The organism is Martinezella miluonensis, assembly GCF_900094545.1.
GTDB lineage: Bacteria > Pseudomonadota > Alphaproteobacteria > Rhizobiales > Rhizobiaceae > Rhizobium > Rhizobium miluonense.
Genome location: NZ_FMAH01000015.1, coordinates 45263 through 102933, shown reverse-complemented (window position 1 = coordinate 102933; position 57671 = coordinate 45263). Strand labels below are relative to the sequence as shown.

Annotated in this window: 47 protein-coding genes (1 of these 47 cut by a window edge); 27 read left to right on the top strand and 20 right to left on the bottom strand. The window is 60.1% G+C overall.

Going from position 1 to position 57671, the window contains the following annotated elements; translation table 11 throughout:
• A protein-coding gene (locus GA0061102_RS14625) for a dihydrodipicolinate synthase family protein (protein ID WP_092849273.1) crosses the window boundary here: on the top strand, positions 1-8 show its 3' portion. It extends 904 nt beyond the left edge of the window; the window shows 8 of its 912 coding nt (coding positions 905-912); its start codon lies off the left edge, out of view; its stop codon occupies positions 6-8.
• On the top strand, positions 1-1518 hold the full coding sequence (locus GA0061102_RS14620; protein ID WP_092849271.1) for an aldehyde dehydrogenase: 1518 nt from the start codon (positions 1-3) through the stop codon (positions 1516-1518). Before GA0061102_RS14625 ends, GA0061102_RS14620 begins: the two co-directional genes overlap by 8 nt.
• Positions 1515-2861 (top strand): NAD(P)/FAD-dependent oxidoreductase, encoded by a 1347-nt coding sequence (locus tag GA0061102_RS14615; protein ID WP_092849268.1) that lies wholly within the window; start codon positions 1515-1517, stop codon positions 2859-2861. Before GA0061102_RS14620 ends, GA0061102_RS14615 begins: the two co-directional genes overlap by 4 nt.
• Before the next feature lie 78 nt (positions 2862-2939).
• Positions 2940-3791, top strand: coding sequence for a glycine betaine ABC transporter substrate-binding protein (locus tag GA0061102_RS14610; RefSeq protein WP_092849262.1), 852 nt, complete (start codon positions 2940-2942; stop codon positions 3789-3791).
• 87 nt (positions 3792-3878) lie between these two features.
• Positions 3879-4970: a quaternary amine ABC transporter ATP-binding protein gene (locus GA0061102_RS14605; RefSeq protein WP_092849256.1), complete on the top strand. Its 1092-nt coding sequence runs from the start codon at positions 3879-3881 to the stop codon at positions 4968-4970.
• 14 nt (positions 4971-4984) lie between these two features.
• Complete coding sequence (locus GA0061102_RS14600; RefSeq protein WP_092849253.1) at positions 4985-5833, top strand: ABC transporter permease; 849 nt, start codon at positions 4985-4987, stop codon at positions 5831-5833.
• On the top strand, positions 5830-6687 hold the full coding sequence (locus tag GA0061102_RS14595; RefSeq protein WP_092849249.1) for an ABC transporter permease: 858 nt from the start codon (positions 5830-5832) through the stop codon (positions 6685-6687). The genes GA0061102_RS14600 and GA0061102_RS14595 overlap by 4 nt, the downstream gene beginning before the upstream one ends.
• 16 nt (positions 6688-6703) lie before the next feature.
• Complete coding sequence (locus tag GA0061102_RS14590; protein WP_092849242.1) at positions 6704-7702, top strand: 4-hydroxyproline epimerase; 999 nt, start codon at positions 6704-6706, stop codon at positions 7700-7702.
• 26 nt (positions 7703-7728) lie between these two features.
• A complete protein-coding gene (locus GA0061102_RS14585; RefSeq protein WP_092849239.1) occupies positions 7729-8715 on the top strand; it encodes a GlxA family transcriptional regulator in 987 nt (328 codons plus the stop codon).
• Positions 8716-8802: 87 nt separating this feature from the next.
• Here GA0061102_RS14585 and GA0061102_RS14580 read toward each other — a convergent pair whose 3' ends face one another.
• Complete coding sequence (locus GA0061102_RS14580) at positions 8803-9690, bottom strand: LysR substrate-binding domain-containing protein (protein WP_092849233.1); 888 nt, start codon at positions 9688-9690, stop codon at positions 8803-8805.
• Between the two features lie 107 nt (positions 9691-9797).
• On the opposite strand from GA0061102_RS14580, the gene GA0061102_RS14575 reads away from it, so the two are divergent.
• The 3 genes from GA0061102_RS14575 to GA0061102_RS14565 are packed head-to-tail and all read left to right on the top strand — an operon-like array spanning position 9798 to position 13458.
• Complete coding sequence (locus tag GA0061102_RS14575; protein ID WP_092849222.1) at positions 9798-11051, top strand: aromatic ring-hydroxylating oxygenase subunit alpha; 1254 nt, start codon at positions 9798-9800, stop codon at positions 11049-11051.
• Positions 11041-12129: an FAD-binding oxidoreductase gene (locus GA0061102_RS14570; RefSeq protein ID WP_092849215.1), complete on the top strand. Its 1089-nt coding sequence runs from the start codon at positions 11041-11043 to the stop codon at positions 12127-12129. Before GA0061102_RS14575 ends, GA0061102_RS14570 begins: the two co-directional genes overlap by 11 nt.
• A gap of 48 nt (positions 12130-12177) precedes the next feature.
• Entirely contained in the window at positions 12178-13458 is a 1281-nt protein-coding gene (locus tag GA0061102_RS14565) for a M24 family metallopeptidase (RefSeq protein WP_092849212.1), read from the top strand.
• A gap of 94 nt (positions 13459-13552) precedes the next feature.
• Here GA0061102_RS14565 and gfa read toward each other — a convergent pair whose 3' ends face one another.
• From gfa to GA0061102_RS14550, 3 genes are all read right to left on the bottom strand, one after another.
• On the bottom strand, positions 13553-14125 hold the full coding sequence (gene gfa / locus GA0061102_RS14560; protein WP_092849209.1) for an S-(hydroxymethyl)glutathione synthase: 573 nt from the start codon (positions 14123-14125) through the stop codon (positions 13553-13555).
• A 288-nt stretch (positions 14126-14413) separates the two neighbouring features.
• Positions 14414-15052 (bottom strand): dimethylsulfoniopropionate lyase, encoded by a 639-nt coding sequence (locus tag GA0061102_RS14555; protein WP_092849207.1) that lies wholly within the window; start codon positions 15050-15052, stop codon positions 14414-14416.
• A gap of 47 nt (positions 15053-15099) precedes the next feature.
• Positions 15100-17136 carry an NADH:flavin oxidoreductase gene (locus GA0061102_RS14550; RefSeq protein ID WP_092849200.1) on the bottom strand — a complete coding sequence of 679 codons (2037 nt, stop codon included), beginning with the start codon at positions 17134-17136 and terminating at the stop codon, positions 15100-15102.
• A gap of 146 nt (positions 17137-17282) precedes the next feature.
• Between GA0061102_RS14550 and GA0061102_RS14545 the strand changes: the two genes are divergently transcribed.
• The 5 genes from GA0061102_RS14545 (at position 17283) to GA0061102_RS14525 (ending at position 21855) form a co-directional block, all read left to right on the top strand.
• Complete coding sequence (locus GA0061102_RS14545) at positions 17283-17912, top strand: TetR/AcrR family transcriptional regulator (protein WP_092849193.1); 630 nt, start codon at positions 17283-17285, stop codon at positions 17910-17912.
• A 13-nt stretch (positions 17913-17925) separates the two neighbouring features.
• The gene (locus GA0061102_RS14540) at positions 17926-18720 is read left to right on the top strand and encodes a pyrroline-5-carboxylate reductase family protein (protein WP_092849190.1); all 795 of its coding nucleotides are present in this window, start codon (positions 17926-17928) and stop codon (positions 18718-18720) included.
• A 71-nt stretch (positions 18721-18791) separates the two neighbouring features.
• Positions 18792-19793 (top strand): ABC transporter substrate-binding protein, encoded by a 1002-nt coding sequence (locus GA0061102_RS14535; protein ID WP_092849184.1) that lies wholly within the window; start codon positions 18792-18794, stop codon positions 19791-19793.
• 96 nt (positions 19794-19889) lie between these two features.
• Positions 19890-20777, top strand: a complete 888-nt coding sequence (locus GA0061102_RS14530) for an ABC transporter permease (RefSeq protein WP_092849174.1) — start codon at positions 19890-19892, stop codon at positions 20775-20777.
• Positions 20770-21855: a quaternary amine ABC transporter ATP-binding protein gene (locus GA0061102_RS14525; RefSeq protein ID WP_092849167.1), complete on the top strand. Its 1086-nt coding sequence runs from the start codon at positions 20770-20772 to the stop codon at positions 21853-21855. Before GA0061102_RS14530 ends, GA0061102_RS14525 begins: the two co-directional genes overlap by 8 nt.
• Before the next feature lie 196 nt (positions 21856-22051).
• On the opposite strand, the gene GA0061102_RS14520 is transcribed toward GA0061102_RS14525, so the two are convergent.
• From GA0061102_RS14520 to GA0061102_RS14465, 12 genes are all read right to left on the bottom strand, one after another.
• Positions 22052-22534, bottom strand: a complete 483-nt coding sequence (locus tag GA0061102_RS14520) for an invasion associated locus B family protein (RefSeq protein ID WP_167667989.1) — start codon at positions 22532-22534, stop codon at positions 22052-22054.
• A 211-nt stretch (positions 22535-22745) separates the two neighbouring features.
• A complete protein-coding gene (locus GA0061102_RS14515) occupies positions 22746-23219 on the bottom strand; it encodes a DUF4189 domain-containing protein (RefSeq protein ID WP_092849161.1) in 474 nt (157 codons plus the stop codon).
• Entirely contained in the window at positions 23216-23911 is a 696-nt protein-coding gene (locus tag GA0061102_RS14510) for a hypothetical protein (RefSeq protein ID WP_092849158.1), read from the bottom strand. The genes GA0061102_RS14515 and GA0061102_RS14510 overlap by 4 nt, the downstream gene beginning before the upstream one ends.
• A 14-nt stretch (positions 23912-23925) precedes the next feature.
• Positions 23926-24501, bottom strand: coding sequence for an invasion associated locus B family protein (locus tag GA0061102_RS14505; RefSeq protein WP_092849155.1), 576 nt, complete (start codon positions 24499-24501; stop codon positions 23926-23928).
• Positions 24502-24508: 7 nt separating this feature from the next.
• Entirely contained in the window at positions 24509-29566 is a 5058-nt protein-coding gene (locus GA0061102_RS14500) for a beta strand repeat-containing protein (RefSeq protein WP_092849148.1), read from the bottom strand.
• A complete protein-coding gene (locus tag GA0061102_RS14495; protein ID WP_092849145.1) occupies positions 29563-30012 on the bottom strand; it encodes a hypothetical protein in 450 nt (149 codons plus the stop codon). The genes GA0061102_RS14500 and GA0061102_RS14495 overlap by 4 nt, the downstream gene beginning before the upstream one ends.
• A 260-nt stretch (positions 30013-30272) precedes the next feature.
• Complete coding sequence (locus tag GA0061102_RS14490; RefSeq protein WP_245298020.1) at positions 30273-30992, bottom strand: helix-turn-helix domain-containing protein; 720 nt, start codon at positions 30990-30992, stop codon at positions 30273-30275.
• 483 nt (positions 30993-31475) lie between these two features.
• Positions 31476-31676, bottom strand: coding sequence for a hypothetical protein (locus tag GA0061102_RS14485; protein WP_092849127.1), 201 nt, complete (start codon positions 31674-31676; stop codon positions 31476-31478).
• Between the two features lie 466 nt (positions 31677-32142).
• Positions 32143-32871, bottom strand: coding sequence for a 7-carboxy-7-deazaguanine synthase QueE (gene queE, locus GA0061102_RS14480; RefSeq protein WP_092849124.1), 729 nt, complete (start codon positions 32869-32871; stop codon positions 32143-32145).
• On the bottom strand, positions 32868-33224 hold the full coding sequence (gene queD, locus GA0061102_RS14475) for a 6-carboxytetrahydropterin synthase QueD (RefSeq protein ID WP_092849121.1): 357 nt from the start codon (positions 33222-33224) through the stop codon (positions 32868-32870). Before queD ends, queE begins: the two co-directional genes overlap by 4 nt.
• Complete coding sequence (queC, locus tag GA0061102_RS14470; protein ID WP_092849119.1) at positions 33224-33934, bottom strand: 7-cyano-7-deazaguanine synthase QueC; 711 nt, start codon at positions 33932-33934, stop codon at positions 33224-33226. Before queC ends, queD begins: the two co-directional genes overlap by 1 nt.
• Before the next feature lie 451 nt (positions 33935-34385).
• Positions 34386-34784 (bottom strand): VOC family protein, encoded by a 399-nt coding sequence (locus GA0061102_RS14465; protein ID WP_092849117.1) that lies wholly within the window; start codon positions 34782-34784, stop codon positions 34386-34388.
• A gap of 98 nt (positions 34785-34882) precedes the next feature.
• On the opposite strand from GA0061102_RS14465, the gene GA0061102_RS14460 reads away from it, so the two are divergent.
• From GA0061102_RS14460 to GA0061102_RS14420, 9 genes are all read left to right on the top strand, one after another.
• Entirely contained in the window at positions 34883-35599 is a 717-nt protein-coding gene (locus GA0061102_RS14460; RefSeq protein ID WP_092849115.1) for a helix-turn-helix transcriptional regulator, read from the top strand.
• A 364-nt stretch (positions 35600-35963) separates the two neighbouring features.
• Entirely contained in the window at positions 35964-36998 is a 1035-nt protein-coding gene (locus GA0061102_RS14455) for an ABC transporter substrate-binding protein (RefSeq protein WP_092849108.1), read from the top strand.
• 5 nt (positions 36999-37003) lie between these two features.
• Entirely contained in the window at positions 37004-37822 is an 819-nt protein-coding gene (locus GA0061102_RS14450; RefSeq protein WP_092849334.1) for an ABC transporter ATP-binding protein, read from the top strand.
• Positions 37819-38652, top strand: a complete 834-nt coding sequence (locus tag GA0061102_RS14445; RefSeq protein ID WP_092849104.1) for an ABC transporter permease — start codon at positions 37819-37821, stop codon at positions 38650-38652. Before GA0061102_RS14450 ends, GA0061102_RS14445 begins: the two co-directional genes overlap by 4 nt.
• Positions 38653-38679: 27 nt before the next feature.
• Positions 38680-40038 (top strand): FAD-dependent oxidoreductase, encoded by a 1359-nt coding sequence (locus tag GA0061102_RS14440; RefSeq protein WP_092849098.1) that lies wholly within the window; start codon positions 38680-38682, stop codon positions 40036-40038.
• Positions 40035-41192 (top strand): CaiB/BaiF CoA transferase family protein, encoded by a 1158-nt coding sequence (locus tag GA0061102_RS14435; protein ID WP_092849090.1) that lies wholly within the window; start codon positions 40035-40037, stop codon positions 41190-41192. Before GA0061102_RS14440 ends, GA0061102_RS14435 begins: the two co-directional genes overlap by 4 nt.
• Positions 41189-41965 (top strand): enoyl-CoA hydratase-related protein, encoded by a 777-nt coding sequence (locus tag GA0061102_RS14430; protein WP_092849086.1) that lies wholly within the window; start codon positions 41189-41191, stop codon positions 41963-41965. The genes GA0061102_RS14435 and GA0061102_RS14430 overlap by 4 nt, the downstream gene beginning before the upstream one ends.
• 35 nt (positions 41966-42000) lie before the next feature.
• A complete protein-coding gene (locus GA0061102_RS14425; RefSeq protein WP_092849083.1) occupies positions 42001-42924 on the top strand; it encodes a LysR family transcriptional regulator in 924 nt (307 codons plus the stop codon).
• A 12-nt stretch (positions 42925-42936) separates the two neighbouring features.
• Positions 42937-44331, top strand: coding sequence for an amidohydrolase family protein (locus GA0061102_RS14420; RefSeq protein ID WP_092849077.1), 1395 nt, complete (start codon positions 42937-42939; stop codon positions 44329-44331).
• A gap of 18 nt (positions 44332-44349) precedes the next feature.
• Here GA0061102_RS14420 and GA0061102_RS14415 read toward each other — a convergent pair whose 3' ends face one another.
• Both GA0061102_RS14415 and fdxA read right to left on the bottom strand, forming a co-directional pair.
• Positions 44350-45240, bottom strand: coding sequence for a dihydrodipicolinate synthase family protein (locus GA0061102_RS14415; RefSeq protein WP_092849071.1), 891 nt, complete (start codon positions 45238-45240; stop codon positions 44350-44352).
• Between the two features lie 21 nt (positions 45241-45261).
• Positions 45262-45603 (bottom strand): ferredoxin, encoded by a 342-nt coding sequence (gene fdxA / locus GA0061102_RS14410; protein ID WP_092849066.1) that lies wholly within the window; start codon positions 45601-45603, stop codon positions 45262-45264.
• Positions 45604-46179: 576 nt separating this feature from the next.
• Here fdxA and GA0061102_RS14405 point away from each other — a divergent pair.
• Positions 46180-46965 (top strand): CDP-diacylglycerol diphosphatase, encoded by a 786-nt coding sequence (locus GA0061102_RS14405; RefSeq protein WP_245298019.1) that lies wholly within the window; start codon positions 46180-46182, stop codon positions 46963-46965.
• A 256-nt stretch (positions 46966-47221) separates the two neighbouring features.
• Here GA0061102_RS14405 and GA0061102_RS14400 read toward each other — a convergent pair whose 3' ends face one another.
• Together GA0061102_RS14400 and GA0061102_RS14395 are read right to left on the bottom strand one after the other, a co-directional pair.
• On the bottom strand, positions 47222-48109 hold the full coding sequence (locus GA0061102_RS14400) for a hypothetical protein (RefSeq protein ID WP_245298018.1): 888 nt from the start codon (positions 48107-48109) through the stop codon (positions 47222-47224).
• 258 nt (positions 48110-48367) lie between these two features.
• Entirely contained in the window at positions 48368-57508 is a 9141-nt protein-coding gene (locus tag GA0061102_RS14395; protein ID WP_092849052.1) for a YDG domain-containing protein, read from the bottom strand.
• Between the last annotated feature and the right edge of the window lie 163 nt (positions 57509-57671).

The following is a 57671-nucleotide window of genomic DNA, read 5'->3' as shown; positions in this document are numbered from 1 at the left end:
ATGCATGAACCCTTGACCGCAGCTGAATACAAGGCGATTGTCGGCAGTATTCAATTCCCGACAAATGCCTTTATCGATGGCGCTTTCCGTCCATCCAATTCCGGCAAGACATTCAAGACGACCAATCCCGCAACGGGTGAGACGCTCGCCGAGATTGCCGCTTGCGATGCGAGTGATGTCGATCTCGCCGTCTCGAAAGCAAGGGACGCGTTCGAGGATGGCCGTTGGCGCCTTCAATCTCCCGGCGATCGCAAGGCCACGCTCATCAAATTCGCGAAACTGCTGGAAGACAACCGCCATGAACTCGCCGTCATGGAAAGCCTCGACAGCGGCAAGCCGGTCCGCGAGTGCCAGACCGTCGATGTCCCAGACACGATCCATACCATCCGCTGGCATGCCGAACTGATCGACAAGCTTTACGACAACACCGCCCCTGTCGGCGCCAACGCGCTCACCATGGTCGTGCGCGAGCCCATCGGCGTCGTCGGCTGCGTGCTTCCCTGGAATTTCCCGCTTCTGATGCTCGCCTGGAAGATCGGTCCCGCTCTGGCGTCGGGCTGCTCGGTCGTCGTCAAGCCTGCCCAGGAGACGACGCTGACGACGCTTCGTGTTGCCGAACTTGCGCATGAGGCTGGCATCCCAGCCGGGGTCTTCAATGTCATCCCAGGCGGCGGCAAAGACGTTGGAGAGCCGATCGGCCTGCACATGGACGTGGACATGGTGGCCTTTACGGGATCCACCCCGACCGGACGGCGCTTCCTGCGCTATGCGGCGGATTCCAACCTCAAGAAAGTCGTTCTCGAGTGCGGCGGCAAGAACCCCGCCGTGGTGCTTGAAGATGCCGAGGATCTGGATCTCGTCGCCGAGCAAGTGGTCAACGGTGCCTTCTGGAACATGGGCGAGAATTGCTCTGCGACCTCACGTCTGATCGTGCAATCGAGCGTCAAGGACGAGTTGCTCAAGCGCATCGGCGCCTATATGCGCGAGTGGAAGACGGGCGATCCGCTCGACCCGGAAAACCGCATCGGTGCCCTCGTCAGCAAGAACCATTTCGAGAAGGTTTCGTCGTTTCTTGATGACGTCAAGACCGAAGGGCTTTCGGTGGCTTATGGCGGAGAATCCCGCGGCGGCATCTACATCGAGCCGACGGTCGTCGACAAGGTCACGCCTTCGAGCCGACTGTTTCAGGAGGAGATTTTCGGGCCGATCCTGTCGGTAACGACATTCGAGACCCTTGCCGAGGCCATCACTCTTGCCAACGATACCAACTACGGCCTCACGGCGTCGATCTATACCGGAAGCCTCAAGAAGGCCATCCGGCTATCGCGAGAGATTCGGGCCGGCGTCGTTACCGTCAACTGCTTCGGCGAAGGCGACGCGACGACGCCGTTCGGCGGCTACAAGGAGTCCGGCTTCGGCGGACGTGACAAGTCGATCTTCGCACACGACAACTATTGCGAACTGAAGACAATCTGGATCGACGTCTCCGATCGCTCAGTGGATGAGACGATCCGATGACCACGAGGTCCGTCAAACGTTTGCCGGCGGAAAACGGCGTCTCGGGCTGGGAGGCGATCAGTCGACGTTCGTTCCCGGTCCGGAGCCTGGAAGGCAACGTGACCGCGGACTGGCTGGTCATTGGCGCGGGCTTTGCCGGGCTCTCGGCGGCTCGCCGTCTGCTGCAGCTTCGGCCCGACGATAAAATCGTGGTGCTTGACGCAAGCGAAGTCGCCAAAGGCACGTCGGGCCGCAATTCCGGCTTCATGATCGACGTCCCGCATAACCTGTCATCGAGTGAATATTCGAGTGGCGGCTTGGACGCCACTCGCATGGAGATGGCTCAGAACAGGGCTGCCATCGCTTTCGCGAGAGACGCCGCGGACGAATACGGCATGTCGTCAGAAACCGTCGACCCGGCGGGCAAGATCAATGCCGCGGCGACCGCGCGCGGAATGAAACTGAATATCAGCTTCGGTCAGTCCCTGAAGAGCGCCGGCGAAAAGCACGCCTATCTCGACGCGTCCGAAATGCGCAAGCTGACCGGTTCCGATTATTACCTTGGCGGCCTCTATACGCCGGGCGCGGTCCTGATCCAGCCGGCCGATTATGTTCGCGAACTTGCCGCAGGGCTGTCGCGCAAAATCGACATCTTCGAAGGATCGCCGGTGACCGCGCTGACGCGGGATAAAGGAATCTGGACGGCTATCTCCACTCGCGGCAAGGTCACCGCCCCAAACGTTATCCTGGGTGTCAACGGCCACATCGACGACTTCGGCCACTTCCGCGGCCGTCTGATGCATATCTTCGCCTACGCCTCGATGACGGCTCCATTCCCAGCCGAAGAGCTCGGCCGAAAAGTTTCAGGGCGGGATAGATGGGCACTGCTTCCCGCCGACGCCATGGGCGCGACGGTGCGAAAGATCACCTCCGGCGGACAGTCTCGTATCGTCATTCGAACGAAATACACCTACGAGACGACGATCATCGTTTCCGACCGGCGAATGGCCAAGATGGCCGAAGAGCATAGAAATTCGCTCGACGCACGCTTTCCCGGGCTGAAAGGCATTCCTTTTGAATACAGCTGGGCCGGGCGTTTATGCTTGAGCCGGAATCATGTGCCGGCATTCGGCGCGCTCGACGAAGGGCTTTACTCGGCATGCTGCGAGAATGGGCTCGGCACCGTCAAGAGCACATTGGCAGGCATTATGGCCGCTGAACTGGCAACCGGCACTGCCTCCCAGCAACTCGAACAATACATGGATCACGCCGCGCCGTCCCGGTTGCCACCGGAACCGTTCGCATGGCTCGGCATCAATTCAGTGATCCGTTTGCAGGAATTGCGCGCAGGCCGCGAGGGATGATCCGTCGCCGCGCAATGTGAAGACCGAGCCGATCGCAGGTCTTCAATAAAATGGGAACGAAAACTAGGAGTGAGAAAAATGAAGACTTTGTGGAAGGCGCTCTGCGCAGCCGCGATGGTCGGAATGACCGTATTTTCCGCGCATGCGGAAGAGAAGAGCATCACCGTGGGAACGATGTCATGGGAGGACCTGACACCGATCACTGGGATCACCAAAAAAGTGTTGGAGGATGCCGGCTACACCGTGAAGGTCGTACCATTCTCCGAATGGGGCATTGCCTATGCAGCGCTCGGCAAGGGCGACATCCAGATCCTCGCCTCTCAGACCGACTATGTGGCACAGGATTACTGGGATAAAAACAAGAAACGCCTCGAGAAGATTTCGCCGGTCTCGCACGGCCTGTTCCAAGGCGTTGCCGTACCGAAATACGTACCGATCGACTCCATGGACCAGTTGAACGCCAATGCCGACAAGTTCGGCGGCAAGATCGTCGGCATCGAGCCGGGTTCGGGCCTGATGCGCGATACTGCCAATGCCGTCAAGGGCTATGACCTGAAACTGCAGCTCGTCGAGGGCAGCACCGCAGCCATGACTGCGGCCCTGAAGTCGGCCGTCGACCGGAAGGAATGGATCGCCGTGACCATCTGGGAGCCATCCTGGATGATGCAGAAATACGACGTGAAATTCCTGAAGGACCCCAAGGGCATCTTCCCACCGCCGCAAAGCTATTACTGGGTCGGCAAGAAGGGATTCTCCGCCGATTATCCGCATGCGCGTGAAGTCATCGCCAGCGTCTATGTGCCGCTTGCCGACATCACCGCGATCAACAGCGCCGTGAATGACGGGAAAACGATGGATCAGGCAGTCGCCGCATGGATCGGCAGCCACGCCGATCTCATCAAGCGCTGGGAAAACATCAACACCAACTGACGCCTAACACGGGTCGCCATCAGGGCGGCCCGCATCCCTCAACGAAGACGAACAGGCCGGCAATGGACTGGCCCCGCGGGGAATACGATGAACACTGTCATGGATAACGCCAATGAAGTCCTGGTCGATTGCCAGAACGTTTGGAAGATATTCGGTGCGCGCGCGACCGCCGCTGTGAAGGCCGTTTCCGAACGCGGCCTCTCCAAGAAACAGGTGCTTCAGGAATTCAATTGTGTCGTCGGTGTCTCCGATGCCCATCTTCAGGTCCGCCGCGGCGAGATCTTCTGCATCATGGGGCTTTCCGGAAGCGGCAAATCCACCTTGGTCCGCCTGCTCAATCGCCTTATCGAACCGAGCCTTGGCAGGATCGCGATCAAGGGCCGGGAAATTGCCAAGTTGAATGCAGCCGAGCTGCGCGACATGCGCGCACGCAACATCGGCATGGTATTCCAGAGCGTGGCGTTGCTGCCAAATCGCACGGTCTTGGAAAATGCGGCCTTCGGGTTGGAAGTTCGCGGTGTGCCGAAAGAGCAGCGCAACACGACGGCTCGGGCTGCGCTCGACAAGGTCGGCCTTTCCGACTGGACAGCCCGGTATCCCTCGGAATTGTCGGGCGGCATGCAGCAACGTGTCGGCCTCGCCCGCGCCCTGGCGGCCGACCCCGAGATCATTCTCATGGATGAGCCGTTCAGCGCACTTGATCCACTCATCCGCCGCCAGTTGCAGGACGAGTTCCGGCAGTTGACGAAGTCGCTCGGAAAGTCCGCGGTCTTCATCACGCATGATCTCGAAGAAGCCATTCGTATCGGCGATCGTATCGCCATCATGAAGGACGGCGTCATTGTCCAGGTGGGAACCGCGGAAGAGATCGTAACGAAGCCCGCCGACGACTACGTCGCCGATTTCGTGGCTGGCATATCCAGGGTTCATCTCGTCAAGGCGCATTCGGTGATGCAATCGATCGCCGAATACAGGAACCTGCAACCGCAGCAGGACGTGAACGCACTGCCAACGACCAATCCGGAGGCGGATATCGGCGAACTCATCGACCTGACGATGAAATCGGAGCGCGATGCCCTGGCAGTGGTCGACAATGGTTCCATCGTCGGCGTGGTCACGACACGCGGGCTGCTTCGGGGCGTCGCCGGATCCCCAGCGCAACAGAATATGACGGCCTGAGAGGACGAAAGCAAATGGACATCTCGGTCATTGCAGACGCATTCGATGCCTGGACCGACGACGCGCTAGGCTGGATCAGCGACAACGGCAACTGGATATTCGACCCATTACGGACCGTGCTGGAGGGAACGTACAATGGCGTTCTCTGGCTCCTTCAACTCCCGCCTTTCTACGTCATCGCGATCATCGGGGCACTGTTTGCATGGCGGCTGATCAACGTCGCATCCGGTCTTCTTGCCGGCTTGGCACTTTTCTTCTGCGCGGTCATGGGCCTTTGGAACGAAACCATCAGCACCCTTGCACTTGTGACCACCGCCACGCTCTTCGCCTTGATGATCGGAATCCCGATGGGGATTGTCGCAGGATTTCTGCAATGGTTCGACAGGTTCCTGGAGCCGATCCTCGATCTCATCCAGACGCTGCCTCCCTATATCTACCTTCTTCCCGCCATTGCGCTTCTTGGCTTTGGCCCTGCAACCGCATTGGTGGCGACGTTCATCGTCGCAATGCCCCCCGCCATTCGCCTGACTTCGCTCGGCATCCGCATGACACCGCCTGCCTTCATTGAATTGGGCCAGGCGAGCGGCCTGACACCATGGCAGATGTTCACGAAAATCAGGCTGCCATTTGCGATTCCAAGCGTCATGGCCGGCATTAACCAGAGCTTGATGATGGCATTCGGCATGGTGGTGATCGCCGGTATCGTTGGTTCCGGCGGCCTCGGCCAAACCATCTACAGCGCGGTACGCACGCTCGATATGGCGACATCGATCAACGCTGCGATCGCGATCGTCATCCTGACCATGGTGCTCGACCGATTGACGCAGAGCGCGGCCCGCCGCGCCAAGGTAGGTGCAAGATGAATCTCGATCTCCTTCGGTTCTCGCCCGGCATATATTTCGCTCCGGCCGTCGACTGGCTGAACACCAACTTCCATCCCCTTTTCGAGGCCATCACCAATGTGATCGAAGCCGTGCTCGGGGCCTTGGAATCCGCTCTGCTCTACCCGCCGCCCTATGCGGTCATTGTCGCTGCCGTCCTGCTGGCCGCTCTCGCGATCAACATCAGGGTCTCGGTGGTTACGGCAATCGCCCTCGCCTTCTGCCTACTGGCAGGACTTTGGGCCGCGTCCATGCAGACACTCGCCTTGGTAACGGTGGCGGTCGCCATTTCGGTCACGATCGCATTTCCCTTCGGCATCCTTGCGTCACGCCACAAGGGCTTCGAGATCGCCATAAGGCCGCTGCTCGACATTATGCAAACGGTACCGCCGTGGGTCTATCTCATCCCGGCAGTCATGATCTTCAGTCTTGGCCGCGTGCCAGCGATCATCGCCACAATCGTCTATGGCGTGCCGCCGATGCTCCGCCTGACGACACTGGCATTCAATCAGGTGCCGAAGGATCTTCTGGAACTCGGTCAGGCCACTGGCGCACCACCGCGTTCGATCCTGTTCAAGATCGAGATACCGTCCGCCATGCCCACCCTGCTTGTCGGCCTCAACCAGTGCATCCTTCTTTCGCTGGCTATGGTCGTCCTTGCCGGGCTCGTCGGGGCGGGCGGGCTGGGAGCCGAGGTAACCCGGGGCCTGACCCGGATGGAAATGGGGCTCGGCCTGCGCGCCGGGCTCGCCATCGTTGCCATCGCGATCCTGCTCGATCGGCTGTCGAAGGGCGTCCTGCAAGGACGGTCGCGGTCTTCGGACATGAATGCCTGAGCGGAAAGACCATCGAATGCGTCACAGCTTTTTCTGCATCGACTCCCATACCTGCGGCAATCCGGTAAGGCTGGTTGCCGGTGGCGGACCTTTGCTTCCACACCTTCCGATCGCCGAACGTCGTGAAATTTTTGTGCGCGATCATGACTGGATCCGGCAAGCATTGATGTTCGAGCCGCGCGGCCACGACATCATGTCCGGGGCAATCATCTATCCCGCCTTTCGTGACGACTGCGACTTTGCGGTTCTCTTCATCGAAGTCAGCGGATGTCTGCCCATGTGCGGAGCCGGGACGATCGGGCTGGTGACGGCGGCGATCGAGGAAGGCCTCGTCACACCGCGCATTCCCGGAAAACTCTCGATCGAGACACCGGCGGGCCGCGTCGACATCGACTATGACAAGCCTGGTGAGTTTGTCGAAGCCGTCCGCATGTTCAATGTCGCAAGCTATCTGCATGCGGCGGATGTCGAGGTGGATGTGCCAGGACTCGGCCTCCTGACGATCGATGTCTCCTATGGCGGAAATTATTATGCGGTCGTCGAACCGCAGGGAAACTGGCCCGGCTTGGATGGCATGTCGAGCGATGACATCGTCGACATCAGCAGGAAGCTGCGGGATGCCCTCGCACCGATTTGCGATCCGGTTCATCCGGAAAACCAGCGGATTCGCGGAGTTCACCATGTCTTATGGTGCGACGCCCCGACGAGTGACAACGCCGATGGTCGAGGCGCCGTTTTTTATGGCGACAAGGCGATCGACCGCTCCCCCGGCGGCACTGGAACTTCGGCACGATTGGCGCAGTTGCATGGCAAGGGTCGCCTGAGGGTTGGCGACAGCTTTCGGCAGGAGAGCTTGATCGGCACCATATTCGAGGGCCGCATCGAGGCCGAAGTGAAAATCGGAGACTTCAAGGGCATAAAGCCCAGCGTTGGAGGCTGGGCCCGGATCATCGGCCACAACACGATCTTCGTCGACGATCACGATCCCTTGGCGTATGGTTTCCAGATCAAGTAGAAGGGCTTGATCACACGAGGCGATGCATGAAATCCGTCAAAGATGAAGTTAAACACAGTCCCTTAAAAGTCGGGTTTGTACTCGCACGATCATTTACTCTTTCCGCCTTCGCGTTGTTTATCGATACGCTGAGATTGGCGAGCGACGAGGCCGACAAATCCGGCAGAGTGCTGGCCGATTGGCATTTGCTGGGGAGCACACGGCATCTCATCACATCCAGCTGCGGTGTCCAGGTCGCACCGACATCGGATTTTATCGACCCGCGCGAGTTCCACTACATTGTGGTGGTGGGCGGGCTTTTGAACTCCGACGTCACGATCGACAGTCAAACCTCGGACTATCTGAAGAGAGCTGCAGCTCAAAAAATCCCGCTGATCGGGGTTTGCACCGGCACATTCATTTTAGCGCGTCTCGGTCTAATGAAGACACACCAAACCTGCGTCAGCTGGCTTCACTATCAGGCCTATCGGGAGCAGTTTCCGGACAACCCGGTTCGCTCCGACCGCCTGTTCAATCTCGATCGGAACCGCGGATCATGCGCTGGCGGCAGCAGCTCTGCCGATATGGCTGCCTTTCTCGTCAGACGGCATATCAGCAAGGACGCTGAACGAAACGCGCTGGAAGTCCTGCAAATCGAGCGAGCCCGATCTGGGCTAGACATACAGCCGCGCAAGCCGCTTGCCATCCAATGTCAGGATCCGCGCCTGAAGGCGGTCCTGATCACCATGGAGAGCCATATCGAAGATGTCATACCGACCGAAGATCTTGCGGCATCCGTCGGGTTGTCGAGGCGACAGCTCGAACGCTTGTTCACGGAGGAAATGAAAACGTCGCCTGGAGCCGTCTACACACGCATTCGCATGGAACGCGCCAAGCAGTTGGTTCTCCAGACACAGGCGCCGCTCATCGAAATTGCGCTCGAGGTCGGCTTTGACAGCGCTTCCCATTTTGCAAGGCTCTTTCGCAGGCTCTATGGCCAATCACCGACGGAGCTGCGCCGCGCACATGCCTGAAGCGTTCGTCCAGACCTAGCGCGGCAACGCCCACGAATTTCCAAACCATTGCATTTGCCCCTCCGATGGGAGACCAAACGATTGAGATCAGCCGTGGAGCGCTGCGGTCAACCAGGCTGCCGCCTGGTCGCTGGCGATCGTTCGTCTTGCCTTCAGCGGCAGCAAGACGTTGTAGCGGCCTTCATCCATCAGTTTTGAATCGTCGCATGGCACGAGCGTTCCATCCTCCAGGAATGTCTGGATGAGCGCTCCCCAGCCGAGCGCCACGCCTTGCCCTGCCCGCGCGGCGAAGATCGTTTCCGTGTAATGATTGAAGCGAAGCGAGGGCCGTGCTTCAAATGTCGCGCTCGATTTGGCAAGCCACTGCGTCCAGGACAGCCAGGATCGATCCGCCGCATCCGTCTCGATGAAATCGTCCTTTGCCGACAAGGGCCCGGCTGCTCGTCTTCGAAAATACTCCGGCGAACAGACCGGCATGATGACGTCCCCGCGCGACGCTATGACCGTTCCATCACCGAATGGAGGCGAGCCATATCGGATCGCGATATCAACCTCACCGCTGTCGAGGTCGATCTTTGCGTCCTGCGAGATGACCCTGATTTGAATGCCCGGGTTGCGGTCGCGAAAATCGGCCAGGCGCGGAAGCAGCCAGAACGAGGAAAAAGCGACAGTCGCTCCGATGGTGACCACGGCCTGGGACGATGCTTTGATCGCCTCGATCGTATCCACAATATTGGCGAAACTCTGCGCCAATGACAAACCCAGCGTGAGACAGGCGGCGGTCGGCTCAATGGCGCGATGTTTACGCAGGAACATTGGTTGGCCAAGCTCATCCTCGAGCAGGGCGATCTGCCGGCTGACCGCCGCCTGTGTGACACCCAGTTCTCCGGCCGCAGCCGTAAAGCTCTTTCGTCTGAGGACCGCCTCCAGCATCAGCAGTCCGGTCAATGACGGCAGACGTCTCCGAAACCGCATGCGCCCCTCCATCCATAAGTCTAGGTTATGTCAACTTGAGAATTAATGCCGTTGAAAGCACTGCGGAGCAAGCGCACGCTGCAGATATCAACGCATAAGAGGCGCTCATGCTAAACAGACTTCCTTCGTCAATTTCGGCACTCCTTGACGCCCGCGCGGACGGACATTCCCTGCCGGCAGGCCTCTATACGCGCGAAGACGTCTTCGACGCGGATATGGACGTGTTCTTCCATAGGCACTGGATTTGTGTCGGGCTCGACTGCGACGTGCCGGAGCCTGGTGACGCCACGGTCATCGACATTGGCAACACGAGCCTGATCCTCCTGCGTGATGACGACAATGAGATCCGTGTTCTACACAATGTCTGTCGCCATCGCGGCTCCCGTCTCCTCGATGCAGGCAAGACGATCATCTCGAAGCTCGTCTGTCCCTATCACACCTGGACCTACGAATTGACGGGCGAATTGAGCTATGCGCCGCACATGGGCAAGGAGTTCGACAAGGATTGTCACGGCCTCAAACCCGTCGCATTCAAATCGATTGGTGGCCTCATCTACATCTGTCTTTCCGACAATCCCCCCGAAGATATCGATGTCCTGGAAAAGACCATGGTGGAGCGGCTGGCACCCTACGATATCAGGAATGCCAAAGTCGCCCATCAGACCGATGTCATCGAAGACGGCAACTGGAAGCTCACGATGGAAAACAATCGTGAATGCTATCATTGCTCGGCAAACCATCCCGAGCTTTGCGTGTCGTTCGTCGATCTCGATTTCGGCTTCGATCCCGAAACGCTGAGCCCCGATGATCGCGCCCAGGCCGAAGAGCATTTCCGGCTCTATGAACAGAAAACGACGGCCTGGGAGGCAGATGGCTATCCTTCTGCCGCCGTCGAACAGCTTGCGGACTGCGCGACCAACTTCAGAACCCAGCGTCTGATCATCGCCGGCGCCGGTGAATCCCAGACACACGACGCGACGGCGGCATCATCGAAGCTGCTCGGGCATATGACCCGCAAGGATCTCGGCGACACCCATCTATGGGGGCACAATAGCTGGAACCATTTCATGGGCGATCACGCCGTGGTGGCGACCGTCATCCCCCTGTCCGCCGGCAAGACTTTGGTCAGAACCAAATGGCTCGTCCACAAGGACGCCGTCGAAGGCGTCGACTATGATCTCGACAAGCTGACGGATGTCTGGATCGCGACCACGGACCAGGATGCCAACCTGGTCGCACGCTCCCATGCCGGTGCCCTTGATCCCGCCTATCGGCCGGGTCCCTATTCGCGCTTTTCGGAGACCAACCTCGATAAGTTCGCGACCTGGTACATTGATCGGATGCGCGCCCATGGCTACTGACGTCATGCAGAAACAAAGCATTTCGGCCACCCCTGGCAGTTGGGATAGCGAGCACGACGACGCGCTCGTCTGTATCGACATCCACCAGGAAACCCATGATGTGCGCAGCTTCACCTTCGCATCCTGCGAAGGCAAGCGCTTCGGCTTCGAAAGCGGCCAGTATTTTCTGTTCGATGTCCCTGTCGGCGATGCTGTCGAACCGCGCTGCTACAGTATTTCGTCGTCACCGCATCGACCCAACGCCTTCACGGTTACCGTCAAGAGGGTCGCAAGCGGCAGAGCGTCGAACTGGCTCCACGATAACCTTGCCGTTGGGATGAGATTAAAAGCGCAAGGTCCTCTCGGGCACTTCATTCGCCCACGCGATAGTGCGCGAAAACTCCTTCTTCTCTCCGGTGGATCCGGCATAACGCCGGTCATGTCGATCGTGCGCGACCTGGCTGATAGCTGCGAGCCGTCAGACATCGCCTTTGTCCATGCGGCGCGCACACCGCTCGATCTCATTTTCCGGCAAGAGCTCGCATGGCTGGCCTCGAAAATGAAGGGATTGAGGTTGCACTTCCTGCCGGAAGGCGTCAGTGGTGAGCCATCCTGGCCAGGGCTTACCGGGCGTATCTCGCCGGAATTCATCAAGCTCGCCGTGCCCGATATCGCCGACAGAATTGTGATGTGCTGCGGCCCGGCGCCCTTCATGGCCGCGGCACGCTCGATATCATCAGCCCTTGGTGTCCCGCCCTCCAATTATGTCGAGGAGAGTTTCGATGCAGCGGTGATCGACGAGGCGGAGACTGCCGCGGAGGAGACGCCGAGTAACGAGGTCTTCGAGGTCGAGTTCGTAAAGCAGGCTCGCAAGATTGCTGTTTCAAGCGAGCAGACGGTCCTGTCGACCGCCAAGAAATCCGGCGTACGGCTGCCGTCCTCCTGCGCAAACGGCGTCTGTGGAACATGCAAATCCAAATTGCTCTCAGGCTCGGTCGAGATGAATCATAATGGCGGAATAAGGCAGCGAGAAATCGATGCCGGGCTTTTCCTGCCCTGTTGTTCAAAGCCCCTTAGCGATCTGGTCGTAGATCGGTAGGCATCGCATTACGCAGCACCAGTTATCAGATAACAAGGATCCAGGCGCATGCTGCAAGGCAATGTCTCGTCATCAGAACAGGCGAGTTCGCCAGTTTTCAAAGACGAGCGCAAGCAAGCATATCTCAATCCTGAAGGTGCGGATCGTCCGCTCATCAGTCCGATCCCGGATGCGACGCTTCATCGTGCTCGCCGCTATCGCCTGGAGCGCCTGCGTCTGAAGATGAGAGATTGGGACTGTGGCGCATTGCTGCTCTATGACCCCGTTAACATCCGCTATGCCTTCGATTCATCCAACATGAGCGTCTGGACGATGCATAATCCGTCGCGATATGCGCTCATCCTGGCCGATGGTTCGGCAATTCTCTTCGAATTCGAGGGCGCCGAACATGTCAATGAGGGGCTTCCCGGCATTGATGAGATACGATCGGCAAAATCCTGGCTCTTCTTCACAGCGGGCAATCTTGTCGAGGATCGCCTCAAGGAATGGGCCGACGAAATCTGCGATATTATCTGTACGCAGGGTACGAACCTTCGTATTGCGGTCGACAGGCTTGAGCCTGCCGGCGCCTTCGCCCTGAAAGAGCAAGGCCTGACACTGCTCGACGGCCAGGAACTGGCTGAGCGGGCTCGCTCTATCAAGAGCGCTGACGAGATCGACCTCATGCGATGGACCATCCGCGTGTGCGAAGCCGGCATGGCGCGAATGTACGAGGTTTCCGAGCCGGGTCGGACCGAGAGGGAAATCTGGGCGGAACTCCACTTCGAAAATGCGCGTAGCGGCGGCGAATGGCTTGAAACAAAACTGCTGACGGCTGGCCCGCGCACGAACCCCTGGTATCAGGAATGTTCGGACTACATCATCAAGCGTGGCGATATGATATCCTTCGATACCGACATGATCGGTCCTTATGGCTATTGCGCAGATCTTTCACGATCCTGGACGTGTGGCCACGTCGCCATGAACACCAAACAAAGAGAGCTCTATTCGGCCGCCAGAGACCAGATCGAACACAATCTGGCGGTTTTGCGACCCGGAATTAGCTTCGCAGAATTCAATGAGCTTTCGTGGCGTATTCCGGAAAAATACCAGCCATACCGGTATACCCTGGCGCTCCATGGCACGGGCATGGCAGACGAATGGCCCGGCATTTTCCTCCATCCCGACTTCGACCGCAATTGCAGTGGCGTCATTGAGGAGAACATGGTTGTGAACGTCGAAAGCCTGATTGCGGAGGATGGATCCGAGAGCATCAAGCTTGAAACGCAAGTCCTGATTACGGCGACGGGCGCGGAGAGACTTGATACATTCCCGTGGGAAGAAATCTGACGCGGCCTTGAGTTGAGGGCAGTATTTTGGTTCCGCTCCACCTTTCGGATCGGATGGAATGTGGGAGTGCCGAGCAAGCACTCCCACGAGCCGTTTAGGCTGCGAGCACCCCGTTTTTCTTCGCCGTCCAGGTGGCCATATAGTCCATCAGGGCGGGAGACAGGCAATCGTAGGGTTCGAGACCGAGCTCTTTCAGCCGCGAACGGACGCCCTCCATCTTCGATGGTTCATAGCCGCTTTCAATGATCGAAGACACGAAGGCTGCAAAGCCGGGCGCTGCCCAGCCCCTTTCCTGGAAGCGCTCGGGATGAATGAATGACAGCCCCTGGAATGGATGTTCACGCTCGACGGGCCCGTACATATGGACGCCGCACTCCTTGCATGCATGGCGCTGGATGAGCGCGGAGGGATCCACAACAGCAAGCTTGTTGCCGTTTTCGATAACCTCGATCTCGCTCGACGGCGCGACGGCGACGACCGAGAAGACTGCTCCTTCAGGCTTCCAGCACTTCGTGCATCCGCATGCGTGATTATGGGCGATGTCGCCCTTCACTTTCACCTTCACGGCGTTGGTCGTGCAATTGCACACGAGCGTACCTCCTGCAAAGGAGGCATCCGTCGCCCGATACCCGGAATCCACCGTCGGATGGATCGTCACAGTACTCATGGTTCTTTCTCCTTCCCTTCCGGGCCGGAGCAGAATGTCCCGGCCAAGCTGCACTCATTCTGCAGACCCTTCGGCACGCCCATAAAGGTCGTCCTCCCGCGGAAAACTTCGGGAACATTCGGAGAGCCTAGTACATCCCAAAGCTACCACAGAACCGGGCATTTTCGCTTACTGCCTTTGCCACTCAACGACCGCGAACGGCGCTTGCTGCCGCCGGCGCCCTATGCGCGCTAGCGGATACTCGGAATGCTCCAACGCCGTATCCAAGCAGCCTGCCGGCTTGCACCGCTACGGCTGCTCTTGCGTCGATCCGAATTCCCTTTCCATAGGCGTCCGATCGGCCAGAAGCGCCCAGAACGCAAAAAGCGGTGTGTCTACGGATCGCATGGCATGTTTGATGCCGGGCGGATTATAGAAGGATCCGCCAACACCGGGACTGAACCATTGGGAAGTCCCATGTTGGAATTCGCCTTCCGACAAAACCAGATAGACTTCCTCCGGTGCATGATCATGATAGGGATAGCGTACTCCTGGCGCCATGAGGGTAACGCCAATCCAGACATCGGAGCGCTCCTCCAGTCCGCCCGGACCGATGATCATCGCGTTGGCATGGCCTTCTTCGAAGTTCCCGCTCGACGTGCCGGAAGAATTCTCGCGGCGTCGCCATATCAATCGCGGTTCCATGGCCTGAAATCGGGTTATCATTTGCCGCAGCTGATCGGAGCCGGTTTCGATTGCAAGTGCCGTTGACAGGTGCAAACAAGCAGGGAGCTGGCCTCCCTCGCCTTGCCTCTGTTCCCCAGGCGTCTGAAGCCTTGAGAATATCTGCAGGACCGACCGGCGAGCCTCGGCATCGCTTGCACAATGGTCGAATGCTGCGAATGCCGCATCGACAAAGAGCTGTAGCTGACCGTTGCGTTCTGCCATCTGCTGATCCCCCATGATCCGGGCGGTGGGCAATTGGCCTTCGGGTGTCAGAGGTCCTTTGCGATCCGAAGGCCGTCGTAGATCGCGGCATGCGTATTGCGGGCTGCCACGGCGTCTCCAATCCTGAACAGCTGGAACTTGCCCTCGGCATTGCGCGTGACCGATTGAGGCTCGCCCGCCAAAAGCTGATCGTACGAGGTTTCCCCCAGGTTCCTCGATAGAGGCTTCAGTTCGAAATAGAGTTCGTCGAGCGGAATGGTGCCATGGTTCACGACGATCTGGTCGACGACACGCTGCTTGGCGACCCCGCCATAGTCGCTGCCGACATTGGCGATGATCTGATTGCCCTGCTTTTCGGCCGATTCCAGCCGGAACGTCACCGTGAAGGTGGCGTCGAGCTTCTGCAATGAGCGCATATAGGGCACGAGGTTCATCGCCATGACTTCCGGCGCGAATGATCGGTCAGGCGTCATGATTTCGACTTTTGCGCCGGCTTTGGCAATGAACTCGGCCGCCTGCAGCCCTGCATGGTCGCCGGCATCGTCAAAGATGAGAACGTTTGTGCCGGGTTTCACATCGCCGGAGATGATATCCCAGGAGGAAACGACGAGCTCATTGCCCTTCGACAGCACGTCGGTGTGCGGTAGGCCGCCGGTCGCGATGATAACGACGTCCGGACTCTGAGCCATCACGGTCTCGGCATCAGCCCAGGTGTTGAAGTGAAAGGTCACGCCGCGCTTTTCGCACTGGCTCATGCGCCAATCGATGATGCTGATCATCTCTCGCCGACGTTCGCTCTGCGCGGTCAATCGGATCTGGCCGCCCGGATTGTTGGCCGCCTCAAAGACCACGACATCGTGGCCACGCTCGGCCGCAACGCGGGCTGCTTCAAGGCCAGCCGGCCCGGCGCCGACGACGACAATCTTCCTGCGGGTCTCTGCCTTTGCGACCACGTGAGGCATGGTCTGCTCTCGACCGGTGGCGGCATTGTGGATACAGAACGCCAAGCCGCCCTGATAGATGCGGTCAAGACAGTAATTTGCGCCAACGCATGGCCGAATGTCGTCCTCGCGCTTTTCCATGATCTTCCGCACGATATGCGGATCCGTCATATGCGCGCGGGTCATTCCGACCATGTCGACCTTGCCGGCGGCTATGGCGTGGCGAGCGGTGGCGACGTCCGGGATCTTGGCGGCGTGGAATGTCGGGAAGTTCGTCGCCGCGCGGATTTCGCCCGCGAAATCGAGATGCGGTGAGTTCGCCATGCCCTGAATTGGAATGACGTCCGTCAAGCCTGGGTCCGTGTCGATGTGTCCACGGATGACGTTCAGATAGTCAATGAGACCGCTTTCCTTGAGCAATTTCGAAATCGCTATGCCGTCGGCCTTATCGGTTCCGCCGGGAAGACGCTCGTCGGCTGTATAGCGAACGCCCAGGATGAAGTCGTCGCCCACTCGTTTTCGTATCGCCCTGAAAACATCCAGACAGAAGCGCATGCGGTTCTCAAGCGAGCCACCATAGGGACCATCGAGTTCGTTGGTGAGCGGCGAGGCGAACTGATCGATCAGATGGCCATAGGCCTCCAGTTCCACGCCATCCATGCCGCCGGCCTTCATGCGCTCGGCAGCATCGGCGAAATCCTTGATGATGCGCTCGATATCCCAATCTTCGAGTTTCTTCGGAAATGCGCGGTGCGCCGCTTCCCGCTGGTGCGATGGGGCCACGACCGGGAGCCAATCGCCCTTGTCCCAACGCGTGCGGCGCCCGAGATGGGTGAGCTGGATCATGATCGCCGCGCCCTGCTCGTGGACGGCGTCCGTCATCTCCCGAATCCATGGAACGATCTCGTCCTTGTAGGCGAGCAGATTGTTGAAGACAGGCGGACTATCGCGCGAGACGGCGGCCGATCCCGCCGTCATCGTCAGCGCCACGCCGCCTTTCGCTCTCTCCACCGTATAGGCCCGATACCGCTCCTTCGGCATTCCATCTTCCGGATAGGCCGGTTCATGGGAGGTGACGATGATGCGGTTTCGCAGCGTCAGATGCTTGAGTTGAAAAGGCTGAAGGAGAGGATCGTTCGACATGTGCCGGGCTCCAGATTAGGTATGCAGACCATGACGCTATGCATAATGTACACTTGTGTCAATCCAGAAAACAGCAAAGTCAATCCTCATGACATGTGTGTACATTTTTGTTGTATGGACCCCGGGAATTTGCTAGGAGATGGCATATGGACCAAACACTGAATGACAGCGGCTGGCGTGGATCGCAGGAAGGGTGGCTCGAGGCAGCCTATGAATCCCTCCTGGAATCCGGCGTGGATTCGGTGAAGATTCTTCCGCTCGCAAAGAAACTCAATCTTTCCCGCACCAGCTTCTATTGGTTTTTCAAGGACCGCGAGGAGCTGCTGGCGGGACTGGTTGCGCGCTGGCGTGACAAGAATACGGGCGGCATCGTCAAGCAATCGGAAGCATATGCCGAAACCCTGGCAGAGGCGATGTTTAACGTTTTCGACTGCTGGCTCGACGAAAAACTGTTCGACAGCAAATTCGAGTTCGCAATTCGAAGCTGGGCTCTTCAGTCGGCAGAGATCCTCAACGAAGTTCAAGACGCCGACAAGGTGCGCCTAGAGGCGCTTGCCCGAATGTTCATGCGCTTCGGTAACTCGGAAATCACCGCCGATGTCCGGGCGCGCACGACCTATCTGGTTCAGATCGGATACATCTCGATGCAGTCGAAGGAAAACATTGCGCTGCGCATGAAGCGCATCCCGGAATACATCGCGATCTACACCGGCCAAGCTCCGCAGCAGCGCGAACTTGATCGCTTTTACGCAAGGCATGGATACAAGCCGGACTAGTGGGAGTGATGGCATGAGCGGTTCGCTGAGGATTGGCATAGTCGGTGGAGCCGGATGGCTCGGCGGAGCAATCGCCACCTCAATCCTCGAGGCTGGCATCATCGCACCCCAAAACCTGTCGCTGTCTTACCGACGAGAACGAAGTGGGCGCTTTCCGGACTCATTCTGGACGACAGACAACCAGGAGCTCGCCGATCGAGCGGACGTGATTATTCTCTCCGTCCGACCGCAGGACTGGCCGGCCGTTTCGATCGATGCGTCTGGCAAGCTCGTCGTTTCCGTCATGGCCGGAATTCGCCTCGCGGCATTGAGCGCTCAACACAAGACCGAGCGGGTCGTTCGCGCACTTCCGAATGCGGCGGCGGAAGTCTCTTGCTCCTATACGCCTTGGATCGCCTCAAACCATGTTCTTGAGCCGGATCGTGCGGTCATACGTCAAATTTTCAACGCCAGCGGGGTTCAGGATGAAGTCGCAAGCGAGCATGACATCGACTATCTGACGGGCCTTACGGGTTCGGGGCCGGCCTTTCCTGCTCTGCTCGCCGCCGCCATGATGGACCATGCGGTCGATCATGGACTTACCCGCGATGTTGCTGAGCGTGCCGTCTCCACGGTGTTGATCGGCGCTGGCCGCCTGCTGGAACGACGTCAGGAGCGTCCTGGCGATATTGTTCGCACGTTTCTCGATTATCGCGGCACGACGGCGGCGGCGATCAATGAAATGCGCGCGTCCGGATTCGATGCCGCAGTGCACAAGGGGCTTTCTGCGGCGTTCATTAAATCGGTGAGCATGGGAAAGGCTCCCTGATCAGCGTTTGAGTGGGTTTTGCGGCGGCCCGCTCCCCCAAAAAGATAGGCCGCTAAACAAAGGGAACGAAAATGAAAAAGCTATTGGCATCGACCTGCATGATGTTTGGGCTGGTGGGCGGAGCCTCCCTTGCGAACGCTGCCGAATGCGGCAGCGTCACCATCGCAAGCATGAACTGGCAAAGCGCGGAAGTGCTCTCCAACCTCGACAAGATCATTCTGAACACCGGCTATGGATGCGACGCGGAAATCACTGTCGGTGACACCGTCCCTACGATCACCTCCATGGCTGAGAAGGGCCAGCCTGATATCGCGCCGGAAGCTTGGATCGACCTGCTGCCAGATGTCGTGAAGAAGGGCACGGAGGAAGGCCGTCTCGTCATCGCCGGTACCTCTCTTCCGGACGGAGGCGTGCAGGGATGGTGGATCCCGAAATACGTTGCCGACGCGCATCCGGACATCAAGACCATTCCGGATATGCTGAAACATCCCGAACTATTTCCAGATCCAGAAGACTCAAAGAAGGGTGCCGTCTACAACGGCCCTCAGGGCTGGGGCGGCACAGTCGTGACATCGCAGCTCTACAAGGCTTTTAATGCGGAAAAGGCGGGCTTCACGCTCGTCGATACCGGCTCTGCCGCCGGCCTCGATGGTTCGATTGCAAAAGCATATGAACGCAAAGCAGGCTGGGTCGGCTACTACTGGGCGCCAACGGCCTTGCTTGGCAAGTACCAGATGGTGAAGCTCGAGGCGGGCGTGTCGAGCGATGCGGCGGAGTGGAAGCGCTGCAACACCGTGGCGGATTGCCCCGATCCGAAGCCAAATGCCTGGCCGACCGACCATGTCGTCACGCTTGTTGCCAAGACCTTCTCCCAGAAGGTCAGTCCGGAAGTCATGGATTATCTCAAGAAGCGTGCCTGGGACAACGGCACCGTCAACAAGCTGATGGCCTGGATGACGGACAACCAGGCAAGCGGCGAAGATGGTGCCAAACACTTCCTGAAGGAAAACAAGGACATCTGGACGAAGTGGGTTTCTCCGGATGCCGCCAAGAAGATCGAAGCGGCTCTTTGATGTTGCTCATCTGCGGTGCGCCTTGAGCGCACCGCAGACCGCCTGCCGAAAAATCAAAAAGACTGGCACGGCTTCTTTCAAGAAAAGGGGAACCGAATGGACTGGTTTTACAAATTTCCGCACATGAATGACGACGCGCTTCGGAACCTCAAAAAGGCCATCGACGACGGATTTCGTGCCTTCACCCGCGCCTACGGCGATCAGATCGAGGGCTTGTTTGCTCCCCTCCAGCATTTCCTGATCGCGTCCGAGCGCTTCATGACGCAGACGCCCTGGCCCATTATCATCCTGCTGATCATGGTCATCGCCTGGTTGGCGAGCCGCAGTCTCAAGATCGTACTCGGCTGTCTCGTGACCCTCCTGCTGATCGGCTATTTCGATATGTGGGAAGACACGATGCGCACAGTCTCCATGATCTTCGTCTGTACCCTGCTGTCGATCGCCATCGGCCTGCCGATCGGCATCGTCATGTCCCGTTCGGACCGGATCCAGCGCATCATCAACCCGATCCTCGACGTCATGCAGACCATGCCGAGCTTCGTCTATCTCATTCCCGTCGTCATGCTGCTCGGGATCGGAAAGGTGCCTGGCCTCATTGCCGTCGTCATCTATGCGATACCTCCGATGATCCGACTGACCGATCTGGGGATCCGCCTCGTGGACAGAGATGTTCTGGAGGCGGCCGATGCCTTTGGCACATCGCATGCCCAGAAGCTCTTCAAGGTCCAATTGCCGCTTGCCTTGCCGACGATCATGGCCGGCATCAATCAAACGATCATGATGGCCCTGGCGATGGTCGTCGTTGCGTCGATGATCGGCGTTCAAGGACTTGGCCAGCCCGTACTCAAGGCCATTGCAAACCAATATTTCACGCTGGGAATCTTCAACGGCCTTGCCATTGTCGGCATTGCCATCATCTTCGACCGGGTAAGCCAGGCTTATGGCAAGAGGCTCCAGAAGCATCGGGAGACCGTCCATGGCTGATCAAAAGTTTGGCGGCATCAAAATCCGCAATCTCTACAAGATCTTCGGCCCAAATCCTGCCGGCCATGTCGAGACGGTTAAAAAAGGCATGACCAAAGTCGAGCTCAATCGGGTTCACGGACATGTGCTTGGGTTGAGGGACATCAACATCGAGATCCCGTCCGGCTGCATTCAGGTCATCATGGGGCTCTCGGGCTCGGGCAAGTCGACGCTCATTCGACATATTAACCGGCTGATAGATCCGACGGCCGGAGAGGTTCTTGTCGACGGCGTCGATGTCGTGAAGATGAACAATACCGAACTTCGCAGCTTCCGCCGGCATCAGACGGCGATGGTGTTCCAGAAGTTTGCGCTTCTTCCCCATCGCAACGTACTCGACAACACCGTATTCGGCCTCGAGGTCCAGGGCATGCAGCGCGGCAAGGCCGTTGATGTCGCCATGAGATGGCTGGAGCGCGTGGGCTTGAAGGGATTCGAACAACGCTACCCCAATCAGCTTTCGGGCGGCATGCAGCAACGTGTCGGGCTGGCACGCGCCCTTTCCAATGACGCCCCTGTTCTGCTCATGGACGAGGCCTATTCTGCGCTGGACCCTCTCATCAGAATGGACATGCAATCCGTTCTCCTCGACATCCAGAAGGAAATCAAAAAGACGATCGTGTTCATCACGCACGATCTCGACGAAGCGCTGCGTTTGGGAGACCAGATCGCGATCCTGCGCGATGGCGAGGTCATCCAGCAGGGAACTAGCCAGGACATCGTCCTGCGGCCTGCCGACGACTACATCGCAAACTTCGTCAAGGAGGTGAACAGAGGGCGCGTCGTACAGGTCGAGGCCATCATGGAGCCCTGGCATGCCGGTGGGCCATTGCCTCAGACGACGATCGCAGCCGGCTCTACGATCGAAGATGCCGTTCGCATGCTCGCCTCCGCTCCCGACGGGGATGCAGCGGTCGTATCTTCCACAGGCCAAACCGTCGGGATCATCAACTTCCGCCGGCTAGCGACCGCGATGGTCAATGCGCCCGTTTCGTCGGACAGAGACGACAACAGCGTCGTCACAGCGCATTATGGATGATGGAGGCAAGACAAGCGTTCGAAATCGAGCATGCATTAGCGAATGCGTCTGCGCGACGGGCTCGGAGGCAGCCCTGACTTACAGGAACCATCGGTTTCCAATCGAGATCGTAGCGCGTGCCGTCTGGTTCTATTTCAGGTTCAATTAGTACCTGCGTGAAGTCAAAGTGCTGCTGCTCGAGCGCGGCATCGCCGTCTTAATGGACGCCCAAGGCGGCGACGCGATCGACAGCGGCGGAAAGGCCTTGTAGCGACACCTGGAAGCCAAGTGCGTTGCCATCATCGGCAATAACTTTGAGATTCAAGCGCGAGCCGGTTCGTAATTTGCCAAGTGTCGCGGCATCGAACGGAAGCAAGGCGATGCAGCCGTTAGGCAAACAGGTGCGAAACCGGACTGACTTCAAAGGCGGCTGATCATCGATATTTGGCGTGACACCCGAGTCGAGGAGAATTCCGAACGGCAGCAGTAGCGATGCGAGCGCGCCGCCATCAGGACGTTTCTGGATCTCGACGGCAAGCAGCCTCTGACCATTTTGCTGGGTTTGATCTTGGGAAATGGCACATACGGCCGCCTTGTCGCGTTGACTGCACGCAACCCGCCAGTCTTGATAGGTCTCCTGTAAGCTTGATGCGCCGTTTGGCAGAGCAGATTGGGCAAAAGCTGCAGGTGCAGGCATCATAGCAAAGCTCGCACACGCAAAGGCGAGTATCGCACATGATACACGGTCGATTGTCCGATGTGAAATGAATGTCGAAATTGACAAGGGATAAGATCTCTCAATTTGAAATGCGACCTTCCAAGGTCGGTTCCGCAAGAAGCTGAGGCGAAGGGCTAAAAAGTGGGTGATGACCGCTGTCGTCGCGAACTCCCGTGCTCATGGCCAGGATAGGTCACGTACAAACCCACTCCCGGACGGTGCAGCGAGAGCCCGAGCGCTCGCATGCCTTAAGCGCAAGATCTTCAGCTTCGCGGCGCGTCGGTGCCGAATTCGCGCTCCACGGCGTGACTGGATTGCGCTTTTCTTTGCCGATGGCAAGGACACCGCAATGATCGTATGGAAAGCCGGTCTTGTCATCGTCATCCCAGTGTCGATGATTGCGGAATATGCTGACTACGACGCAGTTGCTACCCTTGTCCCGCTTACAATGCTTGAGCGCGATATCCATGGCTTCCTGCCGTTTGTCGGCGCCCCAGAAGAAACCGTATTTTTCATCGGGCGTGGAATAGGCGATGGCCGCCCATATGCCTCGTTCCTCCGGCGGCGGAGCTGGCGGCTGCTCGGCCGTAAAGAGATCAGCTGCCGCCAATTGACCGGTAGAGACAAACAGCATGCCGATCGCCGCAACGACATATCTCAATCTCATTTTGAGCCCCCTTGTTTACCTGCTGCCGAAGCGACGGAAATGACGACGCAACCGTTTCCACTCGGCAGAAGCATGGCATCCCCCCCGTCATTGCCGAGTTCGTAGACACCGATCTGCCCGAGATTGTTGACGAGCTTGCTTCCGTTCGGAAACTTGGCCGAAACTTCCGGGCAGGAGCCTGTAAACGGTGCCACGCGAACCATTGCACCTTCACAGCCGGATGCGATCGGCGCGGCGAATACGATGCCGGCAGCCGGACCGCTGTAGCCCTGCGTGGCATAGTTCATACCGACAAGCGCCTGCACCGCATGCTTGTCGGCCGCCTCGTTGTTCCAGATCGATTGGACATTGTATTGAGTGCCATTTGTCAGCAACTGCCCAAGAACCGGGAAGACGGTCGAACAGGATTGCAGGCCGGCCTGTTTGGCATGCTGCAGAAACGGCGTGTCTGGCAGTGCTGGATTTGCGTCGTTCGCCGCGGCGACAGCCGGTTGCGGCAGCAGGTTCCCGATCAAATCGTATCTGGCAACGGCGTAGCCCGCAGCGCCGGCGATTGCAATTGCAAGGAGCGAGAGAAAGGTCGCCTTCCGCCATTTCCGCCGCGGCTTCGTCTGATCGTTGACCAAGTTCTGAATTGCGGCGTCGTTTCTGTTCCGGGACATGATGCGCTCGTGGATTGATTGCTGGGTCATTGAAAATCCATCCGTCACTTTATCGCCTTAACGGCGGTGGAAAGGCCCTTGAGGTTTGCCGTCACGCTGATCGTCCTTCCATCCGCCGTTGGATAGGAGATCGCCGGCGCGGTGCTCTTCGAAATCTGCTCGCGCATCATCGGTCCGATCGGGAGCATGCCGACGCAGACCGTTTGGCTGCACCCATCGAGCTTGACTTGTATGGGCTCCTTGCGCCCCTCGAATTGGAGCGAGATACGACCGTCGCTCTTGGCAACCGGGGCGGTCCGCAAGATCATGTAGGGCTCGCCTTTTTTGGTTGCGGCAAGCGACCAGCTGAATGCAATTTGTCCCACGCCGTTCTCGATGATCTGGGTGACGTTGCAAACCCGCTGGCGGCTCTTCAGGTTTTCGTCGCAGATCAAGGTCCAGTTTTCGAACGGGCGAATGATCCTCTGATAATCGCCGGGCTTCAGCTCCGGGGGAACCACAACCTCAGAGGGCTTTATGCGATAGTTTTCGAGGACAGCCTCCTGCCCAGCCGCAAACGGGCCGAACAGGAACATGCACGCCATGAAAGCCGGGACGCCGAAAAGCGCTCCTTTAAGCATGACGGGCTCAATTCAAGGTAAAGCTGAGGCCAGCGCCGACGCCCACCTGGCCGCCGGCGGCCGTGCCCGACAAGTTGCCGCGCATTCGCCCGTCTTCGCTGGTGTAACCGGCGCCGAATGCCAAGGCGCCCTCGCCCCGCCACACGCCGCCGCCGACGGCCACGCTCAGCTTGCCGGGACGGTCATCATAGCGAAGCGATGCCGCCGCAAGCCCTATCGCGGCCGCCTGTCTTGCCTCGGAACGTATGTCTCCGAGTTGCTGGTTCAGTTGCCCGAATTTCTGGTCCGTATAATTATTGGCCGCAGTCAGCGTGTTGGCGACAGCGTTGTCCGTATACGATTTGACCTGGGTAACGCTGTCGCCCAATTGAGCGACATTCACCGCATCCGTGGCGGCAACGCCCCTGCCAACGTTGGAGATCACCACCGGCGCATTGACGTCACCGCCCTGCAGCGTGATGCTGTTCTTCGTGCTGCCATCTGGATTGAGGTCATAGGTGACGGCGTTCTTGGTAATCGTTCCGACCCCCGTCTGCAGATCCCCAATCGCCGAGTTGGTCGCATAAAGCTGCGAGCCGTTGATGGCATCGGTGCTGTCGGCGGAAATGCGGCCGGCAGCGACATTCGTGATGGTTCTCTCCGCCCCTGCGGCACCCACACTCACCGTTCCGACAGGCGTGGTGCCGGCAAAGGCATAGTTCTTGCCCTGAATGGTGGTTCCGGCCGTACCGACAGCAGCCTGCGTTACCGAACCAGAGCCTAACGCCACGTCATTGGCATTGTTTGCCCGTGCCCCTTGGCCGAGAGCAACCGCACTCGGCCCTGCGGCCGCGGCTCCGTTGCCGGCGGCCAGGCTGTTCGTTCCACTGGCTACGCTCTGAGGCCCAATCGCAACACTGTCGGTGCCGCTTGCTGCGGAATCGGCCAGCGTCGAATTGGCATGGAAATATTTGATGCCGCCGCCATTGTTGATGTTGGTCAGCGTGTTGTTGACTGCGCCGAAGGCATCGTAGACCGTCGAATAGTTGTTGCCCTGGATGTTGTAGGTGGGACCGGTGATCGAGCCATCGGGGTTCACCGTCGTATTGCCCCCGATCAAGCTGGTGATATTGGTGCCGAGACCCCTGAGCTGGTTGACGTTTACGGCGTCGGTGCCAGCCGAACCGGCTGCGACATTGGTCAACTTGCGTTCTGATCCAGCCGAGCCGATCGACACTTCGCCGACCGAGTTTTGCAGGCCCGTAAGGGCGAAGGCGGTGTAGTTGGTCTGCGCGCCCACGGAGGTTATGGATTGCGCGCCGAGCGCGACGCTGTTGATATTATTGCTTTGCGCGCCGGCGCCGAGTGCGACCGATTGGATGCCCGCAGCAACCGAGTTTGTACCGAGCGCAACGCCGTCAGCCAGCATGACGTGGGCGTTCTGACCGATTGCCGTACCGCCGGGAGCGATCTGATCGACGATCGCGCCATTGCCGATGCCGATGCCGTTGTCACCGTTGACCACCGTCGTCGGGCCCACCGCCACCGACTCGGCGCCGACGGCAAGGGAATCTCCGGCGATGGAGTTTGCATGGAAGTACTTGCCCGGTGTCGCAGCTACCGAGGCGATGGCGCCCTGGAGCTGCCGAACCGTGACGGCATCCTGCGTGTTTGTGCCATCGGCGACATTGGTGATCTGCCGGTAGGATGTGCTTGAACCCACAGATACAGCGCCCAGCAGGTTTTTATCCGTCGTATTGTACTGGATGAAGCCCGTCGGGCCTGCGGCTATCTGGCCGAACGCCGGGGCCAGAGGGCGATCGGAGATCGATCCCGAGCCAAGAGCCACCCCACCGACAATGGCCGCATTGCTATTTCTTCCAAGCGCAAGCGAGTTGTCGGCAACGGAAGTGGCATTGTAACCGACGGCGGTGGAACCGATCCCTTGAGCTGAGGAATCGCTGACGGCAAGGGTCCTGTCGTTGGTGCGCACATATCGGATGCCCTTACCGTTTGCGTCGGTGTAGGCCGTCGATGTGTCGCCGGCGATATTGTTGATGGTATTGCCGAGATTGGTGATGTCGGCCGTGTTCTGCGTGACCTGCCCGCCGATCGTCGTAACCGTGGTGCCGATGGCATTGACCGCCTGGTTGGTGGCAAAGAGCTGCGAGCCGTTGATCGCATCCGTCGAGGACCCGTTGATCCGTCCCGCAGCGACATTGGTGATGGTGCGCTCGGCGCCGACTGCGCCGACGCTGACCGTCGAGGTCGGATTGGTGCCCTGGAAGGCGTAGGTCGTGCCGTTGATCACCACACTTGGCGTGCCGACGGCGACCGCGGTCACCGAGCTTGAGCCGAGCGCCACGTCACCAGCGTTGCCGGCGGCGGAAAGAGCGCCCAGCGAGAGCGCATTCGAAGCGCCGGCATTCGCTCCTACGCCAAGAGCGGTCGCCTGAACGCCGGTTGCAAACGCGTTCTGGCCGATCGCGGTGCTGGAGGTGGCTGTAGCATTGGCATTGGGTCCGACGGCGGTGCTGAATTGGCCCGAAGCCTTGGATATGTATCCAAAGGCCGTTGCGTCGAGGGCCGATGCTACCGCGCCGTTGCCGATGGCCGAGGCGTTGGCGCCGGAGGCGCTCGAGTTGGTGCCGGCCGCAATGGCGTTCGTCCCCGCCGCGGTCGAGACGGGTCCGATCGCGACCGAGTCCGTACCCGTCGCCGACGAGTCCGCCAGTGTCGAGTTGGCATGGAAATACTTGATGCCGCCGCCGACGTTGATGTTGTTGAGCGTGGTGCCGATGGCATCGACCGCCTGGTTGGTGGCAAAGAGCTGCGAGCCGTTGACCGCATCCGTCGAGGACCCGTTGATGCGTCCCGCAGCGACATTGGTGATGGTGCGCTCGACGCCGACAGCGCCGACGCTGACCGTCGAGATCGGAGTGGTGCCCTGGAAGGCGTAGGTCGTGCCGTTGATCACCGCATTGGGCGTGCCGACCGCTGCTGCGGTCACCGAGCCCGAACCAAGCGCCACGTCGCGAGCGTTGTTTGCCGTGGCCGCGTCGCCAAAGGCAAGCGCTCCGGCCGCGCCGGCGCGGCTCGTGTTGCCGATCGCGACCGAGCCTTGACCGATGGCGACATTGCCGTTGCCGATGGCAACTGCGCCATTGGCCTGGTTGGCGGCGGTGGCGCTAGCCGTGCCGTCGCTGTTGGCGATGTTATTGGCGCCGCCGGTGAAGGCACCCGTGCCGCTGGCATAGCTGGGATCACCGATGGCGACCGCGCCGTCGCCGTAAGCGACGTTGCCGGCGCCGATGGCGACAGCCTTACCACCGGTTGCGGTCGCGCCAGTGCCGATAGCGACAGCGTCGGCGGAATCCGCGACGGACTGGAGACCGACCGCGATGGCGTTGGTTGCAGTCGCCCCGCTTTCGCGTCCCATCGCAATGGTGTCATCAGCGGACGCCGTCACATCCGTGCCGACGGCGATGGCGCTCTGTCCACTGGCGCTCGTTGCAAAACTAGTCTGACCGACATAGACGGAGTTTAACCCGGACGCGCTCGTTCCAGCGCCGACAGCGACGCCATTCTGTCCGCTGGTTCGCGCACCGCGGCCGAGAGCGGTACCGTTGATTCCGCTGGCACCGGAATCACGTCCCACGGCCGTGGCGCCGGTGGCCGTCGCGCTGGCCTGGAAGCCTACAGCCGCCGAGGTGTCTCCGCTAGCTACGGTGCCGATGCCGAGCGCGGTACTGCCGGCTCCGCCGGCGTTGGCGCTGACGCCGGCAGCGAGAGAATTGTCTCCCGTCGCCTTCGTTCCAGATCCGTACGAGGCGGCGTTTATGCCGCTGGCAACGGCCTGGCGTCCTGTGGCAGTGGAATTGGCGCCGCTGGCGCTGGCACCGGCGCCCGCGGCAACCGAAAGAACACCACTTGAATTCGCATTATTGCCGAGCGCGAGGCCGGAGGTCGCTGTGCTGGCAACGATAGCGCCCGAACCTATAGCGACGCCTCCACCGGCGGCGAGCGCTTGCGCTTGGTTACCCAAGGCAACTCCGAAAGCTCCCGACGCAACGGTAGTCGGGCCGATGGCGAGCGAGTTAGTCCCCGATGCAGCAGCCGACGTGCCGAGGGCGATTGAATCGGTGTTCGAAGCGGTGGCGAGATAACCCATTGCCGAGCCTCTCAAGCCGGAAGCAGTCGCCCCATTTCCGACTGCGGTGGACTGGTTGGCCGACGCGGTCGCCGACGTGCCGAAGGCACTGGCTCCAGTCCCCGTCGCAGATGAACTCGAACCAACCGCATTCGCCCATGCTCCCGTGGCCGTCGCAGCGGAGCCTAACGCAACAGACTCGAACGTGAAGCCGGAAGGAGCGGTGCCGCTTGCATTGGCATTCGTACCGATGGCAATCGGAGAGCCGCCGCCTGTTCCAGCGTTAGCCTTGGAGCCGACACCCATGGCAATGGCGGCACCGTTTGACGATGAGGCGTTGGAGGACAATCCAATCGCCACCGAGGCGCCGCCGGAAGCGCTGGCCGTCGAGCCGAGGGCGACGGCGTTCGCCCCGTTTGCGGTGGTATTGACACCAAAGGCGGAAGCCCCATCCGCCAGTGCGCGGGCGTTCCCGCCCACGGCAAGGGCATTGACGCCGGTCGCGTTCGCGAAGACACCCATGCCTATGGCGTTGAGGCCATTGACACCCATCGAGTAGCCGATGGCGATCGAAGCATCGCCCGTTGCGCTATTGGAGGTGCCCAACGCTATACTGTTCGGGTTATTCGCTTTAGCAGCGTTACCGATGGCGACGGAGTTGCCACCTGTCGCTGTTCCGCCGCCGACGGCATACTGCGCCAGAGCCGGTGTGGCGATGCCCCCGAATGCGATCGCACCCAGTGCCACCGCTCCACCAACACCCAGCATCCCGTGCCCCAGACGGCTCCGCTTGAAGCCGAGCACGCGAGACGCCATCCGCAGCACCGCCATCAGCCGCCGGCGAACCAGGCGGTCGTCACCACCACCTGAAACCCAGCTTCGAGCAAATCCGATACGAGACTCGACCTGCAAATGCTCCCCAACGCATTCCTTCATGCTGCTTTCTCCTCGCTGTCGGCTGGACGGCCAGGCTCGCTTGGACCCGCATCGGCGGCCGAGTCGTCGTTTAAATCATGCATTTCTTGAAGCGCGCGCCCCATCTTGGCGGCTTGGCTTTCGAGCTGCTCGCGGACACTTTCGACCCACGGCTGCGACAGAGTTGGGACGGCATGCAATGCAGCATCGGCCCGATCGGGCGGAAGCTTTGTCCCCACAAGGGCTCGGCAGACTTCGAAATGGAGCAAGGGATCGCCGTCTGCATATGCCGGGGAGGTCAAACCAAGGACAAGGCAGGCAAATAGGTAATCAAGCTCCGCATCGGTTATGCGACTGGCATACCGTTGTTGCAGGGCAGTCCATGCCACCTGGATTTTCGGAGCAAAGATATCAAATCCCGGAAATTGAATGTCCATAATGCACCGAATGATTGCCATCGGGAACATGGCCTCATTTCAGCGCGACCGTATTTTAGAAAATTCCGGATTTTTTTTAGAAAACTACGATTTCTCGCTCAGCCGACGGCGGGTGTCGCCACTTTGCCACACCTACCTGAGGCTGTTTCGCAAACTCTGCTCCGTTCGCGTGAATGCGGATGCTCATTCAGGCGCGGGCCTTTTTCCGGCCAGAACTCAACAATGAGTGTAAGATAGCGATATTGGTTCCGGCCGCATCTGATCGAGACGCGTCCGCACGGCGCGCCAAGTTATCGCTCGAACCGCAGCTCTTTCGGCGTCCGTCCGCGATATCTCTTCATCGTTGTCGCCAAATGGCTTTGGTCCGAAAACCCGGCCACGTAAGCGACTTCTGCAATCGGCATCTCGCTCTCTACGAGCAATTTTTCCGCAAAGTCCAAGCGTAGATTTATGAGGTAACGGTGGGGCGGCATGCCAAAAGTCATGGCAAACCTGACTATGAAGTGGTTCGGCGAAATGCCAGCGACAGCAGCAAGTTCAGCGACGTGAACCTTCTCCGTAAAATGTTCACGGAGATACTCTTCCACGCGTCGGGCGCTTTTGGCGGAGAGCCCTCCTCTGGGCGGCTGCGGCTGTTTCATGTGGCTTGCATAAGTGCGAAGGAGATGCGTGCTAAACAGAGTAACCAATGAATCAAGATAGAGTTCATTCGGAGTTGCTTTCCCGGTTAATTCGACAGAAATCCTCTGCGCAATGCCGAGGGCTGTGGGATCGACGGTCCCGAAGGCAGGCGGCTGAAGCTCGACTTTGGCAAGATCAAACTCCTGCAGCGCAAGCTCGGACAGCACTTCGGGGGGAATGGCAATGACAAGATTTCTCCTGGTCTCTGACCAGGCAAGACTGCTATCCACGCCAGCGGGATTAACCGCGATGGCGCCGATTGGCGCATCGTATTCCGAGATCCTGTCGCTACCGAGAGAAGCCCTCAGGCTACGGGTCGGCGCTAACATGATTCCCACCGCGTGCTCTTTTGCCAGGAACGTCTGGGATCCGGGATTGCGGACGGAGCTAATGACGCTCCCACGCATGGTGGCCTTTCTCGGGCCTGCACTTTCAGGAATTATGTCAAATACATATCGATCGGCCCGTTCCCGAGCCTCACTTCCATAATTCATCCTTCATCGCCCCGCCCGAACGAAATCCTGTAAGCGCGAACAAGCAGACGAGATCTCAGTTTCGCATGAGATCTCAATTTCCCAACACTGCCAGCTCAACGCAGCCGCAAATCAGCCTATAGTCCGAGATTAAATAGTACAAATAGCTGAGTTTGGAAGGGGAGATATGTGTATGGTAAAAAAAGGAGTAAGCCGGCAGAGCGCATCACATTCCCATCAGAATGAAGGCATCTCGCGCACCTCAACAGAGGGCTGTTCTCAGGCTAAATCCTAGCGCGCCGAAAAGCAGAAAAACCGATTGTCGCGCCATTGTGGCTGCTAAAGATCGCCTCGGCGCTTTTCATATAGATCCCATGCAACGTCCGCCATCGCCAGAAGCACATCTTTCTCATTCCATCCAGCTGCAGCAGCGGCTCGAACTATTTCATTGACGATAGGCAGCAATTGACGTTGGCACTCGCTTGAAATCTCATCTGTGCCGTTCCCCAGAGGCGGATCACTAAATTTGAATTCTACCATTCTCAATCTCACAGGATTACTATATGCCAGCTATCACATTCCTAATGTAAAATAAATCGAAAGAACGCGTAAGAGTCTTTTGCGGGCAGTACCCAATCAGACTATCGCTATGCTGCAACCAATCCAACTTTGATCACAATCGCTGACCTGGCGTCACTCGCAAACTCACCGCGTGCGCTGAAAACGATACAAGAAAAAATAGAAACTATTCTGCCACTTCGACCGGCCAGACTGCAAAGCGCTGCGGTGAATACCTGAACGGTGAATATTTAGGCTGCTCGACAACAAAAATTGCTATCAGCGACGCCGGCCTGATTGTTGCTTAAACGATCAGCAAGCCGCACTTCATTGACCGTCAGGCGCTGCTGCCGAGGAGGCAGCGGCGGGCTCTTGTTGCGCCGGCCGTCAATCGCAACCTCAAGGTCTCTGCCGAAAGCGCGAACCGACGCAACCCGTTCGCAATCACTCAAACGCCGCGCTTGTTTCCCCAGATAAGCACATGCAGTTGCGGCAGCACTCTCGCCTCAAACCATTTGTCATCACCGACCTTGTCGACCAACCAGCGCATGCGTTCGACAATGCCGTCGATATCCACAAGGGCATCGTCCGCGTCGGCAGGTGGCGGCGTATGATTGCCGGGCTGCAGATAAAGTGGCAGATGGGGATAGCGCAACGAGGCATCGCGCGCATAGGCATAGTCAACATCGTCGAATACGACGATCTTCAGCGCGATCTGCGGCTTACCGCCTGCCATGCGCAGACAGTCATCGAAATCAGCCCAGCTCGTCGCCATACCGCTCGAAGGCGGCTTCGGGCTCAGCACCAGCACATCAAGTTCCGCGAACCATTCCTTGGCCACGCTTCCCTGCGTTTCCAGCGCAAAACGGTAGCCTTCCGTATGACCGCGCGCGATCAGCGGACCGAGAGGCTGGATCGCGGGATTGCCGCCCGAGAGCGAAATCGTCAGCGGCTTGCCGCCGGAGAGCCGCGTCACCTCCTGCCAGATCTCGTCGACGGACATCGGCTGCCACTGATCGCGGTAGTCACTGTCGACCGCATGCAGCGTATCGCACCAGGAGCAGCGGTAATCGCAGCCGCCAGTGCGCACGAAAATCGTGGGAAGGCCGATCAAGATCCCCTCGCCCTGGATCGTCGGCCCAAAGATCTCGCTAACGCGAATGCGCGCTTCACTCATGGCCGGTATTCCGCCCATGTCTTTGGCGTCTCACTGACGCGCACGGCTGATGTCTCCGGCAATCGCACCTTGCACCAGTCGTAGAAATGCTTGGCGAGACACTCCGAGGTAACGCGATCGTGGCCGAGGACATCATTGAGATGGCGGTGGTCGAACTCATCGTCGATGTAGCGCTTCAACGGCTGAAGCTCGTGATAGTCACGCACAAAGCCGTTCCCATCGAGTTCGGCCGCCGAAAGCTCCACCACGACGATGTAATTATGCCCATGCAGGCGCGCGCATTGATGATCGTCGGGCAGATGCGAGAGCTGATGAGAGGCGGAGAAATGAAATTCCTTGGTGATGCGGAACATCACTTCACCTCCTCGGCAGAAAAGCCTGATGTCGCCGATACCCAGAAATCGGGATCCTCGTAATCGGTAGGATCTTCGACACCGGCGAGGTGGAATGCTTCGCGCCGCTCGACGCAGGTGCCGCAGCGGCCGCAATGGCGCTCACCGCCCTTGTAGCAGGACCAGGTTTCGGCAAAGGGGGTTCGGTGCCGAGCGCCGTCGGTGACGATGTCCGCCTTCGAGACCGTCACATAGGGCGCATAGAGCGAAACGCTGGCATAGCCGTCGAGCGCATGGTTCTGCATCTGCTGGAAGGCGTCGATGAAGCCGGGACGACAATCGGGATAGATGAAATGATCGCCGCCATGAACGGCAACGGCGACCGCATCCGCCTTCTGCGCAGCCGCAAGCCCGAAGGCGATCGCCAGCATGATCGCGTTGCGGTTCGGCACGACGGTCGCCTTCATGGTTTCCTCGGCATAGTGTCCATCAGGCACATCGACATTGTCGGTCAGTGCCGATCCGGTCAGATGCCTGCCAATGGCTGTTATGTCGATGATCTGATGCGGCACGCCGAGCCGTTTGGCGCAGGCTGCGGCGAATTCCACTTCCTTGCGATGCCGCTGGCCATAGTCGAAGGAGACGAGGCCTATAAGCCGATGTTCTGCCGCGACCTTATGGGCGAGCGAAACAGAGTCCAATCCGCCGGAGCAGACGACGATAGTCTTCATAATTCAGGATCCCTTGTTTTGACCGGGTGGGCTGCGACCGGATTTCATGGCTCCTGCAAGCCACGGCAGGCTCCCTAGCAACAGAATCCGGAAGAAACAAGGCATCAGCTTTATTTCTTGGCGACGCGCCGACAGGTACAGATACGTTGTATCTGATAATGGGGGGCTCACCTGGCGCTCCAAATTTCCCCTGGATGTTGAAATCGGATGGCACCTGCCGGCGCGACTCTCGGGGTCCATCCGGTTCGCTGCCCCAGCGGTGATTGCACAAATGGGCCTTCGACCTTTCACCACCAATTCAAGGCGGGACGTCGCTGAGGCGGTGCGATATCAGAGGCAGCTTTGCTTGAAGGAGGCTCCAAAATTCGGGACTCTACATAAGCGTGATACGAAACAGGCGGCTGTTTGCCGAGGGGACGCCCCCGCACGTTTCTGCGAGGACGCTCAACCGTCAGCGGCCTGCGAAGCGTTGTTTCGCGCTGTCGGTGACAGGCGTATAGAGGCTGACGAGCGTCCCCTCCGGATCGCGGAATTGCGCCGCTCTATTGCCCCACGGCATCATTTTCGGCTCGTGCACAACCTCCGCCTCACCCTTTAATCGGGCGAAATCGGTGTCGACATCATCGACTTGGAATTCAAGGATGATCGATCGATTGGCACGGGGTTCGGCGCTGCCCTCCCTGAACAGAGCGACAGTCTCGGTGCTTCCGATGGCCAGCGTTGCCGCGGGAGTGACGATCTCTGCAAAGACTGGCGCCAGCCACTCGGCCGTCTGGCCCGTGACCATCTCGTAAAAGCTGACGACCTTCTTGATGTCGGCAGCGATCAGACGCGTGGAAGCTAATTTCATCGGTTACTCCTTCAAGAGGCCCGAAGGATTGTCGGCGCCTCGAAGACTCTTGTGGCATGGGCCTGCTGCCACCATACTGGCAGCAGGAGTCAGTAAGAATGCGCCGCGCCGACCGATTGTTTCAGATCATCCAAATCCTGCGCCGGTCGAGCAGACCGGTGACCGCCGCCGCGCTTGCGGAAGAGCTCGAAGTCTCGAAGCGCACAGTCTATCGCGATATCGCCGATCTCATGAGCCAACGGGTTCCGATCGAGGGTGAAGCAGGCTTCGGATATCTCCTCTCATCCGACTACGAAATGCCGCCGCTCATGCTGACGCCGGAAGAGATCGAGGCGGTGATGCTCGGAGCACAATGGGTTGCTGGCCGCTCGGACAAGACCCTCTCCAACGCCGCCCGCGATGTCGTGGCGAAGATCGCTGCGGTGGTTCCCAAACACCTGCGTCCTTACATTGTAGAGCCGAGCGTCGGCGCCAAACCGGTGGTCCAGGGCCACGAAGAGGAGAACATCGACCCGGCGATGCTCCGCGCTGCGGTGCGCGAGGGACGCAAGCTTCGGCTGAGTTACCGCTCAGACGCGGGCGAAGAAACCGCACGGACCGTGTGGCCCGTTATCCTCGGCTATTCGGACACCAACCGAATTCTGGTGGCGTGGTGTGAATTACGCCAGGGCTTTCGGCATTTCCGTACGGACCGGATTCTCGCGGCCGATATGCTCGACGAAGGGCATGGCCTCCGGCCGGGCGAGCTGCGCCGTCGCTGGTCGGCCTGGCGGGAGGCTAGCCTCCAGCGATCGAAGCGCTCCACCTCCGACTGATCGACAATGGAATAGATTGGAAATCGGAACTGTATGGAGGCGAAGCGCTGGCATTGTCGCGCCGACTTGAACTGCTGCATCATACCAGGCTCCCGTCATCGCAGCGTCAGATGCGAGTTCTCCACCCGATTGTTTCGGCCCTTGTGCGAACGTACTCGACACCCGGCATGTTCGCCTGGGGCGCACGGCCGAAGGATAAGCCTCCCGCATCGACCGCAATGAACCCTGCGTACCGTTGCCTTTTTGGCAACCGACAATGCGCATAATTGTTCTTTATTAGAACACTAAATTCCCCCATCATCCTTGCATTGGTGGATAACGAGACGAAAAGTCCGATCGCCCAATCAATAGGGGAACTATCAGCATGTCTCAATTCATGATGAATCGTCGCCGTTTCCTGTCCAATGCTGCTTTGGTCGGAGGTCTCGCTGCGACCCAGACTTTTGTCGGCATTCGCGCTGGCAAAGCAGCCGATGTCGCCGAAGTCCGCATGCAGCTCGGCTGGCTTGCCTCAAACGGCCTGATTGGCGAGGTCGCGGCCCAGAAGAAAGGCTTCTTTACCGAACAGGGCATCAATCTTACCATCGTGCCGGGCGGCCCGAATGTGGATGGCGTCGCCGGTGTTGCTGCCGGCCAATCCACCATCGGGCAGATCTCCTCAAGCCCCTCTGTCATGCTCGCCCGCTCGGCCGGCATGCCAGTCAAGGCGTTTCTTGCCGGATATCGTAAGCATCCTTTTACATATTTCTCCCTGAAGAAGGCACCGATCCGCGAGCCGAAGGATATGATCGGCAAGACGATCGCCACGCAGCCGACCGCCTTCATCCTGCTGCGCGCCTTGTTGGCCCAGAATGGCATTCCGGAAGACAAGGTGAAGATGGTCAACATGGGTTCCGACATGAACCAGTTGATCACCGGTCAGGCCGATGCCGTGACGGGCTGGGTGACGAACACCAATGCGCTGAAGGTCTTGGGCGGCGAGCGCGTCGACATGATGCTGTGGGATGCCGGCCTGCAGCTCTACGCCAACGTCTACTACACGACCGACGAACAGCTCGACAAACATTCCGACGTGCTGGTGCGCTTCACCACGGCTGCCGCCAAGGGCTGGGGCTATGTTCGCGACCATCCGGAAGAAGCCGTCGAAATGCTGGTCGAGGCCTATCCCAATCTCGACAAGGCGAGCGAGCTCGAGGCAGTCCACTCGGTCATCGACTTCTCCTTCGGCGACAGCACCAAGCAGACCGGCTGGGGGGCGATGAACAAGGACAATTGGGTCGCCCAGATCAAGGCCTATGCCGATCTCAAGCAGTTCACAGGCACCACCCCGACGGTCGATGACGTCGCCACCATGGCCATCCTCGACGCGACAACCGAAATCCGCAAGCAGATCGGGTGAACGTCATGATGAGCGCCGCCACCACCAAGCAGCCGCAGCCGCTACCGGCAGCCGAAACGGCAGGGCTTGCCGTTTCCATCCGCGATCTCGACATCCGCTTCGGCGACAAGGGCAATGAATTCACCGCCCTGTCCAATGTCTCTGTCGATATTCCGGAAGGCTCGTTCGTCACCATGCTCGGGCCGTCCGGCTGCGGCAAGTCGACCTTGCTGCGCTGCATCGCCGATCTTGTCCATATCAGCGACGGCTCGGTTTCGGTTTTCGGACGCCCACCGCGCCAGGCGCGCGAGGGCCGCGACTTCACCTTCGTCTTCCAAGAGGCGACGCTATTGCCGTGGCGCAGCGTCATCGACAATGTCCGCCTGCCGCTGGAAGTGGGCCGTCATGACAAGAGCTCCTATGCCGATCCCATGAAGTTGCTCGCTCTTGTCGGCCTGAATGGGCGCGAGAACGCCCTGCCGCACGAATTGTCGGGCGGCATGCGCCAGCGTGTCGCCATCGCCCGCGCCCTGGTGACCAAGCCGCGCATCCTGCTGATGGACGAGCCCTTCGGCGCCCTGGACGAAATCACCCGCGACAAGCTCAACGAGGAGCTGCTGCGCATCTGGCGCGAAACCGGCACGACCATCGTTTTCGTCACCCATTCCATCCCCGAGGCAGTCTTCCTCGGCGAGCAGGTGCTGATGCTGCAGGCCCACCCCGGCAGGGTGAAGGAATTCATGAAGGTCGACCTCCCCTATCCCCGCGCGCTTGCGATGCGCGACACGGTCGACTTCATCAAGGTCACCGCGCATCTGCGCAAGCTGCTGGAGGAATGTATATGAGCAACGCCGTGCACTCCGACATCGGCCGTATCTCCAAGGCACCGCGCAAGGTCGCCATCCTCGACGCAACCGTCGGCGTTCTTTCCTCGCATATGCCGGCGATCCTTGCAGCGCTCGGCTGCATCGTGCTGTGGCAGGGGGTCATCTGGATCTTCAAAATCCCGACCTTCATGGCGCCGAGCCCGTTCGACGTCCTCTATGCCTTTCGCGACAATGCCGCGACACTGACGCGCAACTTCCTGCCGACGGTGCTCGAGGCCGTTCTCGGCTTTATCTGCGGCAATCTCGTCGCCATCCTCCTGGCAATCTGGTTCGTCCACAGCGCCACGGCGGAGAGAGCCTTCTATCCGATTGCCGTCTTCGTCAAAGCGATCCCGATCATTGCACTTGCGCCGATCCTCGTCCTGATCTTCGGCAACGGCGTCGCCCCGAAGATCATCATCGCCGGCCTCATCTGCTTCTTCCCGACACTGGTCAACATGGTCCAGGGACTTCGCTCCGCCAGCCCTGCCATGCTCGATCTGATGCGCGTGCTTTCGGCCAGCAACTCCGAGATCCTCTGGAAGGTTCGCCTTCCAAGCTCGCTGCCGTTCCTGTTCGCCGCCTTGAAGATCGCCGCGACCAGCAGCGTCATGGGGGCGATCGTGGCGGAATGGATCGGCTCCAGCTTTGGGCTTGGCGCACTCATCATCGAGGCGACTTATAATTTCCGCTCGCCGCTTCTCTACGCAACGGTTGTCATTGCCGCGCTGCTGGCCGTGATCCTCTTTTTCATCGTGTCGGTCGCAGAGGCGAAGATGATCCGCTGGAAGCCGGCCGGGCAGCACTGAACCCTAAAAAACATCGAGGAAACACCAATGGAACAGGTTATTCGTCAGCCTGCACGGGACATCCGTGTCGTCGATCGCTCCGATGTAGTGGTGGTCGGCGGGGGGCCGGCCGGAATTGCTGCGGCCGTATCGGCGGCACGCAACGGCGCCAGCGTCACGCTTCTCGAACGCTATCCCTATGTCGGCGGACTTGCTGCCGGCGGCATGGTGCTGGTGCTCGACGACATGATCAACGAGCTCGAAATCACCGTGCGCGGCATCTGCATGGAGATGATAGAGCGCATGAAGCGCTGGGGGCTCTGCGTCACCCCCACCGATCGAGATCGCCTGATCGAATTCCGCGACACGCCGGAGGCATGGCAGCGCTGGGCTCGCTGGGGGCTCTTCGATTTCCATACCCAGTCGATGCCGCATCCGATCTGCTTTTCGGCCGCCTTCGATCCCGACGCCTTCAAGCGCGCCGCCTACGATATGATCGGTGAGGCGAAGATCAAACTTAGAACCCATAGCTGGTTCTCCTCGGCGATCGTTGAGGGTGGTGCGATCAAAGGCGTGATCTGCCAGACGAAAGAGGGCATGCAGGCGATCCTCGGCGATGTCGTCATCGACACGACAGGTGATCTCGATGTGGCGGCAAGCGCGGGAGCCGATCACGTCGAATCCAACTTCATCCTGACGACTGTGTCCCGCTGGGGCGGCGTCGATACGGAGGCGGCGGAGCGTTTCGAGCAGCAGGAGCCCGAAGCCTTCAAGGCACTTGATCACGAAGCCAAGCGGCTGATCGGCGGGTGCTGGTCCTTCTGGTGGCTTAAGACACCACTGCCAGGCGTCGTCTGGCTGAACTGCCCGCACATGCCAACGCTAAGCGGCCTGAAGGTCGAAGACCTGACCAAGGCGGAGATGGAAGGCCGCTCGCGTATCGCCAAGTTGCTCGACTTCGCCCGCGAAAAAATGCCCGGCTTCGAGAATGCCTATGTCGTCGATTTCGCGCCGCAGACCGGCGTGCGCCAGACACGCCTACTGCAAGGCGATTATGTCGTGACGAAGGACGACGTCATGACGCGCCGCCATTTTGCCGACACGGTCTGCCGCGGCCGCGATTATTACACGCCCTACCGCGCCATGCTGCCGAAGGAGGTCGACCAGTTGATCGTCGCCGGCCGGCATTATTCGGCAACGCCGCAGGCGCAGAAGTCCAGCCGCGAGATCCCGCCCTGCATGGCGATGGGCGAGGCGGCCGGTGTCGCCGCAACGATCGCCCTCAACGCCGGCACGACCGTCCGCAAGGCCGATATCCGGGCAATTCAGAAACAGATGAGGGCTCAGGGCGCCGATCCCGGCGACATTCCCTCGGAAAACGCGACATATTTGGAGGCTGCAGAATGACGACTTTGCCACTCGACGGAATCCGCGTGATCGATTTCACGCAAGTCATGCTCGGACCATGCTGCACGCAGGTTCTGGCAGATTATGGCGCCGAAGTCATCAAGATCGAAAAGGTCAAGATCGGCGATCTCTCGCGCTGGTCGCTGGGCTCCGATCCGGATGGTCTCAACAATCCGGTCTTCTGCTCCTTGAACCGCAACAAGAAGAGCCTGGCGCTCGATCTCAAAGACGCGAGCGCCCGCAATACCGTCCAGGCGCTGCTCGAGACGGCCGACGTCGTCGTCAACAACTTCCGGCCTGGCGTCATGGAGCGCATGGGCTTCGGCTACGAGGACCTGAAAAAGATCAATCCCCGCCTGATCTACGCCGTCGGCACCGGGTTTGGACTGACCGGTCCCTATCAGCACAAGGGCGGCCAGGACGTGCTGGCGCAGGCCGTCTCCGGCGTTATGCGCCGCAAGTCCGACAACAGCCACCCCACGTCAATCTATGCCACGCCGCTTGCCGACTATTCCGCCGGCATGCATCTCGTCCAAGGCATCCTTCTCGCCCTCCTGCAGCGCGACAAGACCGGCGAAGGCCAGCAAGTGGCCGTCAGCCTCTACAATTCCATGATCGCCATGCAGATGCAGGAAGGCACGACGCATCTGATGCGGCAGAAGGATCTGAATTGGGGCGCCTTCCCCCTGACGGGCGTCTTCGAGACGACGGACAGCGCGATCGTCATGGTCGGCGCCTTCAAGCCAAACCCCTTGCGCGATATTTGCGAGGCGCTTGAGATCGAGGACCTGTCGCAATATCCGCACTACAAGGATTTCGATGCACAGATGGCGCGGCGGCCGGAATTGCAAGCGATCTTCCGCGACAATTTCGCCAAAAACAGCACAGCGCATTGGATCGAGCGGCTGGAGGCTGTCGATATTCTTTGCGCACCGGTGCGTTCGCTGCCGGAGGCGCTGAGGGACGAGCAGACCATCATCAACAAGATGATCCTCGAGGCAGGCGAGACCGCCGCCGGCCCGATCCGCCTGATCGGTTCGCCGATCGATATGTCGGCCGCGCAGGTGAGCGTGCGGTTTGCGCCGCCGCAGCTTGGCCAGCACAATGAGGAAATTCTGGCCTCGCTTTCCGGGCTTCAGGGGGATGCTGCATGAGCGTCTCGTTTACGGTAGAGGACCGCGTCGCCCGCGTCACGCTCGACCGCCCCGACCGGATGAACGCGGTCGATGCCGAGACCGAGGCCGCACTCGAGGCGATCTGGACGGAGATCGAGCGTCGCGACGATATCAGCTGCGTCGTCCTGACGGGCTCTGGCGAGAAAGCCTTCTGCGCAGGCGCCGACCTCAAGGGCGGCAGCGGCAGTTCCGGCGTCGATTACTGGACGGTCGGGCGGGAAAACGGTTTCGGCGGCCTTGCGTTCCGCCGCTCGCTCGACGTGCCCGTCATCGCTCGCGTCAACGGCTATGCGCTTGGCGGCGGCTTCGAGATGGTGCTCGGCTGCGATATCGTCATTGCGGTGGAAACAGCCCGCTTCGGTCTGCCCGAAGCCCGCGTCGGCCGCATGCCGCTTGATGGCGGCATGGTGCTTTTGCAGCGCAAGATCCCCTTCAATCGTGCCATGGCCGTGATGCTGACGGGGCGGCAGTTCGGCGCGCAGGAAATGGCAAGCTACGGCGTGGTGAACGAAGTCGTGTCGGCTGCAGAGCTGGACGCCGCCGTCGATCGCTGGACCGCTGACATCGTCGCCTGTGCGCCGCTGTCGCTGCGGGCCATCAAGCAGACGGTCAATCGCACGGCGCATTTGAGCCCGGCCGAGGCTCAGGCGCTGCGGACGCCAGCCCTGATCAAGGCCCTTAAGAGCGAGGATGCCACGGAGGGTGTGGCTGCCTTCCGCGAGAAGCGGGCGCCCGTTTGGCGCGGCAGATAGGCATGCTATAGCTTCGAGATTGCCGAGGGCTTTTCATGCATGCCAGCATCCTGAAGTATTTCGCCGAGGTCGCACGTTCCGGATCGATCCGCAAGGCATCCGACGAATTGCATGTCGCGACCTCGGCCGTCAGCCGCCAGATCAAGAAACTGGAAGACGAACTCGGGACGCCGCTGTTCGAGCGCTTTTCCGACGGGCTGCGGCTGACGTCTGCAGGCGAAATCGTGCTGCGTCACGCCAAGGATACGCTGCACGAATATGAGATCATGAAATCCAATCTCGGCGATCTCCACGGCAAGAATACCGGCCGGGTTCATATCGCCGCCTTGGACAGCCTCGCGATCCAGTTCCTGCCGGAGTTCGTCTCCGGCTTTCACAAGAAGCATCCGGCGGTGGATTTCCGCATCCGCACCGATAACTACAACAATATCTTCCGCTTTCTGGCGGAAGGCGACGTCGACATTGGCGTCACCTTCGATCTTGCCCGGCCGCACGACATGAAGCTGATCCACGGCGTGCGCATGCCGCTAATGGCGATCGTCGCAAAGACCCATCCGCTCGCAAGGCAGAAGTCCGTGACGCTGCAGGAATGCGCCCAGTTCAACATGCTGCTGCAACTCGACAATGAAGTGATGAGTTCGATGATCGCAGTGGAACTCGGCGCGCTCAACCGCGTCGGGCGTACGCTGGTGGCGACAAACAATCAGATGATGCTGAAACCCATGATCCTTGCCGGCGAAGGTGTCGCCTTCTTCACACCGCTTGGCTTGCTGCGCGAGCTGGAAGCCGGCGATGCCGTCGCCCTCTCGATCGCGGGATCGAAGCTCCAGGATCTCGAAGTCGGCATCGTCGTCTCGCGCCGCCGGCAACTCACCCATGCGACGGAGGTCGTCGCCCAATCGATGGGCGAGGAGCTGTCGAAATTCGCCGGGAAGATCAACACGCTGGTCTCACGTTAGAGGAAACCGATCATGGCACCGCGGTTGCTGCTTAGTCCAGGTCATGCGCCTGCCCAAAGGATCACCGACGGTGCTGAGCTGCCGCAAGCGCTTCAATCTTTTGGCCTGCAGCCCGGCGACCTGGCTCTGCCCTCGCCCGTCAATGCCCATGACCATGGCTACGGCATCCGCACCCTCGATTTCGGCGTCGTCGACGATGCGCTCGAAGTGTGGATACCCGGTCTGAGGCTGCGGCCACGCACGGATCCATATCTCGAAGCGCTCGTCGCCTTCGGCCGCCTTGCCGGAACCGGCGTCGGCGCAACGATGCATTGCCATAACTCCTTGAACGTCGATCGTCTGGTCGACGAGGCTCACGCAGTCATGCGGGCCGCCCTCGACATCGGCATTCGGCTTGCGCTCTCCTGCCCGCTGCTCGACCATGATGCCTGGGCCTATGATGGTGGGCCGCAACGGCTGCGGCCTTTTCTATCTCAGGATGACTGGCAGGCGCTTGCCGGCACTATCCCCAGCTATGCGCCGATCCACACGCAGCTCGCAGCCGTCGAGGCAGTTGCCGCTGCCAATACCAGCCCGTTGATCGACGTGCAGTATGGGCCGATCGGGCCGCAGTGGTGCTCGAACGCTCTTCTGGAGGCGATTGCCGAGGCTTCAGCGCTCCATGACCGGCGCATCCACATGCACTTGCTCGAAAGCCCGCGCCAGCGCATCTGGCTCGACAGACGCTTTCCCGAAGGCGTTGTCACCTATCTCGACAAAATCGGCTTCCTCTCGCCGCGGCTCGCCATTGCCCATGGCGTCCAGCTAAGTCCCGACGAGTGCGAACTGCTTGCCGAGCGCGGTGTGCAACTCGTCAGCAATCCCTCTGCCAATCTGCGTTTGCGCTCGGGCATTGCCCCGATCGTATCCACGATCAAGCCTGGCCGCCCGGCCTTCGCCATCGGCCTCGACGGCACCGGATTGGACGACGATCAGGATCTATGGCGGGAAATGCGGCTCCTCTATCTCCTGCAGGGCGGGCGTAGCCTGACGCGACGCTTGACGGCACAGAATGTGTTCGATGCCGCGATCCGGGTGGGCGGCCAAGTGATCAATGCAAATGAAGCCGAAGACTTCACCATCATCGACTATCGGGCCCTGATTGCCGAGGCACTGTTCGACGATGTCGACGAGGCGGAAGTGCTGTTGACCCGCATGAGCGCGCGGCATGCTACGGGCCTTGTTGTCGCTGGCCGGGAAGTGATGCGTCAAGGAGAGCTGACGGGCGTCGACTTCGATGCGGCCTTGTCCGAGCTGCTGGCACAGGCAAGAGCCGATCTGCCAAGGCTTGAGAAGCAGCGCCCTCTCGTCAAAGCGTTATCCGAAGCGACACGCACCTATTACGCAGGTTGGCCCGGAATCGCCTGAAACCGGACCAAAGCAAGATCATGCATCGACCAGAGCCCCGATTCGCAACGCATCGAGACTTTCAAGCCTCGTCCTGTCGGTGATCGGCATCTGCGGCGGTAGTACTTTATTCCAGACCGTATTACCGGCGCGTTTGCCGACGAGATGCTTCACCGCTGGAATAAGGGGATGGGTGGAGATGGCCTGTCGCAGGCCACGGACCTGTTCCAACAGCTCGGCATTCTCCTGATCGCGCCATAGCTGTTGCGACGAGCGAGGATCGATATTGACGGTCGCGGATATGCAGCCGGCGTAACCATCGCGACCGGCATCGGCAAGTGCCGCCTCGCTGCTCGGGAAGACGCCGAAGCCAGCGATTTTGGCAAGCTCGCGCGTATAGGCAAGATTGCCGGAACTATCCTTTGCCCCATGGATCCGCTCCGGAAAAGCCTGCGAAAGCCGCGCTGACAGAGCGGGGGAAAACTCGATGCCGGTCAATTGCGGAAAGTTGTAGAGGTAGATCGAGATCGGGGTCTCTGCCGTCATTCTCACAAGCTCGGCGAACCAGGCGAACAAGCCATCCTCCTCGACAGGCTTGTAGTAATAGGGCGGCAGCACGAGTGCTGCCGCAAAACCGAGATCGAAGGCGCGGCGCGTCAGTGCTGCCGTCGTTTCAAGGTCCGGCGCGCCAGTTCCGACCATTAGCCTGCGGCCATCCAATCCATGTGCCGCAGTCGTCATGAGAGCGGCGCGCTGGACGGCGGAAAGGGAATTGGCCTCGCCCGTCGTACCCAGCACGTTCAGGAAATCGCAACCATTGTCCAAACACCAGCGGGCATGCTCGATGAAAGCGTCGGCATCGATGTCGCCATGATTGTCGAAAGGCGTCGGCACGGCGGCGATCACGCCGGCAATCCGGGTCTGCGTCACGAGAAGGCTCCTCCCATTCTATTAGATTCTGTTTTCACTCGGGCTGCGATAGGCCGCCACGAAAGGATGATCAAGGCTGGTGATGCGGCTCTTGTCCCAACCGCCGGGAGCGCCCCAGCCGGTGACATCATCGGCAAAAAAATCGCGATTGACATCGCGCAGAAACAGCCGCTCTGCCGGCATTTCCTCATCCCACAAGATAGCGTCGACCGGACAAACGGAAAGACAGAGCCCGCAATTGATGCATTCTTCCGGCTGGATGTAGAACATCCTGCCGCCCTCATAAATGCAATCGACAGGGCAGGCCACCGTGCAGGCTCCATCCTTCGTATCGATGCAGGGTTCGGTAATTACGTAAGCCATGACGTTCGCCTCGCGGCGCTCTGAAGGGCGCCTTTAGCAAACTATGGCAAACAAGAGCGTTCTGAAGAAGCGCCGATTTTCGGCTCTTTCATTGCCAAAACGGCAACGCTCGGGCCGAGCGATTGGCGGTCGACGAGCAGATGGTTTGCGGGAAAATGCGGCTCTATCCGCCCGAGACAGAGCCGCATCGGGAAATGTCATGCTGCGAGACCGGCCGCGCCCATAAAGCGGGCAGCACACCTTCGGGATCGACCTCGGAACAGATGATCGTTCCGTTCCACCCGACCACATAGCGGGCCAGCATCGAGCTCGGATCGGGTCGCGCGGTCAATGGGATCGATCGGGATATCAAACGCAATATGGCTCCAGTTGCCGAAAGTCTGTCGCAAACTCTTCTGAAAGCAAGAAGCGGGCCATCCGTTGAATATATTCTGGAATGATGTAAGTACTTTCTGCCGTCTAGGTAATCCCATGGCGAGGCCGCCTTGCTGTAACGGGATTTTGGCTGGTCGTATCGACGAGAGTCGATATGTTTCATTAACCCGATAATGACTGTGGCTAGCTAGGGATTGCCGGTTGGAAAACCTTTCTGGATTGCGTGTTTCCAAGCGGCGATACCGCCTTGCACTTCTGTCGACCGGCATCCTTCTGGTGGTGGCTCTCGGCAGCTCATTCGCCAGCCGCGCCGCCCTGAGCCTCGCCGTTGAAAGCTGCAGGCTCAATTCCACTCTGACCGGCGCCGCATTTCCCTGCCTCAAGGTCGTTCAGAAACCGCAGCCCCTGGCGTCCTATGCAATCCTGCGGGAGCCAACCCACAAAGAGCGAACCATTCTCACGCCGCTTGCCGATGTCAGCGGCATAGAAGACAAGCGTCTTCTGGTTCCCGACGCACCCAATTACTTCCTTGATGCTTGGAACGAGTGGTCGATCGTCATGGGCGACCATGCGAACCGGGATCCGTGGCGGGATGCAGCATTGGGGATCAACGCTGCAAGCAACCGTACGCAGGACCACCTTCACATTCACATGGGATGCGTATCCAGCAGCTTGAAATTGGCGTTGAACAGTCATGCAGCCGACATCGGCGCAGAAAAATTTCAGCGCATAAACACCAAATCTGCCTGGCGATCCTTCTGGGTAAGATTTGTCAGCGCCGATCAATTTGAAAATATCAACCCATTTCAGCTTGTTGCAGACGACGTTCCGCACGCGCGCGCAGATATGGAGAACGTCACAATCGGCATCGTCGGAACCTCACGGCAGGACGGGCAGCAAGGTTTCTACCTGCTTGCCGAGATCTTTGGTGACAACGATTCCTACGGTTCGGCAGAGGAATTGGTCGATCCAAAATGCCGCTTATAAACAGGCGGGAACGGAGGCGCCTCGAGCATGCCCGAGCCAACAGGCTCTCCCTCGATATTTGCGAAACGTGTAGCAAGGTAAGCCGCCGACACCCGCAAGTCGGCAGGGCTGAGTAAGTAACAAGATTCCGAACGGCCGGATGAAGGCCGAACTTTCCACGCCTCGCGGCTTCGGCTAACGCTCAGAACTCTTGTCAGATCACAGCAGGATACAGTCTCGCGACGCAATCCCGAAGTGACCGAAGCCCGCTAGCCTTTCAACTTTCACCGGCAACCGCGTGTTTGTCGGATGCAAACGCGATTGCTGCCGAGGCTTCTTCAAACGCATTATTTAGAATGAGCAGTTTGCACGCCTGGGCGCGGGCATATTGCTCGTAGAAGCCGCGCGAGATCCAGATGGGTGAATGACCCCGCCGCCCGCTCCACCCCATACACCCGATCGATTCGGCAGCCGAAAGCTTGCGGCTTGTATGGGCGCGGGAGAGACCGGAGGATCGCGCCAGATGGGAAATAGCATTCACATCGGTAAGATACCTGTTCTGCTCCGGCAGCCTCTCGGGGCCAATGCCAACGACGAGGCGATCCATCAACAATCCACCCGCGTCGGCCCAGGTGAAAGTCGCAGAAAGGGGCCTGGGAATGCGCATCTCCGGGCTCGATAGCAAAACGTCGGCGACACCCGGCTGCATACACGCGAGCATGCTTTCAGGATGCCCTAGGAACCGGACGGCCCTGTGCCCACCGTCGACAAGGTCGAGGGCTTCAAAATGGACGGCGTACCACTGGATCAGCATCGACAAGGCCGCAGGGGACGGAACCACCTGGCCCGTAAGGCCATCAGCGGCATCGTCGGCCAAACGAATGACATCGTATTTCAGCACCTCGTCGAAGAACGCGTGAGCCGTATTGCGGCTGGCGATCCCGTGCTGGAGGGCGACATTCGCAAAAGCTCGCCGCGTCAGTCCGCGCCTGCCAGATGCGGCAGCGCGAAAATGACAGGCAAGGGCTGTGTGGTACAGGAGCCAGCGCTGCTGCGTCGCGAAAAGAGCTGCCACCCTCGGGGAAGTCTCGTGCTCCGCGATAAAACTCCTTGCCAACAGCAACATTGCGCGCGGGAAGGCTTCCGCCCCGATCAGAAGATCCACCCCGCTCGTCGCAGCCGCTGCGATTTCGCGCGGAGCACCCGACGACCGGGTTGTTGGAAAATCATAGACTTCACCCACGGGGAAACGCCCTTAGCACCATCAGCTGACAGGTGTCCAAATCACACAAGCGAGCCGCTCCCGGACAGCCATCGGTCCCGGAATGGGCGAGATCAGCAAAATACCGATCTGCCGGAGAAATACCCCGTCCCCCCGCTTCGCTGGATGCGCCTGTTCCAGCCAATGATCTGCAATTCCGTCTCATGGCGCCGGTTGCACGACACAGGCCGCGCCATCGCCGAGGCAGACGACGGTGCCGTCGAAGCGCGGATCAACGATATAAGGGCTGCCATCATTGCCCGTCCCATCGCCGGCGAAGGTCGGGGCGCCGTCTTGCCCCTGGACCGGCGGCAGCGGCGGCATGTCGGGAGCGAAGCTGCGCGGCGTGTTGATGCTTGCCAGCTCCGTGGTCGGGCTTGTGGCGGTCACCGTCAGCACGCCGCCGACGAAGCTGAGATCGTAGTTGGCCGAGGCTGTCAGCGAACCCTGGCTGATGGCATAGCTGCCCGGTCCGGAAACTCGGTCGGCCGCGGTCGCCAGCTGACCGAAGAGGCGGTCGCCATGGACGAGGCCGGCACCGCCGATCGTGTAGGTGAAAAGCGGATTGGCGACGCCGCTGAACCGGCTGGCGTTGTTGGCGGTCACCGTGATCGCGCGCGGCGTCACCGTCAGATTGCTGCCGGTGTAGCCGATGGCGTAATTGGCATTGCCGAGCGTGCCGAGACCGATCGCATAGGTACCGATGCCGGAGCCCATCGTGGCTGAGCTTGCAAGACTGCCCGTCAGCGTGTCGCCATTGATGAGACCGTTGACCGTGTAGCCGAAGACCGGATTGGCATCACCATAGGTGCGGCTTGCATTGCTCGCGGCGACGGTGAGCGCGCGCGGGGTGATCAGAAGATTGCCGCCGATAAAGGTCAGGTCATAACTGCCCGAGGCGGCAAGCGAGCCCTGCGTGATCGCATGGTTGCCGACGCCGGAGGTGGCGGTGGCCAAGGTCGTCAGGCTGCCCGTGAGGCTGTCATTGTTGACGAGCCCTGCGCCGCCGATCGTGTAGCTCAGCGCCGGGTTCACATCACCATAGATGCGGCTTTGATTGTTGGCCGCGACGGTGATTGCCCGCTTGCTGATCGTCAGGTCCGCAGCGGTGAAGCTCAGGTCGTAGTTGCCGGAAGCGGCGAGCGTCCCCTGCGAGATGGCATAGATACCGACGCCGGAGGCAGCCGTCGCCAAGGTCGTCAGGCCGCCGGTGAGGCTGTCATTGTTGGCGAGACCTGCGCCGCCGATCGTGTAGGTCAGCGCCGGATTGGCATCGCCATAGGCACGGTTCTGATTGTTGGCCGCAACCGTGATTGCCCGTTTGTTGATCGTCAGGTCCGCGCCGGTGAAGCTCAGGTCGTAGTTGCCGGAGGCGGCGAGCGAGCCCTGGGTGATGGCGTAGGTGCCGATACCGGAGGCAGCCGTCGCCAAGGTCGTCAGGCCGCCGGTGAAGCTGTCATTGTTGGCGAGCCCCGCGCCGCCGATCGCGTAGGACAGCGCCGGATTGGCATCGCCATAGGCACGGTTCTGATTGTCGGCTGCGACCGTGATCGCCCGCTTGGCGATATCGGCCGTCGTGCTGGCCACATCGGATGTAAGCGTATAATTGCCGGCGTCCACACCGCCGAGCGTCAGGCCCGAGATGTTGACCGTCTTGCCGATGCCGGCGTTCTTGTCGGAGAAGGTGCCAGTGGCACTACCGACGGTCAGCACGTCATTTCCGATCATGCCGTTGAAGACCACGCCCGAGGTGTTCAGCGTTGCATCGGCATTGCCGTCATAGGTCTTGTTGCCGGCCGTGATGCCGCCGATCAAAGAGATCACCGCCTTGATGATGTTGGCCGTATCGGTGCCGCCGGCCAGCGTATAGTTCGAGGCCAGACCGGCATTGCCGCCGCTGCCGTCGCCAAGCGCCAGCGTGCCGAGATTGAAGCTCAAGCCGGATCCCGCATTCTTGCTGGCGAGCTGGCCAATACCGCTCAGCGTCAGCGTCTCGCCATTGGCGAGGTTGGAGAGCAGCAGATCGCCGGCCGAGACATTGGCGGTGCCGTCATAGGTGCGGCTGCCCGAGAGGCTGATCACGCGCTGGCTGATATCGGCCGTGGTCGTGGCGGTGGAGGCCAGCGTATAGTTGCCGGCATCCGCGCCGCTGAGGCTGAGGCCTGAGATGTTGACCGTCTTGTTCGATCCGGCATTCTTGTCGGAAAACGCGCCGGTGATGCCGCCGCCGAGCGTCAGGACATCATTGGCCACCATGCCGTTGAAGATCACGCCCGAGGTGTTCAGCGTTGCATCCGTATTGCCGTCATAGGTCTTGTTGCCGGCTGTGATGCCGCCGATTGCCGAGATCACCGCCCTGGCGATGTCGGCCGTGGTCGTGACCGTGCTGGAGGCGAGCGTGTAGTTGCCGGCATCCGCACCGGAAAGCGCCAGCCCGGAGATGGTGACGGTCTTGCCGATGCCGGCATTCTTGTCCGAGAAGGCTCCGGTGATGCCGCTGCCGAGCGTCAGGACATCATTGGCCACCATGCCATTGAAGACCACGCCTGACGTATTCAGCGTTGCGTCCGTGTTGCCGTCATAGGTCTTGCCATCGGCCGCGATGCCGCCGATCGACGATATGACAGCCTTGGCGATGTCGACCGTGTCAGTGCCGCCGACCAGCGTATAGTTCGAGGCAAGGCCACCGGTGCCGTCGCCGAGCGCCAGCGAACCGAGCGTGACCGCCTTGCCCGACCCGGCATTCTTGTCGGCCATCGCGCCGATGCCCGACAGCGTCAGCGTCTCGCCCGTCACCAGATTGCGCAGGCTGAAGATCGAGGCATCGAGATCGGCGGAACCGTTATAGGTGCGGCTGCCCGAGAGGTTGATCACACGCTGGCCGATGTCGGCCAGCGCTGCGGCCGTAGTCGTATCCAGCCTGTAGTTCTGCGCATCCACACCACCCAGCGTCAGGCCGGAGATCGTTACCGTCTTGCCGGTTCCGGCATTGGCGTCGGCGAAGGCGCCGGTGGCGGTCGCCACCGTCAGACTATCGTTTGTGATCATGCCGTTGAAGATGGCGCCCGATGTGTCGAGCGTCGCTCTGGCCGAGCCGTCGTAGGTTTTGCCCGAAGCTGCGATGCCGCCGATCGAGGTAATGATGGCGGGGGTTATGTTGGCAAAGCTGGTATGGCTGGTGATGCCAAGTTGGTAATTGCTGGCATCCGCGCCGTTCAGATAGAGGCCGTCAATGGCGACCGTCTTGGAATTGCCGGCATTCTTGTCGGAGAAGTTGGCGCTCGTATAGGCCACATGCATGTCATCGGTGCCGACGACCGGGATCGTGAAGATATTGGCGGTGGCCGTGATCGTACCGTCATAGACCTTGTTGTTGGCGGTGATGCCGGTGAAGAACACATAGGCCTTGACAATATCGGCAAGGGTCGTCGCGCTGCTGGAGGCAAGCGTATAGTTGCCCGCATCCACGCCACCGAGCGATAGCCCGGTGATACCAACCGTCTTGCCGGTCCCGGCATTCTTGTCGGAGAACGCGCCGGTGGCGGTCGCAACCGTCAGCGCGTCACCGGCGATCATGCCGGTGAAGCCCGCGCCTGACGTGTTCAGCGTTGCACTCGTGTTGCCGTCGTAGGTCTTGTTGTTGGCCGTGATGCCTGTGATCGAAGAGATCAACGCCTTGGTGATATCGGCCGTCGTCGTCGCGGTGCTGGAGGCGAGCGTATAGTTGCCCGCATCCGTGCCGCCGAGCGATAGCCCGGTGATGCCAACCGTCTTGCCGGTTCCGGCATTCTTGTCGGAGAAGGCGCCGCCGGAGGTCGCAACCGTCAGCGCGTCACCGGCGACCATGCCGGTGAAGCCTGCACCCGAGGTGCTCAGCGTTGCACTCGCGTTGCCGTCGTAGGTCTTGTTGTTGGCCGTGATGCCGGTGATCGAAGAGATCAGCGCCCTGGCGATGTCGGCCGTTGCAGTTGCGGTGTTGGAGGCAAGCGTATAGTTGCCGGCATCCGCGCCGCCGAGCGTCAGCCCGGTAGTACCAACCGTCTTGCCGGTGCCGGCGTTCTTGTCCGAGAAGGTGCCGGTGGAGGTCGCGACCGTCAGCATGTCCCCGCCGACCATGCCGGTGAAGCCCGCACCCGCCGTGTTCAGCGTCGCGGCGGCGTTGCCGTCATAGGTCTTGTTGTTGGCCGTGATGCCGGTGATCGAAGAGATCGTCGCCGTGGCGATATCGACAGTACCAGCGCCCAGAACATAGTTCGAAGCCAGGCCGGTACCATCGCCGAGCAACAGCGTGCCGAACGACAGTGCCTTGCCTGTGCCGGCATTCTTGTCGGCCATGGAGCCTGCGCCGGTCAGGGTCAGCGTATCGCCATTGGCGAGATTGCCGACCGACAGATTGGTGGCCGCGACGTCGGCGCTGCCGTCGTAGGTGCGGCCGCCCGAAAGGCTCAGCACGCGCTGCGAAATCGTCAGCGCGCCGCTATAGTCGACATAGGCCGTGCGAGGACCGTTCTCCGTCACCGAGACGATATCGGGGTCAGAATAATTGTAGGTTCCGGCATTGGTCGTGCCCGCAATCGCGCTGCCCCAAGCAAACGAAACATTGCTTGTGCCGACGCCCGTCAGCGTCGCGCCGGTGATCGCAGTATTCGCGTCGCCATAGCTCCGTGTGCCGTTCCCGATCTTGACATAATCGTCATAGAGCCCGGTGCTGAGCGAGCGCAGCATCATGTTGCCACCATTCGCGCCGCTCGTTGATTTGCCCCAGATGCCGGCAAAATCCCAGCCGGCATTGATGAAGGTGAACGGATCAGCCATCTGTGCCGTCGTCAGACCGGTCATGCCGGTTGAGGAGCCGCCACCGGTACCGTTGGTCTGTCCGGTCGTCGTCGGGTCCCAGAAGGAGGCCGTGACCGTTGCATCGTTCGCGCCGGTCAGCCCGCCGCCGCCGCTGACCGCGCCAATCGCGTAACTGTTGCTGATCGTGCCGTAGTTGAAGCCTACGAGCCCACCCACGGTGTCGGAGCCACTGACAGCGCCGCTGGCATAGGTGTTGGTGATCGTGCCGTAGTTGGAGCCCGCCAGTCCACCCACACTATGGTCGCTGCTGCTGACGGAGCCGGTGGCATAGGCGCCGCTGATCACGCCGGTGGCGGCGTTGAGGCCCACCAGCCCACCGGCACCGGAAGCACTGCCGCTGACGACACCGTTAGCATAGCTGTTGGTGATCGTGCCGTAGTTGCGGCCTACCAGCCCACCCATATAGGCGGTGGTGCCGCTGACTGCTCCGGTGGCATAAGAGCTGCTGATCGTACCGCTGTTCTCGCCAACCAGCCCGCCAACTTCAATGTTGCCGGAGACCGCAGCGGTGCTATAGGAATTGCTGATCGTACCGCTGTTCCAGCCGACCAGCGCGCCGACCTTGGTGTGGACGCCCGCGACCGATCCGCCAACCAGCCCGACATTGCTGATCGATCCGTATGAGGCTCCGAACAAGCCAACATAGTCGTAGCCGCCCACGATGAGGCCGCTTATGGTGTGGTTATCACCGCCGAAGCTGCCACTGAACAACGTGTTGGTGTCCCCGAGCGGCACCCAGCCGCCCGTCGACCAGATGCCGGAGGCGTTAGCGCCCGACGTCTCGCTGGCGTCGATATTGTTGGCGAGTGTGTAGCTGCCGGCAAGGTTCGCGCCGATCAGCGCAAGCTGATGCAGATTGGAGATGGTGACCACACCGTTCGAATCCGCCGTCGCGGCCTCCGAGCGCAGGATCGGCCGCATGTCGCCGACCTGATACCAAGTGTTGGCGAAATCCCAGCCGGAATAGCTCGACGCGTTGCGCATTTGCGCGGTGGTGAGGCCGGTTGCCGAAAACGTGCCGGAAAAGGATTGACCGTAACCGCTAGATCGTCCAGTCGTGGAGACATCCCAGAAGCTGTTGGTGATGGTGCTATAGAAATTTCGGCCCACCAGGCCGCCGACAACTGCACTCCCACTAACCGCGCCGGTTGCGTAGGCGTTGTCGATAGAGCTTGCGGAATCATTATAGCCCACTAGTCCGCCGACATATGTATTGCCGCTTACGGAGCCAGTGGCATAGGCAAATTTGATTGTGCGATCATTGAAGCCGACCAGACCACCGGCATAGGTACTCGAGCCGTAGGTTGTGCCGGTCGCGTAACTATTGCTGATCGATCCATGATTGTGACCGACCAATCCACCGACGTCATAGCTGCCGGAGATGGCAGCGGTGGCGTGGCTGTTGTTGATCGAACCGGCATTCCATCCAGTCAGCCCTCCGACATATTGCATGCCGTTGACCGTGCCGGTCGCGTAAGCGTTGCTGATCGTGCCGGTATTGTTTCCGACCAATCCTCCCGTATAGGAGTAGCCATTGATAAACTCGCTGATCAGTCCGATATTTTGGATGGTCCCCGCCGAGTTACCGAACAGCCCGAGAAAACCAGCCGCTCGGTTGACCGTCAGGCCGGTAATGGTGTGCCCCTGGCCGTCGAAGTTGCCGGTAAAGGCAGCACCGTAGCTGCCGACAGGCATCCAGCCGCTCGTCGACCAGATATCGGCGGCATTGGCGCCGAAGGTGGCGCTGGCGTCGATATTGCCAGCGAGTTTGTAGCTGCCGGCGAGGTTCGCGCCTATCAGCGCAAGCTGGTGAAGGTTGGAGATGGTGACGACGCCGTTTGCGTCGGCTGTCGTGGCTTCCGAGCGCAGGATCGGACGCAGGTCTCCAGACTGATACCAGGTGTTGGAGAAGTCCCAGCCGGTGTAATTGGAGGCATTGCGCGCCTGAGCTGTTGTCAGGCCAGCCGCTGAGAACGAGCCGTAGTTTTCACCATAGCCGGACAACTGACCGGTGGTTTGGAAATCCCAGAAGCTGTTCGTGATGTCGGAACCATAGTTATTGACCCCTACCAGGCCTCCGAGGGAAAAAAGGCCGGTAACGGCGCCGCTGGCATAGGCATTAGTAATCGTGCCGTAGCTCGCTCCGACCAAGCCTCCGATTTGACTGGTTCCGCTGACTACGCCGGTGGCGTAGACGTTAGCGATTGAGCCCCAGCTGTATCCCACCAAGCCGCCGACCCAATTGGCGTTTCCGGTGACAGCTCCGGTCGCGTAGGCATTGGTGATTGTGCTACCATTCATACCCACAAGGCCGCCGACATCAATGTTGCCATTGACCGCACCGGTGGCATAAACGTTGTTGATCGTGCTGTAGAAGCCGATCCCCACCAAGCCACCGACATAGTCGTGGCCTGTGACGGTCCCACCGATCAAACCGACATTCGAGATAGTCGCGCCATCTTTGACATAGCCGAATAGGCCAACATTATCGGTGCTGGGGCGGTTGATGGTGAGCCCCGAAATTCTGTTGCCTCCGCCGTTGAACGAGCCGGTGAACGCCGCGCCGTCTATCCCAATCGGCGCGAACCCCGCTCCATTGCTCCAGATGGCCGTGCCAGAGGCATCGATATCACCCGCGAGCTTCCAATTGGCGGAGAGATAGGCGCTGGATGAGCCAATACCTTGAAGGCCGTAGACATCCGCGACCGCATAAGGTGTGGCGCTAGTGCCGTCGCCGCCGGTGACACGCAGGAAAGACGTACCGTCGGTGATGCGGAAGTCCTGCGCGGAGAAGGCCGGCAGCGTCGCGCTGTTCTGTACCCAGTTGCCCGAGGCGAGGATGAAGGCGCCAACATTGACGGCCGCCTGCGCCGAGATCGTGCCGCCGGAGGAGACGATCAGGCCGCCATTTGCCGTAATCGCGCTGTTGATGTTGATGTCCGATGCCGCCGCAAGCGTCAGTGTGGTGAGCGCATTCCAGTTGATCGGTGCTGCCACCGTGATGGTGCCCGCCTGCGGATTGGCCGCATCCGACGTTGATCCCGTCGTCACCGTGACATTGGCGGTCTGCAGCGCATTGGTGAGCGTGTTGACATTGATGACGCTGTCATTGCCGCTGGCTGTGAAGCCGGAGGAGTTGCTGTCCGTCGCCGTCGAGATCGTCACATTGTAGGGATCAAGCAGCAGATTGCCGACGGAACCATGCGCCGCCGTCAGATCGGTCAGACCGGCATAGGAGAGAAGCGCCTTGCCCGAGACTTCGACCTCGCCGCCATTGCCCGAAAGCGCCCCGCCCTTGGCCGTGATCGTGCCGGCAAAGCGGGTGAGATTATCCGACCACAGCACGACATTGCCGCCATGGCCGGTGGTGATCGCATCGGCATGGATGACCGTATCGGCATCGACCGTCAGCGTCTCGGCATGCTGCAGCGTGCCCTTACCCTGACGGTTGCCACCGATGTTGACCGTGCCGCCGCCGGTCTTGCCCGAGGCATTGATCTTCGCGCCTGCCAGCGTGATCTTGCGGCCCGTCACCTGCACCTTGCCGCCCGAGCCGTGCCTGCTGCTCGCATCGATCTTACCCGAGATCGCAACCTCGCCATCGCCGCCGGACAGCACGATGTCGCCGCTTCTCCCCGAGACACCCTTCGCCTCGATCGTCCCCGACATGTTGACCGCCTGCCGCGCCATGTCCTTGGCGGCTGCCGCCGTCAGCTGCACCGTGCCACCCCTCGCCGAGATCTTGCCGCTGTTCTCGACCAGCGCCCCACTGCCGCCTGCCTTGGTCGGTACTGCCACCTGCAGAAAACCGTCGCCGGACAGATCGAGCGTCGCCTGTTCGCCCGAGCCGAGCGCCGCCTTGCCCATCGGCACGGTGATCACACCGGTATTGGCGACCGTGCCGCCGATCAGCGCCATGTAGCCGCCGCGATTGATGGTGATCGCACCGGCATTCGTCACCGGCGCCGAGGCGCCATTGCCGGTGAAGCTGCGCTTGCCGGCCATGAAGTCGTCGTCGGAGATGCCGAGCGTCGAGGCGACGAAGGCGCCGGCCTTGATCGTCCCGGTCTTGGTAATGGCAATGCCGTTCGGATTGATCAGATAGACCTGGCCATTGGCGTTGATCTGACCGGCGATGGTCGAGCGTGTCTCACCGGTGACGCGATTGAGGATGGCGGCATTGGCATCGGGCTGGACGAAGGTGACGCGGTTGCCCTTGCCGACGTCAAAACTCTGCCAGTTGACGACGGCGCTGCCGCTCGCCTGGTTGATCGTCAGTGCCCCTGCCGACGGCGTCCCGATCGTCGCACTGCCGGCCGCCACCTGACCGCCCGTCGGCAGCGACTGGGCCAGCACCGCCGTCGAATGCACCAGCGCCGTCGAGGCCAGAAGCGCCACAAGCCGGGTCTTGTGGGAAAGCATCATGCGGGTCGTCTGTCGGGTCATCACTTTTATCCTAGAATTGAAACGCCGCGGCGACGGTAAATCGGTTGTCGTTGGAGCCGTCGCCGAAGCGCTCGACGCGGCCATATTCGAGATTGAGGTTCATGCTGTTGAAGCTCGCCTGTTCGGCCGCCGCCAGCCGCAGGCCGAGGCCATAGGCCGCGCC

What these genes read in the sequence shown, in the direction of transcription:
- GA0061102_RS14530 (WP_092849174.1), top strand. Translation starts at nt 19,890, where the DNA reads ATGGACTGGTTTTACAAATTTCCGCACATGAATGACGACGCGCTTCGG.
- GA0061102_RS14555 (WP_092849207.1), bottom strand. Translation starts at nt 15,052, where the DNA reads ATGGCAGAACGCAACGGTCAGCTACAGCTCTTTGTCGATGCGGCATTC.
- fdxA (WP_092849066.1), bottom strand. Translation starts at nt 45,603, where the DNA reads ATGGCTTACGTAATTACCGAACCCTGCATCGATACGAAGGATGGAGCC.
- GA0061102_RS14510 (WP_092849158.1), bottom strand. Translation starts at nt 23,911, where the DNA reads ATGACCCAGCAATCAATCCACGAGCGCATCATGTCCCGGAACAGAAAC.
- GA0061102_RS14545 (WP_092849193.1), top strand. Translation starts at nt 17,283, where the DNA reads ATGGACCAAACACTGAATGACAGCGGCTGGCGTGGATCGCAGGAAGGG.
- GA0061102_RS14500 (WP_092849148.1), bottom strand. Translation starts at nt 29,566, where the DNA reads ATGAAGGAATGCGTTGGGGAGCATTTGCAGGTCGAGTCTCGTATCGGA.
- GA0061102_RS14605 (WP_092849256.1), top strand. Translation starts at nt 3,879, where the DNA reads ATGAACACTGTCATGGATAACGCCAATGAAGTCCTGGTCGATTGCCAG.
- GA0061102_RS14465 (WP_092849117.1), bottom strand. Translation starts at nt 34,784, where the DNA reads ATGAAATTAGCTTCCACGCGTCTGATCGCTGCCGACATCAAGAAGGTC.
- GA0061102_RS14430 (WP_092849086.1), top strand. Translation starts at nt 41,189, where the DNA reads ATGAGCGTCTCGTTTACGGTAGAGGACCGCGTCGCCCGCGTCACGCTC.
- GA0061102_RS14520 (WP_167667989.1), bottom strand. Translation starts at nt 22,534, where the DNA reads ATGATGCCTGCACCTGCAGCTTTTGCCCAATCTGCTCTGCCAAACGGC.
- GA0061102_RS14425 (WP_092849083.1), top strand. Translation starts at nt 42,001, where the DNA reads ATGCATGCCAGCATCCTGAAGTATTTCGCCGAGGTCGCACGTTCCGGA.
- GA0061102_RS14445 (WP_092849104.1), top strand. Translation starts at nt 37,819, where the DNA reads ATGAGCAACGCCGTGCACTCCGACATCGGCCGTATCTCCAAGGCACCG.
- GA0061102_RS14450 (WP_092849334.1), top strand. Translation starts at nt 37,004, where the DNA reads ATGATGAGCGCCGCCACCACCAAGCAGCCGCAGCCGCTACCGGCAGCC.
- GA0061102_RS14395 (WP_092849052.1), bottom strand. Translation starts at nt 57,508, where the DNA reads ATGACCCGACAGACGACCCGCATGATGCTTTCCCACAAGACCCGGCTT.
- GA0061102_RS14495 (WP_092849145.1), bottom strand. Translation starts at nt 30,012, where the DNA reads ATGTTCCCGATGGCAATCATTCGGTGCATTATGGACATTCAATTTCCG.
- GA0061102_RS14610 (WP_092849262.1), top strand. Translation starts at nt 2,940, where the DNA reads ATGAAGACTTTGTGGAAGGCGCTCTGCGCAGCCGCGATGGTCGGAATG.
- GA0061102_RS14515 (WP_092849161.1), bottom strand. Translation starts at nt 23,219, where the DNA reads ATGAGATTGAGATATGTCGTTGCGGCGATCGGCATGCTGTTTGTCTCT.
- queD (WP_092849121.1), bottom strand. Translation starts at nt 33,224, where the DNA reads ATGTTCCGCATCACCAAGGAATTTCATTTCTCCGCCTCTCATCAGCTC.
- GA0061102_RS14460 (WP_092849115.1), top strand. Translation starts at nt 34,883, where the DNA reads ATGCGCCGCGCCGACCGATTGTTTCAGATCATCCAAATCCTGCGCCGG.
- GA0061102_RS14435 (WP_092849090.1), top strand. Translation starts at nt 40,035, where the DNA reads ATGACGACTTTGCCACTCGACGGAATCCGCGTGATCGATTTCACGCAA.
- GA0061102_RS14565 (WP_092849212.1), top strand. Translation starts at nt 12,178, where the DNA reads ATGCTGCAAGGCAATGTCTCGTCATCAGAACAGGCGAGTTCGCCAGTT.
- GA0061102_RS14490 (WP_245298020.1), bottom strand. Translation starts at nt 30,992, where the DNA reads ATGTTAGCGCCGACCCGTAGCCTGAGGGCTTCTCTCGGTAGCGACAGG.
- GA0061102_RS14585 (WP_092849239.1), top strand. Translation starts at nt 7,729, where the DNA reads ATGAAATCCGTCAAAGATGAAGTTAAACACAGTCCCTTAAAAGTCGGG.
- GA0061102_RS14570 (WP_092849215.1), top strand. Translation starts at nt 11,041, where the DNA reads ATGGCTACTGACGTCATGCAGAAACAAAGCATTTCGGCCACCCCTGGC.
- GA0061102_RS14580 (WP_092849233.1), bottom strand. Translation starts at nt 9,690, where the DNA reads ATGCGGTTTCGGAGACGTCTGCCGTCATTGACCGGACTGCTGATGCTG.
- GA0061102_RS14525 (WP_092849167.1), top strand. Translation starts at nt 20,770, where the DNA reads ATGGCTGATCAAAAGTTTGGCGGCATCAAAATCCGCAATCTCTACAAG.
- GA0061102_RS14505 (WP_092849155.1), bottom strand. Translation starts at nt 24,501, where the DNA reads ATGCTTAAAGGAGCGCTTTTCGGCGTCCCGGCTTTCATGGCGTGCATG.
- GA0061102_RS14600 (WP_092849253.1), top strand. Translation starts at nt 4,985, where the DNA reads ATGGACATCTCGGTCATTGCAGACGCATTCGATGCCTGGACCGACGAC.
- GA0061102_RS14540 (WP_092849190.1), top strand. Translation starts at nt 17,926, where the DNA reads ATGAGCGGTTCGCTGAGGATTGGCATAGTCGGTGGAGCCGGATGGCTC.
- GA0061102_RS14550 (WP_092849200.1), bottom strand. Translation starts at nt 17,136, where the DNA reads ATGTCGAACGATCCTCTCCTTCAGCCTTTTCAACTCAAGCATCTGACG.
- GA0061102_RS14615 (WP_092849268.1), top strand. Translation starts at nt 1,515, where the DNA reads ATGACCACGAGGTCCGTCAAACGTTTGCCGGCGGAAAACGGCGTCTCG.
- GA0061102_RS14590 (WP_092849242.1), top strand. Translation starts at nt 6,704, where the DNA reads ATGCGTCACAGCTTTTTCTGCATCGACTCCCATACCTGCGGCAATCCG.
- GA0061102_RS14455 (WP_092849108.1), top strand. Translation starts at nt 35,964, where the DNA reads ATGTCTCAATTCATGATGAATCGTCGCCGTTTCCTGTCCAATGCTGCT.
- GA0061102_RS14535 (WP_092849184.1), top strand. Translation starts at nt 18,792, where the DNA reads ATGAAAAAGCTATTGGCATCGACCTGCATGATGTTTGGGCTGGTGGGC.
- GA0061102_RS14440 (WP_092849098.1), top strand. Translation starts at nt 38,680, where the DNA reads ATGGAACAGGTTATTCGTCAGCCTGCACGGGACATCCGTGTCGTCGAT.
- queE (WP_092849124.1), bottom strand. Translation starts at nt 32,871, where the DNA reads ATGAGTGAAGCGCGCATTCGCGTTAGCGAGATCTTTGGGCCGACGATC.
- queC (WP_092849119.1), bottom strand. Translation starts at nt 33,934, where the DNA reads ATGAAGACTATCGTCGTCTGCTCCGGCGGATTGGACTCTGTTTCGCTC.
- gfa (WP_092849209.1), bottom strand. Translation starts at nt 14,125, where the DNA reads ATGAGTACTGTGACGATCCATCCGACGGTGGATTCCGGGTATCGGGCG.
- GA0061102_RS14595 (WP_092849249.1), top strand. Translation starts at nt 5,830, where the DNA reads ATGAATCTCGATCTCCTTCGGTTCTCGCCCGGCATATATTTCGCTCCG.
- GA0061102_RS14420 (WP_092849077.1), top strand. Translation starts at nt 42,937, where the DNA reads ATGGCACCGCGGTTGCTGCTTAGTCCAGGTCATGCGCCTGCCCAAAGG.
- GA0061102_RS14620 (WP_092849271.1), top strand. Translation starts at nt 1, where the DNA reads ATGCATGAACCCTTGACCGCAGCTGAATACAAGGCGATTGTCGGCAGT.
- GA0061102_RS14485 (WP_092849127.1), bottom strand. Translation starts at nt 31,676, where the DNA reads ATGGTAGAATTCAAATTTAGTGATCCGCCTCTGGGGAACGGCACAGAT.
- GA0061102_RS14575 (WP_092849222.1), top strand. Translation starts at nt 9,798, where the DNA reads ATGCTAAACAGACTTCCTTCGTCAATTTCGGCACTCCTTGACGCCCGC.